This is a genomic window from Pedobacter fastidiosus, assembly GCF_014306625.1.
Classification (GTDB): domain Bacteria; phylum Bacteroidota; class Bacteroidia; order Sphingobacteriales; family Sphingobacteriaceae; genus Pedobacter; species Pedobacter fastidiosus.
The window spans coordinates 1-57,671 of sequence record NZ_JACRYL010000004.1; the positions used below are offsets into that span (position 1 = coordinate 1).

The following is a 57,671-nucleotide window of genomic DNA, read 5'->3' on the forward strand; positions in this document are numbered from 1 at the left end:
AATAGGGATGCACTAAATCCGCAATAACTTCTTGCTTTCACAGGGTGAGGTGTTTTTGCAATCAAGATGCTGAACTACATTCAGCATGACGAGTGTGTTGGCAAGGTTTATAAGCCTTGGTTCAAACCACAATCCTTATTCCCCTCTCTTCAAGAATAGGGATGCACTAAATCCGCAATAACTTCTTGCTTTCACAGGGTGAGGTTTCTAAATTGTTACCAAAACCCATTAAATCTATCAACTAAAAACCCTATTTTGGCATTGTTAAGCAATGATAAATCGTTTAACGTTATGAGCTTTTCTAACCTAATCTAAACCTATTTATTCTATGGAAAATTCCAGAAGAAAATTCATTAAGCAATCTGCAATATTCACGGCAGCAACTTACGTTGGCACAATGGGGATGAGCGCCAAAAGTTATGGCAGAATTATCGGGGCGAATGATCGTGTACGAGTTGGTGTTGTTGGGTTTTCTGATCGTTTTAAAGACACGTTATTACCTTGTTTCTTAAATCACAACAAAGAATTAAATTTTGATGTGGTTGGTCTTTCAGATTTATGGAGTTATAGAAGGAATTTAGGGATTGCCCATTTAAAGGAAAAATTTGGTCATGATATTAAAGCCTGCAGAAATAACGAAGAGCTTTATGCAACCAAAGATCTTGATGCCGTGATTATCAGTACGGCAGATTTTCAACATGCCTTGCATTTAATTGAAGCAGTTAAAGGTGGTTGCGATGCATATGTAGAAAAGCCTTTTGCAGAAACTATGGACGATGCCAAAGCAGCACTAAAAGCAGTTAAGGCAAGTGATAGAATTATTCAGATTGGCTCACAACGTAGGAGTGGGGAGAACTATCAAAATGCAGCAAAATACATTCAAGATGGAAAATTTGGGCCAATTACAGCCGTAGATTTGGTTTGGAATGTAAACCAGCCAGGGCGTTGGCGCAGACCAGATTTAGTTGCTAAATTAAAAGAAGAAGATATCGATTGGAAGCGTTTTCTATTAAATCGCCCTTTCGAAAATTTTGATCCAAGAAAATATTTGGAATATAGGTTGTTCTGGCCTTATTCTTCGGGGATGCCTGGCCAATGGATGTCGCATCAAATAGATACCGTTCACTGGTTTACCAATTTAAAACACCCACGAAGTGTAGTGGCTAACGGCGGAATTTATACATGGAAAGATGGTCGCAGGAACTGGGATTCTATGGTTGCAGTTTTCGATTATGGTCAGCCAAATTCTGAAGATGGATTCCAGGTTACCTTCACATCAAGAATGCAAAATAGTGTGGGCGATGTTGGTGAAGTTTATTATTCAAATGGTGGGGAGTTAAATTTGATTACCAATAAAGTTTCTCCGAAAGGTGGATTAAGACAGCAAGAAGCATCAGCAATGGGCATGAAAGCTAATCTTTTACCCGAATTTGATTTGAGTAAAACGGAAATAAAAGCTGCAACAGGTGCAAATATGGGTGGCGATGCGCTAACTTCTGGCCACATGAGAAATTGGATGGAATGTGTTAGAAGTCGCAAAACACCAAATGCTCCCGTAGAAGCTGGTTATTCGCATTCAATAGCTAACATCATGACGAATGCTGCGGTAAGAACTGGTGCAAAATCAATTTTTGATGAAAGTAAGCAAGAAGTAATCGCAAACGGAAAAGTTTTTAAATATTAGTAGCAAACTCGTCATTGGGAGGCACGAAGCAATCTATATCCGACCGCATTAAGATTGCTTCGTGCCTCGCAATGACGATAAAGAAATAAATCAACCATGTTAAAAATCAAAAAATATAGTATTCTAGCCCTTTCCTTAATTAGTTTATCAGCAGCTGCGCAAAAAGCAAAACCGTTATTTGATGGCAAAACCCTAACCGGTTGGAAAGCCGTTGCTGGTGCTGCACCATATAAAATTGAAGATGGAGCAATCGTAGGAACCATGACAAAAGGCACTCCCAATTCTTTCTTAATTACCGAAAAAGAATACGGCGATTTTATTCTCGAACTAGATGTAAAATTAGAGGGAGAAACCACCAACTCTGGAATTCAAACCCGAAGCCATATCAAACCTGAAGGAAACAATGGGAAAGGTTTGGTTTTTGGCAGACAAATAGAAATTGATCCAACTGCAAGAGCTTGGACAGGTGGCGTTTATGATGAAGCTAGAAGATTGTGGCTTTATCCTTTGGAGCTAAATCCATCGGCAAAATCGTTATATAAAAAGAATGAGTTTAACCATTATAAAATTGAATGTATTGGGAACGAAACTAAAACTTGGGTAAACGGAACACCGGTTGCTTATGTAATTGATACTTTAGATCAGTCGGGTTTTATAGGTTTGCAGGTACATGGCATTGGTAATGAATTGGGCAATGATGGAAGGAAAGTATATTTCAAAAACATCAATATTCAAACCGAAGGATTAAAATCCAAAGCATTTCCCAAGGGAATTTATACGGTTAATTTAACGCCAAATACTTTATCATCTTACGAAAAATCGGAAGGTTATAAATTGCTTTTCGATGGTAAAAGTAACACGGGTTGGATTGGTGCTTACAAAACAGAATTTCCCGCCAAAGGCTGGAAGATTGCAGATGGTGTAATCAGTGTAGAACCATCTGGCGGTGCAGAATCTACAAACGGAGGTGATATTGTAACTAAAGAAGAGTTTTCTGCATTTGATATGTCGTTCGAATTTAAACTTACGCCAGGTGCAAATAGTGGAGTGAAATATTTTGTAACACTCGAAGAAAAGAACACAGGTTCGGCAATTGGTTTAGAATATCAGGTTTTGGATGATGTTTTGCATCCTGATGCAAAATTGGGAAGGGATGGAAACCGTACTTTGGCATCTTTGTACGATTTAATGACGGCTAAAAAGGAACCTCGCTACCTTCGCCCAATCGGGAGCTGGAACAATGCCCGCTTAATAGTTTATCCAAACAATAAGGTAGAGCATTACTTAAATGGCGTAAAGGTTTTAGAGTATGTTCGTGGTTCGGAAGAGTTTAAAAAATTGGTTGCAATTAGTAAATACAAAGATTGGAAAAACTTTGGCGAGGCACCAAAAGGTCATATCTTACTTCAAGATCATGGAAATAAGGTCGATTTCAGGACTATTAAAATCAAAACATTATAAATGCATCGTCGTTCGTTTGTTAAAAAATCAGCTTTGCTGAGTTCTGGTTTATTGGTTGGTAATCAGGTTTTGGCCGGTTTATATTCAGATCAGATTATCAACGTAGCCATGATTGGATGTGGTGATCGAGGCAAAGGTGTACTTTCTGTAATTAAATCTATGCCAAGTAAATACAGGATTAAAGCATATTGCGATTTACTAGATTTTAGACTTAAAGAAGCGGAGAAATATGTTCCTGCAGATGCAAGAGCGGTTAAAAATTACCGTCAAATTTTAGATGATAAAGCAATTGATGCTGTTTTTATTGCAACGCCTTTAAGCGAGCACTTTCACATTGCCAAAGACGCCGTTTTAGCGGGTAAGCATGTTTATCTGGAAAAAACCATGACTTATAATATCGCTCAAGCGCTAGAACTGAAAAAAATAGTTACTCAACATCCAAAGCAGATTTTTCAGGTTGGTTATCAATATCGATATTCGCCACTCTACTTTAAGGTTAAGGATATGATTCAAAGCGGTTATTTGGGGAAGGTTTCTCAAATAGATTGTCGCTGGGATAGAAATGGCAATTGGCGCAGAGCAGTTCCTGATCCATCATTAGAAAGAAAAATCAATTGGCGGATGTATAAAGAATATTCTGGCGGATTGGCCGCCGAACTTTTATCACATCAAATAGATTTTATTAATTGGGCTTTCGAAACCCAACCTACAGAAATTATGGGTTCTGGCGGAATTGATATTTTTAAGGATGGTCGCGAAACCTACGATAACATTCAAGCCGTACTTCGTTACAATGAGAAGGGCATGATCGGCAATTTCGGAGCAACTTGTGGCAATGCGCATGATGGCTATCTTTTCAAAATTAAAGGCACAAAAGGTTCAGTTTCTCTATTAACGAATACAGGTTTATTTTACCCGGAAGAAAGTGCAAAAAAGGATTTGGGGATTGTTGATGGCGTAAGTGGAGCGACAAAAATCGTTGTCAATAAAGATGGCGGAATCCCAATCTTAGATAAAGCGACTTTGGATGGAACGAATTATGCCTTAGAAGAATTTTATAAATCTGTTACAACTAATAAAGAACCCGCTTCGAATATAAATACGGGTACGCAGGCTGCAATTTGCGTGGCAATGTGCAACGAGGCCATTTATTCAGGTAATAATCAATATTGGAAGAAATCGTATGATGTTTAGTATTCATCAGTTTTGACAAATTTTCCCTATGTCACTAGTAATTTGTCAAAGCTCATTTTTTTTGGAAAGCATTGGCAACAAATTTAGGTTAGTTTGTTCCTGCTTTACTCTGCAATTTTTTTGTGAATGGTAGGATAACCTCGTCGGAACAGCTACCAAAAAAGATTTCCATTCCAATCAGGTTTAGGTGGACAAGACTGTGCAACTATTGAAGTTTTTCAGGCATGACGGATAAAAAAATGTAAAAAAAATGCTTGCACTTTGGTTCTTGTCCTCGCGAACCGAAACAGTGCATTGTTTCCATCTCAATATTTTTTCTGCAGTTTGCAACCCCAAATAGCATTGCTTGCCACGCCACCTAAACCCGATCGGAGTGGTTCCGGTTTTTCACTGGAAAGAACAAAGAGCGGGACTAAACCGAGCTATTTACCAATGCAATTGCTTTCCAAAAACTCATAAATCCAAATAATTCGGCTTTTCCTCCCTAAAAATAAAACTGCCTCTGTCCAAATCCATTTCGCTTGGTGAATGGAAGTGTATCTGGATACCTATTCATAATTAATATTTGAAGAAATAGTATGATGTTTAGTATTCATCAGCTTTGACAAATTTTTTCTATGTCACTACTAAAGTTGTCAAAGCTCAAATAATTAATATTCTTGTTTTGCAGTTTGCAACCCCAAATAGCATTGCTTGCTACGCCACTTAAAACCCGATCGGAGTGGTTCCGGTTTTTCACCGGAAAGAACAAAGAGCGGGACTAAACCAAGTTATCTACCACTGAAATTGCTTTCCAAAAACTTATAAATCCAAATAATTCGGCATTTCCTCCCTAAAAACAAAACTGCCTTTTTCCAAATCCATTTTAGCGTAAACGTGTTGCAAACCATTGGTAAGCACAATCCATTTCGCTTGGTGAATGGAATTATACCGTGAAGCCTGTTCAAAAACCGATGGTGTGATCTTAACTTTTGGGGCTTTGCATTCAATTAACATCAACTTTTCCCCTGCGGTATTGTAAACCAAAATATCGCTGCGTTTTTGTAATTGATTTAAAACCAAGCCTCCCTCAATTTGAATTAGGGTTTTCGGAAATTTCTTTGCTGAAATTAGGTTTTGTATAAAATGCTGACGAACCCATTCTTCCGGCGTTAGTACCAAATGTTTTTTTCTAAGCTCATCGAAAATGAAAACTACATCCTCCTTTTGCGTAATTTTAAAGGGATAGGGTGGTAGATTAAGCGGGGTTGGTTTGAACATCTTAAATGGGCAGTTTTCAGTCAACAATTCCGCAATAAAACAGTGCAGCAATTATTAACAGCCAAAGTTAATATTGTTTATAAACATTTACCTAAATCCTAAAAGCTAAATTGTAATTTTACGGCAATGACTGCTGCCGAAATTATTAAAGATATTAAAGCTAGAAAATTTAAGCCTGTGTATTTGTTGCATGGCGAAGAATCTTATTATATCGACCAAGTAACAGATTATATTGAAGATAAATTGTTGAGCGACGCCGAAAAAGGCTTTAATCAAACGGTTCTTTACGGAAAAGATACGGATATGGCTACGGTTTTGGGGGCCGCAAAGCGATATCCAATGATGTCTGATTATCAGGTTGTAATAGTTAAGGAGGCGCAGGATTTAAAGTGGGCAAAAGAAGAAGGAAATAGCAAGGAGGCAGAATTTGTACTCAACTATTTTGAGAAACCATTACCCAGTACCATTTTGGTTTTGGCATTTAAATATGCAAATTTCGATAAGCGTAAAAAGATTTATAAAGCCATTAGCAAAAGCGGTTTAATATTTCAATCTGATTTGGTTCGCGATTATAAATTGGTGCCATGGATTGAAGATTTTGTAAAAGAAAAAGGTTATAAAATCGATCAGCAAGCTTCCGCTTTAATGGCAGAATATTTGGGGACCGATCTTTCGAAGATTTCTAACGAGATTGAAAAACTGATGTTGAACATTCAGAAAGATGTTGTAATCAACACAGATCTTGTTCAAAAAAACATCGGAATAAGTAAAGAATATAACGTTTTCGAACTGCAAAAGGCGCTTGCCATTCGCGATGTTTTAAAATGTAATAAAATAATCAACTATTTTGCCAGCAATCCGAAAGCCAATCCTACCGTTATGGTTTTGGCAAATTTGGGTGGTTATTTTGCCAAAATTTTAAGGTACCATTATCTACCAAATAAAGCTGAGGCTGCATCGGCTCTTGGAATTCCACCATTTTTTGTGAAGGACTATGAAGTTGCCGCCAGAAACTACAACACAGGAAAAGTTTTCCAAGTGATGAGCTTATTACGGGAATATGATTTAAAAAGTAAAGGTTTAGACAGTACCGGAAATGTAGAGGATGGCGAACTTTTGAAAGAACTGGTTTTTAAGATGATCCATTAGTTGGGGAATTGATAAAGCGTTAAATTGTTTAATAGCTTAGCTACCAATTAACCGATTAATCAATTTAACCAAACAGTTGCCTAACTATTTTACCGTCAATTAACCAATTACCCAACTTTAACATTTAACCAATAACCATGCTACAAGGATTAAGAACAATAGTTTATTACGTTGGCGATTTAGAAGCTGCGAAGGAATGGTATAAAAAAGTATTCGAAATTGAACCTTATTTTGATGAACCCTATTATGTGGGTTACAATGTTGGTGGTTTCGAATTGGGTTTAGATCCAGATGATTCTGGTTTTAGTAACGGTAATCATTCTACAACCTATTGGGGCGTTAAAGATATTAAAGAAACTTTTGCCCGTTTTGAATCACTTGAAGTGGAGATTCACGAAGCGCCTAATAATGTTGGCGGACCGATTTGGGTTGGCAGTATTTTCGATCCATTTGGAAACGTAATTGGATTAATCGAAAACCCCGAATTTTCTTTACCACACTAAATTTTTAATTCAATAGAAAATTTTACTTTGTAACTATAAAGTTATTGCATAAATCGTAACGTAAGATCGCCTCTATCATATATTTACGCTTTATAAATCACCTAATTTGTTATGAAGAAAAAACTACTCACCATTTTCGTGGCTGTTTCTGCTATTACCTTTGCTCAAGCACAGGTAAGGCAAGGAGGAGGCGCACCAACCGACTCTACAAGAAGAACACCAGGCGCTGCTTTGGGTTCGGGAATTAGAGCACAACCAAAACCTTACGATCAGGTAATTACCAATAAAGCATCTACCCGAAAAGGCATGATTACCACGCATAAAATCGAGGATAAATTTTTCTTCGAAATTGCTGATACAACCTTAGGAAGAGATATTTTAGTGGTGAGCCGGATTTCAAAATCAGGTTCTGATGTTAGAGATGCTCAAGGTTATGCTGGCGATCAAATTGGAAGTGCCGTAATTCGTTTTGAGAAAGGACCGAACAACCGCATTTTCATGCGTAAAATAAGTTACAAAACTTATGGTCCAGATAGTACAACATCTATGTACCAATCTCTAAAAAATTCGAATATCCAAGCTATTGCTGCTTCCTTTAATATTGCAGCTTTTACACCTGATAAAAAAGGAAGTGTAATCGACATTACCGATTATTTAAACAGCGATAATGATATCTTTTATTTCAGTTCGCCAATGGCTAAAACCCGTTTTAGACTTGGTGCACAACTTGCAGATAGAAGCTACATTCAAAGCTTAAGAAGCTTTCCAACCAATGTTGAAATTAATACCGTAAAAACCTATTCACAAACGGCGGCTCCATCACCATTTGGTGCTGCTGCGCCAAGTATGGGCGGAGGTGGCGCAGCTTCGGGTTCTTCCACTATCGAATTAAATACTTCATTGGTTATTTTACCAAAAGTGCCTATGAAAGCTCGTTATTTCGATCCAAGAGTGGGGTACTTCGCAGTTGGTTACACCGATTTTGATCTTAATCCACAAGGCGTTAAAGATATAGAATTAATTAAACGTTGGAAGTTAGAGCCAAAACCTCAAGATTTGGCCAAATACAAACGCGGCGAATTGGTAGAACCGATTAAACCAATCGTGTTTTACATTGATCCGGCAACGCCGAAAAAATGGATTCCATATTTAAAAGCAGGCGTAAACGATTGGGCAAAGGCATTTCAAAAAGCTGGTTTCAAAAATGCAATTATGGCGAAGGAAGCACCAACTTTTGCTCAAGATTCTACTTGGAGTATCGATGATGCCCGTCATTCGGCTATCGTTTATAAACCATCAGAAATTGCCAACGCCAGCGGACCAAGTATTTCCGATCCAAGAAGTGGCGAAATTATGGAAAGCCACATCAATTGGTTTCACAATGTGCAGAAATTGGTTCATGATTGGTACATGATTCAAACAGCTGCGGTAGATCCAAGAGCAAGAAAAATGACTTTCAGTGATGAATTAATGGGCGATTTAATTCGTTTTGTTTCTTCGCATGAGGTTGGTCATACACTAGGTTTACGCCATAATTATGGCTCAAGCTCTACTGTTCCTGTAGAAAATTTACGTGATAAGAAATGGGTAGAAGCCAACGGACATACACCATCAATTATGGATTATGCTCGTTTTAATTATGTAGCACAACCAGAAGATAATATCACTTCAAAAGGTTTATATCCACGTATTGGCGATTATGATAAATGGGCAATTGAATGGGGTTATAAGTATTTTGCTGATACAAAAACACCAGCTGCCGACGTTCCAGTGTTGAATAAAATGGTGATTGAATCTGCCAAAAATCGCAGATTATGGTTTGGTACAGAAACCAATGCAGATGATCCACATTCGCAAAACGAAGACTTATCCGATAATGCAATGGTTGCCAGTACTTACGGTATTAAAAACCTTAAGGTTATTTTAACTAACCTACCTGCTTGGACAAAAGAGCCTGCCGATGGTTATGATAATTTATCGAATATGTATGGTCAGTTAACCACTCAGTTTGGTCGTTATATGGGGCACGTTGCCAAGAATATTGGTGGTGTTTACGAAAACCCTAAAACGGTAGAGCAAGCCGGAGAAGTTTACGAACGTACACCTGCATCAACCCAAAAAGAAGCTATGACATTTTTAGATGTACAGCTTTTTAAAACCCCAATGTGGTTAATTAACAAGCCTATTTTAGATAATATTGATGCGGATGGGCTAGAAGTTGTGGGTCGATTACAAAACACAACGATTAGCAGATTGCTATCTACCAATACTTTAACTAAGCTTATTTCTGCAGAAGCTGCGGATGGTGCATCGGCTTACAAAATAACCGATTTATTCTCTGATTTAAATGGTTCTATTTTTACAGAGTTAAAATCTAATCAAGCAATTGATGTGTATAGAAGAAACCTTCAAAAATCTTACGTAGATAAGTTAATTTCTATCCTTAAACCCGCTCCAGCAGCAGCTGCAAATGTAGTTTTTGGTGGTGGAAGAGGAGGTGCAACTTTGCAACCTGGCATTACAGCAGCGCAAAGCGATGTACTTTCTGTGGTTAAAGGACAATTGAAAGAACTTGATACAATGATTAAAACGAGCGCAAATACTGCAACAGGTTTAAGCAAATATCATTTACAAGATCTTTCTGATCGGATCGAATCTGCTTTGGATTCTAAAAAAGATTAGTCAAAAAGGATTAAAGATTTAAAGCGCTCCAACATTGGGGCGCTTTTTTATTTTAAAGCCATTTCATTTTATTAATCGAAGCTAAGTAGTAAATTTAAGTATCGATATGTGTTTAAACCTAAAAGATTCTTCAACAGCGATTATGTAAGAATAGAATGGCTTGTTTTTTCCATAATAGATTTTAACTATGTGGTTATAAACTTTTATGATTGTTATTGCCACTCATTTTAGACTATTTTTATGTTATCAAATAAATTAAAGTTATAACCAAAATATAATAGATATTAAAATGGAAAATGATTCAAATGACATCAGTAAATGCCCTTTTCATAATGGAAGCTTAAAGCAAAACGTTGGTGGAGGCGGAACAAGAAATAACGATTGGTGGCCCAATCAATTAAAATTAAATATTTTACGGCAGAATTCTCCATTATCAAATCCAGATAAGGATTTTAATTACAGTGAAGCTTTTAAAAGTCTAGATTTAGAGGCTTTGAAAACTGATTTACATGCCTTGATGACAGATTCGCAAGATTGGTGGCCTGCAGATTTCGGACATTACGGAGGTTTATTTATAAGAATGGCTTGGCATAGTGCAGGAACTTATCGTGTGGGTGATGGTCGTGGTGGTGCTGGAGCAGGTTTGCAACGTTTTGCGCCATTGAATAGTTGGCCAGACAATGTAAGCTTAGATAAGGCTAGAAGGTTGCTTTGGCCAATCAAACAGAAATATGGCCGAAAAATATCATGGGCAGATTTAATGATTCTTGCCGGAAATATCGCTTTGGAATCCATGGGATTTAAAACTTTTGGCTTCGCTGGAGGTCGTGCAGATGTGTGGGAGGCAGATGAAGCGGTGTATTGGGGTTCGGAAAAAACGTGGCTGGGTGGCGATATCCGTTATGCTCACGGTTCGGAAGGAGTAGAGGGCCATGGTGTATTGGTAAGTGATGATGATGCAGATGGCGATATCCATACTCGTAAGCTAGAAAAGCCACTGGCAGCAGTTCAAATGGGTTTAATTTATGTAAACCCAGAAGGGCCTGATGGAAATCCAGATCCTCTAGCCGCTGCTAAAGACATTAGGGATACGTTTGGGCGAATGGCGATGAACGATGAGGAAACCGTTGCGCTAATTGCTGGTGGACATACTTTTGGTAAAACGCATGGTGCTGCTTCGGCAGATCATGTGGGTAAAGAACCTGAGGCTGCGGGTATGGAAAGTCAGGGCTTTGGATGGAACAACAGTTTCGGTTCCGGAAAAGGTGCGGATACGATAACGAGTGGACTTGAAGTAACTTGGACCACAACGCCAACACAATGGAGTAACAATTTCTTCGAAAACTTATTTGGATTTGAATGGGAACTAACTAAAAGTCCGGCAGGTGCGCACCAGTGGAAAGCCAAAAATGCAGATGCAATTATTCCAGATGCCTTCGATGCGAGCAAAAAGCATTTACCAACAATGCTAACTACAGATTTGTCGTTGAGGTTTGATCCTGAGTATGAGAAAATATCGAGACACTTCCTTGAAAATCCAGAAGCCTTTGCCGACGCATTTTCTCGTGCATGGTTTAAATTAACACATCGGGATATGGGACCAGTTTCACGCTACCTCGGTGCAGATGTTCCGCAAGAAGAATTGTTATGGCAGGATCCTATTCCTGCAGTTAATCATCCATTAATTGGCGAAGCTGAGATAAGTTCTCTGAAAGCAAAAGTTTTAGAAACAGGCCTAAGTGTTTCGGAATTGGTTTCTGTTGCATGGGCTTCAGCATCTTCTTTCAGAGGTTCAGATAAACGTGGCGGAGCCAACGGCGCAAGAATTAGATTAGCGCCTCAAAAGGATTGGGCAGTGAATAATCCTCCGCAGTTGCAAAAAGTTTTAAACGTTTTGGAAGGTATACAAGCAGACTTTAATAGCGGACAGGCTGATGGTAAAAAAATCTCACTGGCCGATTTAATTGTTCTCGCCGGTTCTTCTGCCGTTGAAAAAGCAGCTAAAGATGCTGGTCAAAATTTGACAGTTCCTTTTAGTCCTGGTCGTATGGATGCCTCACAAGAACAAACAGATATTGAATCTTTTAGCTATTTAGAACCACTTGCAGATGGTTTTAGAAATTATAAGAAAGCTAAAGTATCCGCTTTTACAGAAGAATTGCTCATTGATAAAGCAAACTTGCTTAACCTAACAGCCCCCGAATTAACGGTTTTGGTTGGTGGGTTACGTGGGCTCGATGTTAATTTTGATGGTTCCAAAAATGGTGTTTTAACTCAAAAACCGGGACAGCTTACTAATGACTTCTTTGTGAATTTATTAGATATGAATACCACCTGGAAGGCTACATCTGCTGAAAATGAAGTTTATTTAGGTAGTGACCGTAAGACTGGTCAGCCAAAGTGGACTGCTACTCGTGCAGACCTTGTATTTGGTTCAAATGCCGAACTACGAGCAATTGCTGAAGTTTATGGAAGTGATGATGCAAATGAAAAATTTGCAAATGACTTTGTAAAAGCGTGGGTTAAAGTAATGAACTTGGATAGGTTTGACTTACATCACTAGGAACAAATCCTGAAAGGTATTAAATATTGCTGTTCAACAATAACTAGTTGGATTATAAAAAGAATTCGAATCTGAAGTTAATTCTTAAGTTGAACAATATAAAAATAAATTATTTTTAATGAGCTCGATATTTTATCGAGCTCATTTTATTTACATGAGTATCATCTTTTTTCTTAAGAATAGGATTAACTATAAACTGTCTGGATTTGGTAAATAAAAATATATGAAAGGTTTGTTCGAATGTGTTATTTTTGCGGGGATCGGCAGATTGAACTCCATTTCACTCCTTGATGAAATGTTTTCGGACTGTGATATGGCACTAGTTGTTCCATACTGCTTTAACTTTGAAAGTTTAAATCGTATGCACAGCGGAGTGTTAACGGTTTTGTCAACGATCGCCTAAAAAACCGCTTATAAACCACTTTAAAGATGCAAAAAACACAATATTGGCTAGTAAAGTCTGAGCCTTTTAAATACAGTTGGGAAAAATTTAATCAAGATGGTCGCACCTTTTGGGATGGCGTTCGAAATTACCAAGCGAGGAATAATCTCAAAGGAATGAAAGAAGGTGATTTGGTTCTTTTTTACCACAGTAATGAAGGCAAAAACGTTGTCGGAATTGCTAAAGTGGTTAGAGAGTTTTACCAAGATCCAACAACGGATGATGCCAATTGGGTAGTCGTTGATCTTTCTCCGGTAGAAGCATTAAAAAATCCAGTTTCTTTAGAGCAAATTAAGGCTGAAGAAAGCCTAGCGGATATTTCTTTGGTTCGTCAAGGTCGTTTATCTGTAATGCCATTAAAAGCTGAGGAATTTGATAAAATTTTGGAAATGGGAAGCTAATCTTATTATCTCTCTCAATTGAATAGTTTAATATTTTCAACACGCTCCAAATGAAAATTACAATAGTTACAGTTCTTATTGTTTTCTTTGCTTGCCTAATTGTAAAAGAAAGTAAGGCTCAAGAATTTATAAATTACCAGGTAAAAGTAGTTACAGATTCTTTGGGTACGCAAAAAGGAACCCTAGAAAAAATATCAGCAGAGGGAGTTGCAATTAATGATGGTTATGGCAATTACTTAATTATCAAATCTAAAAATATCATCAGTATTCGTTTAAAGAAAAAGGGTACAACTACTTCGCAAGGTCTTTTATACGGGACGGTTTCTGGGGCAGCGATTGGTTCTCTGGCATTTCTTGATAATGGAATTGCATCAGACGATCAACTTGTTGGTTTTTTAGCCATAACCACATTGGGTGCAGTAGTTGGTACAACTTATGGTTTAATTGCAGAATTAAGATCAAATAAATTAATGTTGAGGATTAATAAAGATCCACAGGTTTTTGCTAGCGAGTATCAAAAGCTCGAAAAATATTCTAAAGCCTTTTATATTGATAAACCATAACATCGATAGGAAGATTATCTACAAAATTAAACCGTAATCGTTTCTTCCTTTTTTCTATTGCTAAAGGCAATTCCCAATGTCATAACGATGCTCGATCCTAGTACAACTAAAAACAGAAACGATGGACCAACTTCAGGGATTTTTAATGAAGCCGGCAAATTAAAGTATAATAATATGCTGATTAATCCCCGTGGTGCTATATATATTATTGGTGCAAGGCTCTCCTTTTTAAAGAATTTCAGACAAATAAATCGAATTGCATAAATGGAAGCTAGGATAAAGAAACCATTGGCAAGTACAGGCTGATCATTTAGTTCGTAGATGTTCATCGTAAAACCAAAAATTACAAAGAAAAAGGTTCTTAAAATGAAAGCACTTTCTGCTGAAAGTTGATAAAGCTGAGATAAATCGGCAGTTAAGTTTTTGTATAAAAAAACACTCCTAAACCATGCGTTCTGAATGGTATCTGCATTGTTAAGAAACAAACCCGTACTCAAAATTAACACTAACGAAGATAAATGATAAGATTGGCCAATGGCATAAACCAAAATTAGAATCGAAATAATCAGAAAGAATTTTATATGGTGAACAAGTTTGCCCATAATGTATAAAAGAACGATACAGGCAATTGCAGAGAGTAAAATAATAAGAAATGTACTTAAACCCAAGCTAATAAACGATGAAGTAGAAATAGATGGATTGGTGATTGCAAAATTGAAGATGATGATGCCTAGAATATCAGAAAACGAAGATTCGTAAATTACAAATTCTTTGTTGCTCTTATTTAGTGCGGCTGCAGAAGGGATAGCAATAGCCGAACTGATTACACTAAATGGAATGGCATTGGCAATGCAGGTGTATAAATCTTTGTGCGTAATTTGAAAGATAATAAAAGTAATTACCGAAACAGTAGCCAATAAAATAGTTAGTGCCGATAGGAATGCACTTTTTATAATGGTGTTTTTCTGCTTATCGTACTTCAGTTCTAGTGAGCCTTCAAAAACGATTAAAATTAAACCAACAGTACCCAAAGTTGGTAAAATAGTTAGGAAATTAAACGTGTGGATTTTTAAATTATCAATCAATAATCTTAAGCCGATACCCAATAAAAGCAATAATAAAACCGAAGGTATTTTGGTTTTACTGGCCACTAAATCAAACAGATAAGAGAAAATCACTAATCCGCTTAAAATGATAAGGATGGTATAAGTTGTCATGTTTTCAGCGTATTGTTAATCGCTAAAATAACACAATCATCCTAATGAGTATGAAATTTTTTGTAAAAATTATGCTTTAAAGAAAAGTGCTTTAAGTTCATTTGCATCATCAGGATGCATTTTTCCGCCTAAAACCAAACGTAATTGTCTGCGTCTTAATGCACCATGAAAAAGTTCAAACTCTTCTGGTGTTTCTGGAGTAAGTTCGGGAACAGGAATAGTACGTGCACTTTGATCAACCGCTACGAAAGTGTAATAGGCCTCATTACTTTTTTGGCGGGCACCACTTGGAATATTTTCTGCCCAAACATCTAAGCGAACTTCTACAGATGTATTAAAAGCACGAGTTACTTTGGCTTCGATTGTAATTACATCGCCCAGTTTAATGGGGTGTTTAAAAGAAACGTTATCTACAGATGCGGTTACAACGATACGATTGCAATGTTTTTGAGCTGAAATTGCGGCGGCAATATCCATCCAATGCAGTAAACGACCACCCATTAAATTGTTTAGTGTATTGGTATCGTTTGGCAATACCAATTCGTTCATTATTGTAAAACTTTCTCTAGCAAATTTCTTTTTAAGACTCATAATCGAGCGCAAAAGTAAATAAAATGTGGGTTAAAACAGCATAAACAGCTAGCGAAGTTTTATTGAGTTGTGAAGAAGGAGCGCTTTCTCCGTTTATGAAAAATAAGTGTTTCACAGTTTAGATTTGACAACTTTAATTGCAAGTAGGAAAGAAAGTTGTCAAATCTCAAAAGCTTTTAAAGTAAGTTTCCCCAATTGATCAAAAAAGGTGTTTCATGGTTTAGATTTGACAACTTCAATTTCAAATAGGAAAGAAAGTTGTCAAATCTTAAAAGTCAAAAAATAATTACAGAATATAATACGAGCCAACTGGTGCAAGTTCTGTTTGAGGCTTATCCTCGTACAATTTATTATCATCCAGCATTTGGCATAAATCACATTCTATATTTCTACAAATCGTTGTTGTAGGTGTATCTGTAGGTTTATTTTCAAATGGATCTTGAAGGTGAACTGCCATTTTCTCAACCAATAAGAAAAATGTAGCTATGGCAACAACCAATGGAACTTCCATATATCCAAAATATTCAATTAATCCGAAAGGCAATAAAACGATGAATAAATGGATCGACATATTGATGTACTTGCTGTAAGTAACTGGGAAAATGGTGTTTTTTATTCTTTGCGATCCACCCATGTGGTTACATAAAGCGGTTAACGTTTTATCAATTTCTATCTGTTGATATTGATTAATCCAGCCTTCATTCAAGGCTTTTCTCAAATCCATTGCATGAAGTTCCAATATAGAAACCGTAACATTGCGGTGCCTTTTAATAAATAGCATATCTTCTTCGGTTAAATACCTTTCCAATCCTTTATAGGGACTAAAACCTCTTAAAGATTGACTTAGCGAATAACACCAGGCAATTTGGCGTTTTACAAATTTTGCTTTAAAAGCTTCAATTTCTTCTGAACCATAAGTGTTTTCTACAAGGTACAATATCTGGCGGGAGAGGGTTCTTGAATCATTAACTATGGAACCCCAGATAATTCTTGCCTCCCACCATCTATCGTATGCCTGGTTAGAACGAAATGCCAATAAAAGAGATATAATTGTTCCCAATAATGCCGGTACAGCTACTGGAATTGAGATACGTGTAACATGAAAATTTTGGTATAGAACTACAATGCCAAGCGAATATGCAATAACAAAAAAGAGTTCTTTCTTTATTTTACCAAAAATATAGGTGAGTGGAATATTATTTCGTAACAGCATAATATAAAGTTTTTCGTAATTAATTAAGCGTTTGCTTTTTCCAACTGAGTTTCATGAATTCTAGTTTCAATCAAGTTTTCTGGTGTATGTACAGCACTTGTATCTAACTGAATAACTTCACAACCAGCTCGTTCTGTTAAATATTTTGGATCGATACTGAATTTATTAATCGGACTGAAATTGTAATTCTTCGGATAAGCAATGCAATCAACATCAAAAGCATCGATAAAATTTTTGAAGGCCGAAACCGTACTTCCATAAAAATATTCTATTCCTATGGTTTGAACCTGATCAGAATATTGAACTTTATATTGATTTAGTTTTTCATAAAAGGCATCGCTAACATTTTCGTAATCGCGACTTCTTCTGCTCAACATTAACATATCTGTAATAGAATCTGATAATTTAAAAGCATGAATAAAAATAATTTTTAAGCTTTCTTTAGGTTGATCGTTAACTAATGCATCAATAATTTTTGTGCTTTCTAGATTAAAATCGGTCGGAATTAATATCGTTTTCATAGGTGTTTCTTATTTAAATATTTTATTAATAAATTATTTATACAAGTTTACCTTGATGTTATTATAGCGAAATAAGAACGAGATTAAAATGAGATTAGAATTTTAATAAAGTTCACTGGTTCATTGGTCAGTTGTTCATTGGTAACCCACTGGCTAACAAATAGCAATAAATAGGCGTGTTCACTGGTTCATTGGTCAGTTGTTTATTGGTAACCCATTGGCCAATAAATAAGCAATAAATAGGGGTGTTTACTGGTTCATTGGTCAGTTGTTCATTAGTAACCCATTGGCTAACAAATAAGCAATGACTAATAGTAATAGCTTAATAACCAATGATTAATGACCAATGAACCAATGACTATTGAACTAATGACTAATGAACTAAATATTTATTGGGAGGATAATCTTAATTTCTGTGCCGACGCCTTCTTGAGATTTTATCCCGATACTGCCTCGGTGCAAACGAATGATGTTTAAGGATAATGGTAAACCTACGCCATAACCTTTAAATTCGTTGGTGTTTGATGCCCGAAAGAATGGTTCGAAAATGTGCTGAATATCACTTTGTGGAATTCCAATACCCTTATCTGTAACGGCAATGGAAAGAATATTTCCTTTACTTTCTAAATTTATGCTTATAGGATTGTTGTTAGAGTATTTACAGGCGTTGCTTACAATGTTAGAGATGGCGAGCTTAATTAAGTTTTTATTCACCTTTAATGTAAGCTGTTCCTCATCTTCTGGCAAAGTTCCAAAATCAATTTCGATTAAGCTGTCTGGATGAACCTGATTAACAGATTGTTTAATTTCCCAAAGCAATTCATCCATTCTAACCTCTTCTCGAGGTTGGTTTTTGCCATTAAAACCAGATTGCGCCAAACCTAATAAGCTGGTTAAAATATGTTCTAATCTTTCCGATTCATCTTTAATTTTGGAAAGTGCTTTATGTTGTTTTTCGGCATCATCCTTGGCTTTCATTGCCAATTCCACTTCTCCACTAATTATGGTTAATGGCGTTCTTAACTCATGAGATGCATTGCTGATGAAATTATTCTGAGTTTCGAAAGCAGTTTCCAATCGGTTAAGCATGTTGTTAAAAGTTTGCGCAAGCTCAGACATTTCATCGCTTCCTTTTTTAACATCTAACCGTAAGTGAAGATTTTCTGCCTTAATTTTCTTAACACTTTTAATAATGTTTCTTAAAGGCACCAGCATGTAATTCGAAAATTTCCAACCCACTACAAATGATAATATAACGGAAAGGAAAAAACCAATAATGAGAATTCTTTGCAGATCCTTCAACTCCCTAAAACCAAAAGGATCATTGGCCGAAACAATTACGACATAACCTTTTTGAGAATTATTAAAAAATTTTCCTGCATAGAAATGATTATCAACACGGTATCTTGCCATGAAACCTGCATTAATCTTTTCGTAAAAACTTGCCGGAAGTTCACGGTTTACCTTCTCTTGCACCTTACCAGCCTCAATAATAAATTCTTTTTCTGATGGTAAACGCTCTAGATATTGATTACGCATTTTAGCATAAACATCATTGTTGCCATCCTTGTAAAGCCGTATTTGCGCCGCAATATTAACCCGAGCTTCTAATCGTTTGTAAAAATCTTCGAAAGCGAAATCATTAGAAAAGTACCAAACAAAACCACTTAATAAGGAAATGATTATAGCAGATAAAATGGCAAACAATAAGGTTATTTTCTTGGCAATCTGCATTTATTTCTCTTTTAAAACGTAGCCTAGTCCAACAGCCGTATGGATCAGCTTTTGATCGGAATTCTTATCAACCTTTTTACGAAGGTAATTTACATAAACATCAACCACGTTGGTGCCGAGATTAAAATCAATATCCCAAACATTTTCTAGAATATCTATTCTTGATAATATTTTCGATTTATTTCTGGCCATATATTCCAATAAACGATATTCTGTAGCGGTAAGTACAATATCATTATTGTTGCGCTGAACACTTTTTGCAGTTATATTAATCTGCAAATCAGCAATATTAATAATTTGATCGTTGCTAACAACACCACTATATCGCCTTATTAAAGTTCTAATCCTAGCGAAAAGTTCGGCAAATTTAAAGGGTTTTATTAAGTAATCATCTGCACCATTATCCAACCCGTTAACAACATTTTCTGTTGTTCCGAGTGCGGTTAGCATGATGATTGGTGTATTTGGTTTCTCATTTTTGATGATTTTACAAAGCTCTAAACCATTAAGTCCAGGGAGCATGATATCCATAATAATTAAATCAAAGTGATTATTCTTAGCCATTTGTTCGCCAATTAAACCATCGGGCGCAATGCTAACCTTAAAACCTTCTTCTGTTAATCCTCTTGAAATTACAGACACCACATTAGGTTCGTCTTCTACGAGTAATAAATTCATCTATTGGCAAGTAATCTAAAAATAGGGGAAATACAAAATTTCAGATCAGACTAATTTGAAATTTAATGCTTTTTTAACGCACAGCCGACACAATTGTTTGAAAATCCTTGAAAATGAGCTAAAAAGAAAGCCTCTTGAAAATAAATTCAAGAGGCTGATCATTATTTTACCACGATATTTAATTAGGTTTTTCTGATTTTTCCTTTAAATATTGAAGGCCATTTTCGAAATCTTTGCCAATCATTTTATCCATAGCCAAAAAGCCGAACCATTTGCTAAAAGCAGTTTCGTTTTCACCGCTCATGCTCCAGATAACTTTATTTCCATCACCAGATTTTTCGATATCAAAACGGGTATCTGCTAAACTTTCCATCGGTTTTAAAAATTTAAGCTCAATATCTACCATTTTATTTGGCTCAACCTTAACAATTTTCATGTATCCCGATCCGGTTTCCTTTCCTTCCCATTCATACAAATGATCTGGTTGTTCTACGGTTCCGCTTATTTTTGTTTTTGCAGTCGGTTCCATTTTTGCCCAGGGATTCCATTTATAGAATTCGTTAAAATCTGCAATGTTTTTGTAAATGGTACTGTCTGATGCTTTAATTACCGCACTTCTGGTTACAGAATAGGTTTTGGGAAGGAATAAACTTCCTCCGAAAAAAATTACCGCCAAAACGACAATAATTCCAATTAAGATTCTTAAAAATTTCATATTTGATTTGTTTGGTTATCTAAATCTATAAAGAAAGCAACGCAAATCAAAAGAATATTTTTTAAATGATTTTAATCTTTGGTTGAGGGCTATTAATCTTAAAATGCATTAAATCTGCAATAGATTGAGCCTTTTGCTTAATTGTTGATGCGTTTTCTCCTTCAAACAATTCATCAACGGTTTCGAAAAAAATCTTCTTCCAAGTATCAAACTCTTTCTCATGTAAAGGTGCCTTCTCATTTATAGCAAAGTGGCTAAGCATTGGGTTGCCTTTGTAAATGGCTTTGCCGAACAAAATACTTTCCCAAAAATCGTACATTTTAGGTAAGTGGTGCTTCCAATCTACTTTAACAACATCGGTAAATATCGGTCCTATGGTAAGGTTCTGCTGAATTTTGGTGTAAAAGGAATCGACTAATAAAATGATATCAGATCTATTGTTAATATCGACTTTCATTACAATTGGATTTAATTTTATAGCGAGACAAAGATCTTAAATCAACAATAAAAGAAAGTGATCATCATCATAATCGCCTGCTATTTTGATAATATAAGTTCCATCGTATCATAATTAATCAGGGCTTTAAACTTCATTAAAATATCGCCACCAATAATGCTCATAATAGGGGGGTGGCCAAACTGCTGATAAGTATCGCTAACCGATTGAAGATCAAAGGCTACGGTTTCGTAATCTTTTAGCTTTAGCTTTCCGATTTTAAGCTCAGGAATAGTGGCCTGGATAGTTGTAGTTGTAGTAAAAAGTGTTGCTGCATTAATTTCATCAGAAACATGAAGCGTTTCTGAAAGATGGCTTTCTATTAACCCTTTATCGAACACACTTCTTGATGCGCCTGTATCTAAAACAGCAAAATGCTTCTGCTTAAAAACAACAATTTCCACCAATAGGTGGAAACCGTCATCTTGTAAATTTATAAGTTTTAATGGAATTGAAATTGACTTCATTTAATGATTTTATCAAAATTTTCACCACCTAATACAACTTAGAACAGCTGAGTTGGGTGCATAAATTGGTGAGTTTTTTGTTTTTAAACTAATTTCATTTCAGCCAGTACACTATTCATATTTCTAACGGCATCAGCACTTTTGTTAAATGCAGTTTGTTCTTCTTCCGTGAGTTTAAAGTCGATGATTTTTTCCCAACCACTGCGGCCGATAATTACTGGAACGCCTAAGCAAATATCTTCTTGACCATATTCTCCTTCTAAAGAAACACAGCAGGTAAATAGTTTTTTCTCATCGCGTAATATGGCTTCAACCAAAGCTGCGCCTGCCGCACCTGGTGCATACCACGCAGAAGTTCCAATTAATCCAGTTAAAGTGGCGCCACCAACCATGGTATCAGCAGCAACTTTATCTAAAGTAGCCTTGTCTAATAAATTACTCACTGGCAAACTTTGGTAAGTAGCTAAACGCGTTAAAGGAATCATAGTTGTATCACCATGGCCACCAATTACGAAGCCCTGCAAATCATTTGGATTGCAATCTAAAGCCTGCGATAAGTAAAATTTGAAACGTGAGCTATCCAAAGTTCCACCCATACCAATAATGCGGTTTTTCGGAAGTCCAAGAGATTTTAGTGCCAAATAAGTCATGGTATCCATTGGGTTACTAATCACAATAATGATCGCCTCTGGAGAAAATTTTAATATATTTTCGGCAACACCTTTAACAATGCCGGCGTTAATTCCAATCAACTCTTCACGCGTCATTCCTGGTTTACGTGGTAAGCCTGAAGTGATTACAACAACATCAGAACCAGCTGTTTTACTGTAATCGCCAGTAACACCGATAATTTTTGTATCGAAACCTAAAAGGGTTGCGGTCTGCATCATATCTATGGCTTTACCTTCGGCAAAACCCTCTTTAATATCCAACAAAACAAGTTCGTTAGCTAATTCTTTACGGGCAATATTATCTGCACAAGTTGCGCCAACTGCGCCTGCACCTACAACCGTTACTTTCATATTTCTAAATTTTGGTTTGCTGTTGTTAATTATCAATCGAAGTTAAAAATAAATATAAGCTTAAAAAATGCTTTTCAAAACTTTATAATTATCAAACTGTTATAATAGGAAACCAATTTATGAAATTAAAGAACTTCAAATTTTTGTGCTTGCTAATTCTTTTGTTTTCAAGTGCTCTCTTAACTTCATTCACCATTCTTCCTCAAATTAATGTTATAGAAAACAAAGCTATAGCGAAAATTAATTTTAAAAATTTTCAAGGTAAATGGTATTCTTTAACGAGCATACCAACTGCTCTAGATAAAAAATGGTGTAAAACTGTAGAAAATTATACCTTGAAAGATGACCACCTCGATGTGTTTACTACCTATTATAAAATTGGAAATACAGAGCAGAAATCTATAAAATCTAAATTATTTTTTTACTCGGGTAATCCAGATGGGGGAGATGAAAGCTCAGTTTGTTTGGCCATTAAAAATTGGTTACAGGGTAATCGAACTTCCTGATGATTATAGTTATGTTGTAATTGGCCACCCAGATAAAAAGTATCTTTTTATAATGAGTAGAAAGCCGAATATGGATCAGAAATTAATGACCGCTATTGTTGAAAGATGTAGGCAAATAGGATATGATGTTGATAAGCTGGTGAGCCAAGAACATAATTAATAACGATATAAAATAAACATACATTTTACCAAATGGAAAATAAACCAATCTCCAACATTGATTTTAAAGCTTTCGAAGGCAAGTGGTATTCGCTATATTCTATCCCAACTCTTTTGGATAAAAATTGGAAACAAACAACAGAAACCTATACACTGGTAGATGGTGGCCACTTTGATGTGTTTACTACCTATCACAAAGAAGGGAAAGCGGAAGAAAAATCGATTACTTCCAAACTTTTTTTTGATCCAGAAAAACCTGATGGCGACATGAAAGCCCAGTTTTTGTGGCCTTTTAAAATTGGCTACTGGATTATCGAATTGGCTGATGATTACAGTTATGTAGTTGTTGGACATCCAGATGAAAAATACCTTTTTATTATGGCCAGGGCACCAAAAATGGAAGCCGATTTATTGGTCGATATTATTGAAAGATGTAGAGAAAAAGGATATGATGTAAGTGAATTAGTAACTCAAGAACATTTTTAGATTAGGTTTCGTTCCAGTTTAGATTGAGACGAAAACGTATTTAAATTGATATAAAAATTAATAAATAAGAAAAGAAATGAAAGTATTAATGGTACTAACATCCCATAGTGATTTGGGAAATACAGGTGAAAAAACAGGTTTTTGGATTGAAGAATTTGCTGCACCTTATTACGTTTTAGCTGATAACGGTGTCGATATTACAGTTGCATCTCCAAAAGGAGGTCAACCACCAATAGATCCAAAAAGTGATGCTCCTGATGCACAAACGGAAGCAACTATAAGATTTAAAGCGGATGAAGAGCTTAAAGAAATTCTTGCCAATACTGTTCAGTTGAGTTCAGTAAATGAAAAGGATTACGATGCTGTTTTTTATCCCGGTGGGCATGGGCCATTATGGGATTTAGCGAATGATGAGAAATCTATTTCTCTTATTCAAGAATTTTATGGTGCAAATAAGCCCGTTGCATTTGTTTGTCATGCACCCGGAGTTTTAATCAATGTAAAAACTGCCGATGGAGAGCCACTGGTAAAAGGTAAAGAAGTTACAGGGTTTTCTAATTCTGAAGAAGAAGCCGTTAAACTGACTGATGTTGTACCCTTTTTACTAGAAGATGAATTTAAAAAATTAGGAGGACATTACAGTAAGGGTGCAGATTGGAGCTCTTATGTGAAAAAGGATGGACTTTTAATTACTGGTCAAAACCCAGGATCATCAGAAGAAGCAGCAGAAGTGCTTTTGAAAACTTTGAGAGGTTAGAAAGAGAATTTAAACGGGTGGAATTGCCCGAAATGCGATAAGTATTTCGGCTTTTTTTAAATAATTCTGAGCCAATTGTCAAGTTCTTTATCCGAGATTTCTGATTGCTCTGATTTATCATAAATTGATAACAAATATATTTTACTTTCGACTACTTGTAAGTGTGTTATAACTCTGGCACCGCCAGATTTTCCTTTACCTTTTGATGCAATTGAAATCCGAATTTTGTAGCAGTTATTACCAAGAGATTTCCCCTGTTCCGGATTCTCTTTTAAGGATTGTATTAATGCTAAAAATTCCAATTTCAAGGATGGAAACTTTTTAGCTAAGCGTTTAAGTTGTTTTTCAAAGAAGTGCGTTACTTCAATATTATAGTTCATTCAAAAGCTCTTCGGCAGATTTTAACTTTATTTTTCCTTTTTTCGCTAATTGCACTTCCTCTGCAGAGGATTTTAATTCCTTTATAAATTGAGCTTTTCGGATGCTGATTGCTTCTGTTTTTACAAACGATAACTGATTCAATAATTCCATTACAAAATCAGCTTTTTCATCTTTTACATCTAATAAAACTTTCATATATTTTATTTTTAATAAAGATAAGTATTTTGGATTAAATGATTACGTGGAAAGAATAGATTTAAAATTTGTAATCGGTTGGTGTCTCACTGAATGAAAAAAGTTATTCTTTTACAATTTCCCATTTTTCGAAAGTCGTTCTTAATCCAAGTTTTTTTTCCTCATCATAACTCACTAAACTAACAACACCATCTTTCGCCTCCAAAATAATTTCTACAGGTGATTTAGTTCCATCACTTTGTAAAATATATCCTTTATAATCAGCTTTTCCCGTGATTATTTTTTTATCAAACGTACATTCTACACTTTCAATTACGGTGTCGAAGGTTGCGTTACCATCGTTCAAGCTTTCGCTTTCTACAGTAATTAGTTTTTTGGCTGGGTTAAAAATAATATGAGTAGAAGCAGCAACTTCCTCGCCACTTGGTGTAAGTAATTTATTTGTACTGTATTTTATGGTTTGCTCACAAATTTCTGCTTCTTGATTTGAAAATTTAATTTCCGAAAAGCTGTTAAACAATAAAAATGCACTGCAAAGTAGAAGGTAATGTAGGGGTTTTGTTTTCATAGAGCGGTTGATTTTAGATTTACTAAAGTAGTGAAATTTTATTTTTCCTATTGGTTTGTGTTACACCTACCTAAAAAATTCTTTTATTAGGTTTAGAAAATTTAAAATGTTACGAAGGGATTACAGATCCCAACCAGCGTTGTTTTTTGCCTTACTACTTATTATTAATAAATTTTATGGCTTCTTGAATGTTTTTATCTAAAAGTAAATCATCAAAATTATCTTGCTTTGAAACGGCAATATCAGGAATGATTTGTTCGAAATAATTGCCATTTCTATCTGTATCGTAAGTAGTAGTTAGTGCCATTGTAATATCAAATGGCAATGGCCAATAAATATTCCCAGTAGTAGCTCCGTAAGTTCTTTCTCCAATAAATATGGTATTTTGCCTGCCTTTAAATGCAAGTGCTATTACTTCTCCGGAGCTTGCCGTAAACAATCCAGAAATTACAGCTACTTTGGCATGATCAAGCATTTCTCCCTTGGCATCGATATGTGCCATCTGTTTGCCGTTATCATAATATTTGCCCTTTACTAATTTTATTTTATTCGTCATTTTCTTATTAGCATTAAGCGATCCACCAATGCTATTATCGCCCAATAAATCGTATAAAGCAAGCAACATAGGCCACGAATTGCCACCTGTATTCATACGTAAATCTAAAATCCAACCCTCAATCTTATTATTGGTTTTAAAGTTAGCTATCTGATTATATAGAGGCTGAGCAATTTTGTGAATGCTCTGAGGACTAATGTCAAAAAATATCATTTTTGGCATCAAAATGTAGCCAAACCTTTCATTGAGTACTTTAATTTCAAAAACCGGCTTGCTATTGTATTTGTTTTTCCATTGCTTACTATAATCCTCTTCTGGTATTTTCTTTCCGGTTGCGGCGTATTTATTTTCTTTATAATAGATATTGCAATGTGTTGCACCTATTTTGTCAAACAATATTTTAACCTCAGATAGCGAATTTTCGAAAGTGGCATATTGCTTTAAAGATTGCATAGTTTCAGATTCTGCAACTTGCCAGTTAACCGTATTCCGATGCAAGTAGTTCTTTTTTAGAGCAGAGAAAAGTTCAGCATAAAATACTTTTATACTATCTTGAGGGATCATTTTTTCTTGTGCGCAAAGTTTAAGAGATAAACTCAAAATAAAAAATATTCCAAATAATCTTTTCATTTTATATTTTAAAAAGTGCAGTACTTTATCATCATAGACGAACTTCTTTATATAATGGTTGCAACACGCTGTGAAATTTTAATTTATTAAAAATAAACACCAAAATCATGGTTATTGATGTTTGGTGAGGGCTGAGAAATGCAAAGATTAAAATTCTAAGATCAAAAAACGGGATTACAAATTCCGACTAGTGGAGATGGTTAGTTTAGTAATGCCGTCATTTCGAGCGAAGTCGAGAAATCTTTGAACAGTTAATAAAGTTTTTATATCGGTGTGCTTCAATGAAAAAATGATATTGGTTTTTAATTATTTATTTCGCGGATTCTTCATTACTTGCAGAATAAAAGCAACGCAGCACCAATTTCTTTTGTTGATAAAATTTGACAAATCCCCTTATCAAATTCCTTATTTTTGAAGAACCGTTTATAATCCGAAACGGTTAATTCTTTACCGCACACTATGTACTTAATTTTTGATACAGAAACCACAGGTTTGCCACGTAATTACAATGCACCAATTACCGATACAGATAATTGGCCACGTTGTATTCAAATTGCTTGGCAACTACACGATGAGATGGGACAGATGGTTGAACATCAAGATTATTTGGTTAAACCAGAGGGCTTTAACATTCCTTACGATGCAGAGCGAATTCATGGTATTTCAACAGAATTAGCTGAAGAACAAGGAATCACGCTTGCCGAAGTTTTAGAGAAATTTAACATTGCACTCTCAAAATCGAAATTTGTTGTTGGGCAAAATGTAGGCTTCGATGTAAATATTATGGGCTGTGAGTTTCATCGTTTTGGCGTTGAAAATCGTTTGGCAGAAATGCCTGTTTTAGATACTTGTACAGAAATTACAGCGAGTTTGTTAAAATTGCCTGGCGGTAGAGGTGGTAAATTTAAGTTGCCAACTCTAACCGAATTGCATTCCTATTTATTTGGAGTTCCTTTTAACGAAGCGCACAATGCAACAGCCGACGTGGAAGCAACTACCCGCTGTTTTTTAGAACTGATTAAGAAAGAGATATTTACAAAAGAAGAGCTACTCGTTGATGTTGAATATTTCCCCCGTTTTAGAGAAATTAATCCAGCTTCAATTCCAAGTTTTGGCATTCAGCATGTAAATTTAAAGTCGGCTTCTGATGAAATCCGCAAACGTTTACAAAAAGCTGAAGGCGGAGGGATTTCTAAACAAACCCTTACCGAAAATAAACAAGAACTGGCGGCGGCAACGTTTGTGCATTTGCACAATCACACCCAGTTTTCGGTTCTTCAAAGTACCATTAGCATTCCCGATTTAATAAAAGCTACCGCGGCGCAAAAAATGCCAGCAGTCGCAATGACGGATCATGCAAATATGATGGGTGCTTTCCATTTCGTAAGTCAGGTTTTAAATTATAATAAAGCTGCAGAAGCAAAAAATGCGGCGGCGATTGAGGCTGGAGAAAGACCAACCGAAATGATTATGACCCCGATTGTTGGCGTTGAATTTTTTGTTTGTGATGATCATTTAAACAGAACCGTTAAAGATAATGGCTACCAGATGGTGCTGTTGGCTAAAAATAAAAAGGGCTATCACAATTTGGCGAAAATGTCGTCTATTGCCTATACAAAGGGCTTTTATTATGTTCCGAGGATTGATCGAAAAGTAATTGAGCAGTACAAGGATGATATTATCGTGCTTTCAGGAAATCTTTCTGGAGAGGTTTCGAATAAGCTTTTAAATATGGGCGAAAGCCAGGCAGAAGAAGCTTTAATTTGGTGGAAAGAGAAATTTGGCGAAGATTTTTATGTGGAAATCATGCGCCACAATCAAGAAGATGAAGATCGCGTAAATGCATCTTTAATTACTCTAGCAAAAAAGCATGAGGTAAAGTTGATTGCAACAAACAATACATATTACATCAATAAAAAGGATGCCAACGCACACGATATTTTACTGTGTGTAAAAGATGGCGAAAAGCAGGCTACCCCAATTGGTCGTGGTCGCGGTTATCGTTATGGCTTGCCAAATCAGGAGTATTATTTTAAATCTCCAGAGGAAATGAAAGCGCTTTTTGCTGATTTGCCAGAGGCGATTTTAAATATACAAGAGGTAATCGATAAGGTCGAAATTTACAAACTCGCTCGTGAGGTTTTATTACCTAAGTTTGATATTCCAGAACAGTTTTTAGTTGCTGAGGATGAAGCTGATGGGGGCAAACGTGGCGAGAATAAGTTTTTGCGTCACTTAACTTACGAGGGAGCGAAAATTAGATACGGGGTTTTAACGCCAGAAATTGTCGATCGTTTAGATTTCGAATTAGCCACAATTGAGAAAACGGGTTATCCAGGTTACTTCTTAATTGTTCAGGATTTTATTGCCGAAGCCAGACGGAGAGATGTTTCAGTAGGTCCGGGGCGGGGTTCTGCTGCGGGTTCGGTAGTTGCCTATTGTCTTTGGATTACTAATATTGATCCAATAAAATACGATCTCCTTTTTGAGCGTTTCTTAAACCCCGATCGTGTTTCCATGCCCGATATTGATATCGATTTTGATGATGAGGGCCGTGGTCGCGTAATGGAATATGTGATTAATAAATACGGTTCTAGCCAGGTTGCACAAATTATTACCTACGGAACGATGGCAGCGAAGTCGTCGATTCGGGATACGGCAAGGGTTTTGGATTTACCACTTTTCGAAGCGGATAAAATTGCCAAGTTGATTCCGAATATGAAACTGGCAAAAATCTTCAATCTAGATGAAAAAAGCTTAAAAGATGCTTTACGACCAGATGAATATGAGCGTGTTCAGGAATTGAAAGCAATGGGTCTTTTAAAAGATTTGAGCGCTGAAACCATTCAGCAAGCTCAAGTTTTAGAAGGCTCATTAAGAAATACAGGAATCCATGCCTGCGGTGTAATTATTACGCCGAGCGATATTACAAACTTTGTTCCGGTAGCTACCGCAAAAGATTCTGATTTATACGTTACCCAATTTGATAACTCCGTTGTAGAAAGTGCCGGCTTATTAAAAATGGACTTTTTGGGTTTAAAAACCCTTACTCTGATTAAGGATACGGTTAAATTGGTTAAGAAAAGGCACAATGTAGTTATCGATCCTGATAATTTTCCGATTGATGATGTTGCAACTTACGAGCTTTTCCAACGTGGTGAAACCATCGGGATTTTCCAGTATGAAAGTCCGGGTATGCAGAAGTACATGAAAGAGTTAAAGCCTACAGTTTTCGACGATTTAATTGCCATGAATGCCTTATATCGCCCAGGACCAATGGAATATATTCCGAGTTTCGTAAAGCGTAAAAATGGAGAAGAAGAAATTAAATACGATTTAGATGCTTGTGAAGAATACCTAAAAGAGACTTACGGAATCACGGTTTATCAAGAGCAGGTGATGCTTTTATCACAAAAATTGGCAGGCTTTACAAAAGGCGAGGCCGATGTTTTGCGTAAGGCAATGGGTAAAAAACAAAAGGATGTTCTGGATAAAATGAAGCCCAAGTTTGTTAAACAGGCAGCAGAAAAAGGACACGATGCAGTTACTTTAGAAAAAATTTGGAAGGATTGGGAAGCGTTTGCATCTTATGCATTTAACAAATCGCACTCTACCTGTTACGCTTGGATTGCTTATCAAACCGCTTATTTAAAGGCACATTACCCTGCAGAATACATGGCTGCGGTACTTTCCAACAATATGAGCGATATTAAGCAAGTTGCTTTCTTTATGGAAGAATGTCGCCAGATGGGCGTTGTTGTTTTAGGTCCTGATGTAAACGAATCTGATTTAAAATTCTCCGTAAACGCTAAGGGCGAAGTTCGCTTTGGCATGTCGGCGGTTAAGGGTGTGGGTGAAAAAGCGGTAGAAAGTATTATCGAAGAAAGACTGGAAAATGGTCCTTATGCTACGGTTTACGATTTTGCAAAACGATCTAACACGAGGATTGTAAATAAAAAGGCTTACGAGAGTTTTGTATATAGTGGTGCTTTTGATGCTTTCGGAGGACATAGAGCACAATTCTTTTATATCGGGCCAAACGATAAAATGAATGGGATAGAGAAGATTATCAAGTATGCGAATGACTTTCAGAATAACGAAAATACCTCTCAAGCATCGTTGTTTGGAGGATCAAAAGCTGATTTGATTTTAGAACCCTCATTACCTGTTTCGCCAGAATGGGCGTTAATGGATCGATTAAAATACGAGAAAGACGCCATTGGGATTTTTCTTTCGGGTCACCCATTGGATAATTATAAATTAGAGCTCGATAAATTCTGTACGCATGGAGTAAGGCAATTGAGCATTATAAACAAGGTACGAATGGGCGATACAAACGAAGAGGTTTTAGCCGAGTTTGAGAAGCTTAAAAACCGAGAATTATGCGTTGGCGGTTTGGTGGTAACAGCTTCGCAAAGAATCACAAAAACGGGTAAACCCTTCGGTACTTTTGTTTTTGAAGATTACGAGGATGCTTCGGAAATGGCTTTGTTTGGAGAAGATTTTCTGAAATTCAAATCGTTTTTAACTGAGGGGTATTTCTTGCAAATTAGAGGTAGGGTAGGCGAGCGGTTTGGTAAGGCTGGCGATTGGGAGTTTAAAATTACTGCCATAAATTTAATGTCTGAATTGAGGGATAAATTGGCGAAAAGTTTAACCATTCAGGTTCCAATAGAACGTGTAAACGATGAACTGATGAGAGAAATCGAAGCAATTTTAGCAGACAATAAGGCAAACTCCGAACAACAAAACTGCCAACTTAACTTCGCTATTTTTGATCGTGAAAAGGAGATTATGCTGGATTTACCATCAAAGAATTTAAAAATCAATCCAAATAATAAGTTCTTAGAACAATTGCTAGGGTTGAATGTTGTAAATTACAAGCTAAACTAAGATTTATCATCATTGCGAGGCATGAAGCAATCTTAGTTAAAAATGAGATTGCTTCGTGCCTCGCAATGACGAATGAGTAGATACTCTCAAAGTAATGTCAAATTGACATTATACTGTAGTTGGCATTACAATTGAATACATATATTTGAACATAAAAAAATAATTATGGCATTAGAAATCACAGATGCAAACTTTGAGGAGCTTGTATTAAAATCAGATAAACCCGTATTAGTGGATTTTTGGGCAGAATGGTGTGGCCCTTGTCGCATGGTTGGTCCAGTAGTAGAAGAAATCGCTAAAGAATATGATGGTAAAGCTATCGTTGGAAAAGTGAATGTAGATAACAACCCTCAAATTTCGATGCAGTTTGGTATCCGTAACATTCCAGCTTTGTTATATTTTAAAGATGGTCAAGTTGTTGATAAACAAGTTGGTGCAGTTCCAAAATCAGTATTAGCTGAAAAATTAAATAAGCAATTAGCTTAACCAAACTTAATTAGAACAGCAAAGCCAATTGGCTTGTAACATATTTAAAACCCGAGTCTGTTTACAGGATTCGGGTTTTTTATTGCAAAAATATTTTTGTTTCTTTATTAAAAATTCCTAATCATGTCTATAAACCTATTAACTAACAAAACATTAGGGTTGATATTGGCAGGTTTTTCGCTGAGCGTTCTAAACATTGCTTCTGTTTCAGCCCAAAATCCTGTAGAAACCAATCAACCTTCTGCTGATTATAAACCCGCTTTCGAGGGGCAAACTCGAATTGCTGGTGTAAAAACAAATACTTCATTAGAAATTTCTATACTAAACGAAAAATTAGATCGTCCTTGGGCAATTTCTGTGCTTCCCACGGGAGGATTTTTAATCACACAAAAAGGCGGTACAATGGTTGTTTTAACCGCTACTGGGAAATTAAGCAAAACAATAACTGGCTTGCCAAAAGTTGATGATTCTGGACAAGGTGGATTGTTGGATGTAACTATAGACCCAAATTTTGCTAAAAACAGAATGGTTTATTGGGCTTATTCAGAACCTCAAGATAAAGGTGTTTTACTCGCCATTGCAAAAGGAAAACTTTCTATTGATGAAACTAAAATAGATAATCAAACTATAATTTATCGTGCAACACCGTCTTATGGAGGCAAATTGCAATATGGTTCAAGAATCGTTTTTGATAAAAATGGCGATTTATTCGTAAGTACTGGCGAACGTTCTGGTGGCGATATCCGAATCCAAGCACAATATTTAAATTCTTCGCTGGGCAAAATTCTTCACCTTACAACAGATGGAAAAGCTGTAGCAAACGGACCTTTCGCTAAGAATGTCGATGCTAGACCAGAAATTTATGCTTACGGATTACGCAATCCCGATGGCTTAGCAATAAACCCACAAACTGGCGACTTATGGGAGGCTGAATTTGGGCCAAAAGGGGGTGATGAGGTTAATATAATTAAACCAGGTAGAAACTACGGTTGGCCAATTATAACTTACGGAACTGAATATAGCGGTAAAAAAGTTGGAGATGGCATTCAGCAAAAGGAAGGAATGGAGCAACCTGTTTATTTTTGGAATCCAAGTATATCTCCAGGTTGTATTGCTTTCTACAATAGCAATAGCATTCCAGAATGGAAAGGCAATTTGTTTGTTGGCGGTTTGGGCGGTTCGCACATCATTCGCTTAGTAATTAAAAACAACACGGTTGTTGGCGAAGAAAGACTACTAGAAGGTAAGGGCGAACGTTTCCGTGATATGGTAGAAAAAGATGGAGCACTTTACTCTGTTACAGATAATGGCAAGCTTTTCAAGATTGCTAAAAAATAAATTTTGTTGGTAAAATCCAAGCCTCGCAGGTTTTTAAAACCTGCGAGGCTTTTTTACGACTAATTTTTGGTCTCGAATTGGACGTTGCTTGTATTTCAAATGTTCCTACGGAACGTAAATCAACTTAAACGTTTTTTTTCTACCCATCAAATGTCCCGATTGGACATGCGGTAATCTAACTATTATTACAGTACTTCCCATGGTGGCGCTTGCTGGGTAACATGCTATGTTAGAAATATTTCCGTTCCTTCGGAACGTTTGATCGCAGCTTGAATTTCAAATCCAAATCTCACAGGCTCTTAAAACATGCGAGGTTTCTACGACTAACTTTTGGTGCAGAATCCTGTGTTGTTTATATATCAAACGTTCCTACGGAACGTAAATGAACCTAAACGTTTTTTTTCTACCCATCAAATGTCCCGATGGGACATGCGGTAATCTAACTATTATTACAGTACTTCCCATGGTGGCGCTTGCTGGGTAACATGCTATGTTAGAAATATTTCCGTTCCTTCGGAACGTTTGATCGCAGCTTGCATTTCAAATCCAAATCTCACAGGCCCTTAAAACATGCGAGGTTTCTACGACTAACTTTTGGTGCAGAATCCTGTGTTGTTTATATATCAAACGTTCCTACGGAACGTAAATGAACCTAAACGTTTTTTTCTACCCATCAAATGTTCCAATGGGGCATGGGCTAAGCTAATTACTATTGCAGTACGTCCCATCGGGACGTTTGCTGGGTAACACCATGCTATATTAGAAATATTTTCGTTCCTTCGGAATGTTTGATCGCAGTTTGCTTTCAAATCCAAGCCTCTTAGGTTTTTTATGCTCTATTTTTGGTTTGCAAAAATTGGACGTTACTTATATTTCAAACGTTACTACGGAAGGTAACTGAATTTATGTCTTTTTTTTCTACCCCCATCAAAAGTCGCGATGAGATATTGGCTAAGCTAATTGTTATTACAGTACGTCCCATCGGGACGTTTGCTGGGTAACATCATGCTGTATTAGAAATATTTTCGTTCCTTCGGAACGTTTGATTGCAATCTGCATTTCAAATCCAAGTCTCGCAGTTTCTAAAACCTACGAGGTTTCTAGCTTGAGTAACGTGAATAGAATCAGTGTACTGGCCACCTAAACCCGACCCTAGCGAGATGCCGATTTTTCATCGGCAGAAGCGTGGGCGGGACTGCTTTAGCCTAATTTCTCTGCCATTGCTTTCCAAATAATGCGCAATAAAATTTATTTAAAATGCTTCTTCCATCCACTTATTTACTAGAATCTTTTTGTTAGCTTTACCATATGCAGGTGGTGAACTACGAAAATGAAACGAGTTACGGTAACTTAGAATTACTTGCGCAACAAGTTGTAGAAGGTTTTATTACTGGGTTGCATAAAAGCCCCTTTCATGGGTTTTCGGTAGAATTTGCTGAACATCGACAATATAATATTGGCGATAACGTAAAAAATATCGATTGGAAATTATACGCAAAAACCGATAAACTTTACAGCAAAAGATTTGAAGAAGAAACCAATTTAAGGTGTCAATTTGTAATTGATGTTTCCTCATCGATGTATTTCCCTGAACCAAAAAATAATAAACTTTCCTTTTCTATCCAGGCCACGGCTTCTTTGATGTATCTTTTGAAAAAGCAACGCGATGCTTTCGGATTGAGTTTGTTTACCGATGAAATTTTATTGAATTCGCCCGCTAAATCTACCACCGTTCACCAAAAATATTTATTTACACAACTAGATGAGCTGCTTCAAAAGCCAAAGGTAAATGCCAAAACCAATTTAAGTGAAGCCTTGCATCAAGTGGCCGAGCTGATTCACAAGCGATCTTTAGTTGTAATTTTTAGCGATTTATTCAATACGCAAACGAGCTCTGAAAAAACAGATGAACTTTTTGATGCCCTGCAACATTTAAAGTTTAATAAGCACGAGGTGGTGGTTTTCAATGTTGTTGATCAATCGAAAGAGGTAGAATTTAATTATGAAAACCGACCTTATCAGTTTATCGATATGGAAACTGGCGAAACCATAAAAGTACATACCAATCAAGTTAAAGAAAATTATATAAAAGCTGTTTCTAATTACCGACAGCAAATTGCTTTAAAATGTGCACAATATAAAATTGATTTAATTGACGCGGATATTAACGAAGGTTTTTATCCAATTCTGCAAGCTTACTTAATTAAAAGACAAAAATTAGGTTAGAGAATCTTGTTTGATTAACCTATGACAAACAACTCGCATTACGCGTTGTTAGATAAAAAAGATTTCATTTTTAAACTCCACAATATGTTAGAAAAGGGCGCAACAGCACCAGATTTTGAATTGAATGCAACTCCAGACCAAAAAATAAAACTTAAAGATTTTAAAGGTAAAAATGTAATTCTCGCTTTCTATCCTGCAGATTGGAGTCCTGTTTGTAGCGATCAAATGGCACTTTATAACGAAATGCTGAAGTATTTTGGTAAATATGATGCGCAGATTTTTGGTATTTCTGTTGATAGTGTTTGGTGCCACTTGGCTTTTGAACAAGATAGAAAACTTCATTTCCCTTTATTGGCAGATTTTGAACCTAAAGGAAAAGTATCTAAAACTTATGGTGTTTATGATGATGAGGTTGGTGAAAGCAAAAGAGCCCTTTTTGTAATTGACAAAGAAGGGAAAATTGCGTGGAGTTATTTATCGCCAACAGCGGTTAACCCTGGGGCAGATGGAATTTTAGACGCATTAGAAGAACTTAGTAAAAAATAATCCTATTTATATGAGCACATTAAAACCAACAGTATCCGAAATAGATCATGTTCAAGGTGGCAACTCGGCATCAATAGAGATTGTTGAATTTGGAGATTACCAGTGTCCATATTGTGGAAACGCTTATCCAATTTTGAAAGAGATAGAAGAAACATTTGGCGATCAGATTAAATTTGTTTTTAGAAATTTCCCTTTGCAAGAATCTCATGAATTTGCTTTTAGGGCGGCGCTTTCTGCAGAGTCTGCAGGTTTACAAGGCAAGTTTTGGGAAATGCACGATGCGCTTTATGAAAATCAATATCGCTTGGCTGATGATTTATTCGAAGAACTTGCTGAAACTATTGGCTTAGATTTAGAAAAATTTAAATCCGATTCAGAATTAGACTCTACAAAAGAAAAAGTAGAAAACGATTTTGAAAGTGGAATCCGTAGTGGTGTAAACGGAACTCCATCATTCTATGTAAACGGAACAAAATTCGATGGAGAAGCTACTGATTTGTATCAAATGCTAAAAGAAAGTACCGAATAATTTATTCAGCAAATGGCGCCATTTGTCCGCAGGAACATGCACAATTGGCGTCGTTTATGTTGAATTTTTTCAAAAAATATTGGTAGAAACCAATCCTATCTTTCATTGCAGTGTTGTTATCGCCATTATTGCATTCTAGTTTTCCGTTTATAATATTGATTGTCATTCCAAAGCCCGATTTATAATTTTTTTGAGCATCGCTAGATGTCGGAATCCATTTTCCAGTAATTACATCGTGAGCAGAAGGTTTTAAGCTTTGTGGTGTCATCCAAAAATAAATAGCAGTTTCGAATGCTAGTACTGCATTAGAACTAACCAAATCCGGATTATTCAATAGTGTTTTTTTATTGCCAAAAATACAATCAGAAGCAAAACCATAATTGCCGTTATAACTCAGTTGCAAAGGTCCGCGGCCAAAATATTTCTTTCCAACTGTAGCAGGATAAACTACATTTTGAGTAATGTAATCTGCATTTTTATTGGATTCTGTAATCAACATTAAACCATCATCAAATTTGTTATTTACACCGTTTCGGGTTTCATGAGCCATGTGTGCGAACAATGCGGCCAATTCCTTTTTATTAATTGTTGGGTTTTCATTAGTGCAAAAACTGCCATAATCTATGTCTAAAGTGGTGTAGGGTTTTGTCTTTGCCCAAGTTTCATTCCAATCTTTATCTTGCCTAACGGTTGTTGCTTTATTGGTTCTTTTATCCGTCCGAGTGATTTTGTAAATCCAGTCTCCACGCTTTTCAATTTTTATTTTAATGAAAGACATTTCCGAAACTGCTTTGGAAAAAGCTGAATAGGTATAAAACTTATTCCGTAGAGGGAAGCAAGAATTAAAATCTTTTTCAGAAATTACCGGCTTAGATCCTACATTTTCAGTTTTACAATTAAAGCCGAAGCAAGAAAAGGCCACAACAATTACAATAAGAACTCTTAAGCTAAAATTTATTCTTGTCATAATTAGTAAACGAATTTTTAGTGGAGAAAGTTTGTTATTTGCTATTACAATGCGTGAAGATAAAAAAAACCTCATGTATTTTGCAATACATGAGGTATCAGATAAGGGTAACCGGAAAACTAAAAAACTAATTATGAGTTTTTAGAATTTAACAAAACGGAAATCGCTTCTTGTGTTTTGTTATTTCAAAGGTGCGTTTCATTTATGAAGTTTTAGTGAAGAAAACTTCACCCTACATTTTGATGACGGAATACTTTTACGATGGATAAAACAATTAGGCCATTCATTGTATTATTAAAGTAATTGATCTTTATGATTAATTATTTAAACAAAATTTCCATGAGTAAAAATGTTGCAGAACAATTGGTAGAAATGCTAATTGAAGTTGGTGTAAAAAGAATTTATGCTGTTACAGGCGATAGCCTCAATTATTTTAATGATGCGGTTAGGCGAAATGGAAAAATAAAGTGGATTCACGTTCGGAATGAAGAAGTTGGAGCCTTTGCAGCTGCAGCGGAAGCTGAGCTAGATGGAATTGCTTGTTGCGCGGGAAGCTGTGGCCCAGGTCATGTTCATTTAATTAACGGTTTATATGATGCGCACCGATCTCATGTTCCGGTTATTGCAATCGCTTCTACCATACCAACAGGCGAGTTTGGAATGGATTTTTTCCAGGAAACCAATACTATAAAACTTTTCGATGATTGTAGTTACTACAATCAAATTGCGACTACTGCAGAACAGGTTCCGAGAATGTTTCAAACGGCTATTCAGCATGCCATCCACAAAAAGGGAGTTGCTGTGTTTGGTTTGCCTGGTGATGTTGCCCAATTGGACGCTGTAGAAAGTGTAACTTCTATGCAACTCTTTAGAAACAAGCCAGTAATCCGTCCTTCTGATTATGAATTGACAGCATTATCTGCTTTGCTAAATCGTGAAAAGAAAATAATGCTTTATTGCGGAATTGGTGCTGTTGATGCGCACGATGAAGTAGTTGAGCTTGCAGCTAAATTAAATGCTCCTGTAGGTTTTTCTTTCAGAGGAAAAATGGGTATTCAATATGATAACCCATATGAGGTTGGAATGACAGGTTTACTGGGTCAGCCATCAGGATATCATGCCATGCATGAGGCTGATGTTGTTGTGCTTTTGGGCACCGATTTTCCATATGTGAACTTTATGCCTGAAAAAAATAAAATCATTCAGATTGATGAAAGTCCGGAGCGTTTGGGCAGAAGAGCAAAACTGACGATGGGTCTTTGTGGCGATGTGGCCGATTCGATTAAAGCACTTTTGCCTTTATTGGATCAAAAGGTAGATGATCACTTCCTCAAATCTCAGTTGGAATTTTATAAAAAAGTGAAAGAAAATCAGCAGGTTTATATTGAAGATCAGGGATCGGAAAATAAAATCCAGCCAGAATTTGTTGCTGATACCATAAATCGATTGGCTAATAGAGATGCAATCTTTACCGTTGATACAGGCATGTGCTGTGTTTGGGGAGCTCGTTTTATTGATGGAACTGGAGAGCGCAAAATGCTGGGATCATTTAATCATGGTTCCATGGCCAATGCAATGCCGATGGCAATTGGTGCGGCTTTGGCCCATCCAGAAAAACAGGTAATCGCACTTTGTGGAGATGGAGGTTTATCTATGCTTTTAGGCGATTTGGCTACCATTAAACAATATAATTTACCGATAAAGCTTATCGTTTTTAACAATAGAGCTTTAGGTATGGTAAAATTGGAAATGGAGGTTGATGGTTTGCCCGATAATGAAACCGATATGATTAACCCTGATTTTGCATTGGTGGCTCAAGCCATGGGATTTAAAGGCCTTACAGTTTCAAAACCAGAAGAGGTAGAAAGTGCAATTGCTAATGCCTTTGCTGAAAATGGACCTATTTTGTTAAACATTATGACCAATCCAAATGCCTTAGCAATGCCTCCAAAAATAGAATGGGCTCAAATTAAAGGGATGACAGAATCTATGACCAAATTAATGCTGGGTGGTAAAATGAGCGAAGTTTTCGATACCATAAAATCGAATTACAAACATTTAGGGGAGGTGTTATAAAGTCTTTCTACCCGCCTAACATTTACCACCCCTTCACCCCTCATAAAATAGGAGGGGAATTGTAAGTGCTGAGGGAAATTTCATGTTTAATTTTTTATTGTAAGTGGTTTTAAACAAGCCGTTTAAATAATGCTTTAACAATTTCAATATGCAATGTCCAGCTCCCCTCCTTACTTTCAAGGAGGGGTATGGGGGTGGTTTCCTTTTTCGTAACAAATCTTATTTACAAATTTCCCCTTAATTCTTGTTCACGCTCTAAGGATTCAAACAAGGCTTTAAAGTTCCCTGCACCGAAACTTTGAGCACCTTTCCGTTGAATAATTTCAAAAAACAGAGTTGGTCTATCTTCTACAGGTTTGGTAAATATTTGAAGCAAATAACCTTCTTCATCGCAATCAACTAAAATGCCCAAGCTTTCCAGTAAAGAAATCTCTTCATCAATTTTTCCTACACGCTGAGGCATCATATCGTAATAAGCTTCGGGTGGTGCGCTTAAAAACTCTACTCCACGAGATTTAAGTTCCTTTACTGTGGCTACAATATCTTTAGTGGCAACTGCAATATGCTGAACACCTTCACCCTCGTAATATTCAAGATATTCTTCAATCTGCGATTTCTTTTTACCCTCGGCAGGTTCATTAATCGGGAATTTCGAAAAGCCATTTCCATTGCTCATCACCTTACTCATCAAAGCAGAATATTCGGTATTGATCTGTTTATCATCAAATGAAAGAATATTAACAAAACCCATTACATCCTCGTACCATTTTACTGCATCATTCATGCGGTTCCAACCCACGTTGCCCACGCAGTGATCGATGTATAGAAGGCCTGCATCGGCAGGGTTGTAATCACTTTCTAGAGCTCTATATCCGGGCATAAAAGTTCCAGTATAATTTTTTCGCTCGATAAACATGTGAATGGTTTCGCCATAAGTGTAAATCCCACTCATTTTAACCTCACCATGTTCATCTGTTAAGGTTTTTGGCTCCATGTAAGATTTTGCCCCACGTTTGGTGGTTTCTTCGTAAGCGCTATAAGCATCATCAACCCAAAGAGCTAAAACCTTTACACCATCGCCGTGTTTTTTTACGTGCTCTGTAATGGGATGGTCTGACTTTAGTGCTGTGGTTAAAATCAATCTTATTTTTCCTTGTTGCAATACGTAAGAAGCTCTATCTCTAACTCCAGTTTCTGGTCCGGCATAAGCCAAACTTTGAAAGCCAAATGCTGTTTTATAATAATGTGCAGCTTGCTTAGCGTTGCCTACATAAAATTCTATATAATCGGTTCCGTTAATTGGCAGAAAATCTTGTGCCTTTGATATCTTTTCTGCGAATGTTAATGTTTCCATTTTAGTGTTGTTTTAGGTTAACCAATGTTTAGTTTACTTTGGTTAACAACTTTCTTGTTAAATCCTATTATCTTATTTTACTCTATGTTAATCTGCCAGCTTTTATGATAATTTTCATCCTCAATATCCAAAGCATCCTGCGTAAGCATTAAGGGTTTAAATGGATCAATCATCACAGCCAGTTCATCTGTTTTTTCCTTTCCGATAGATTTTTCTACCGTACCAGGATGTGGGCCATGCGGTATTCCCCCTGGGTGAAGTGTAATTTGTCCTTTAACCACACTTTTGCGACTCATAAAATCTCCGTCAACATAATATAAAACCTCATCACTATCTACATTACTGTGATTATAGGGCGCTGGGATAGAATCTGGATGATAGTCGTATTTGCGGGGAACAAATGAACAAACCACAAAGTTATGTCCTTCAAAAGTTTGGTGTACCGGTGGTGGCTGATGTAAGCGACCAGTTATTGGCTCAAAATCGTGAATTGAAAATGCGTATGGATAATGGTAGCCGTCCCAACCAACATAATCAAAAGGATGTGTTCCGTAGGTGTATGGGTAAATTAATCCCTGCTTTTTAATTAAAACTTTAAAATCACCATATTCATCATGCGTTTGCAGATTTTCAGGCAAACGTAAATCACGTTCGCAATATGGAGAATGTTCCATTAACTGACCATACTGATTCAAATATCTCTTTGGTGGTCTTAGCGGACTAAAACTTTCTACAATAAAATGCCGATTATCTTCAGTATCAAATTCTATTTGATAAATCGTTCCTCTGGGGATAATCAAGTAATCGCCATAAGAAAATTTAATTTCTCCGAAGCCAGTTTTTAACTTGCCAGAACCTTCGTGAATGAAGATCATTTCATCTGCCTGACTATTTTTATAAAAATAATCAGTCATTGATTTTTTTGGCGCAGCCAAAATAATATGCAAATCGCTATTAACCAAAACGGGTTTACGACTTTTTAGAAAATCATCTTCTGGTTTAATTTTAAAACCAATTAAACTGGTATGTTTTAAATGTTTTTCTCTTGCAATTATGGGCTCTACACTATAAGGTTCGCCCAAATGTTTTACAATGGTTGGCGGATGGCAATGATAAACCAGCGAGTATAAACTGGAAAATCCTTCGGTTGATACCAATTCTTCGGCATAAAGCTTACCATCAGGTTTGCGGAAAACTGTATGACGTTTTGCAGGTATTTGCCCTAATTTGTGATAAATAGGCATAACATATTTTAATTACGGTTAGAAAATTCTAAAGAATAAACAATCAAAACGGCAAGGCGTTTCAATTAAAAAGAAAAGGCAAGAAATTATAGAGAATATTGAGCCATGATCAGCTTGGACAGCATCTTGTAGCGACGAGCAGCGATTGCATCGTTAACTAAATTGATATGTAATGCTTTTAAGATCATGGTTATAACGCCACTAAAGTAAGTATTTTATTGATAAGTTTAAATTTTAATTATCTTTAATACCAAACCTATTGTAATTATTTATGAAAATATTTTTAACGTTTTTACTCAGTTTAAGTATCTGTTTTACTTGTATAGCACAAAATAGAGCTAAGTATAAAATCAAGATTGTAGAAAAAAGTGGTAAAGTTAGTCGTGGTAATTTTTATATGGCCGCAGATGATGGATTGACAATTATTAAATTTAACCGTGATACCGTTAAACTTAAAGCAGAAAACATTAGTGCACTTTACATTTCTAGAAAAGGTGTTATTGGGCCATTAATGATCGTTGGTGGCTTAGCTTTTGTGGTATGGTCTGCAAGTAACAATAATGCCCTAGAATCTGCTGTTATTCTTCTTGTTGGTGCGCCAATAGGGGTATCTGGGGGATTACTGGTCGGCCAATTATTAGCCAATAAAAAATACTACAAAAAGTTAGAGGCAAAGGATTTCCCCTTGATAAAGGAAAATCTGCAGAAATATACTCAGATAAAATAAAAGCTTATACCTTTTAAATCGTATTTCAAAATTACTAGCTTTACGCCGTATTTTAACCAAATCTATATGAAATTAGTATCCTATAAAACCGAAGATAGAGAGCACTTGGGTATATTTGTTAATGGTCATATTTATAATCTAAACAGTTGTGATAAGTTGATTCCTGATAATATGAAGGAATTTTTAGAGGGAGCTGACGTTTTAATTGAGCGAGCTAAAAAGATAGATGATCAGATAAAAGAAGGAAGTTTAGAAGCTAAGGAAGAGATTTTTTATGAGGTTTTAGCACCCGTTCCACACCCAACAAGCTGTAGAGATGGTTATGCTTTTAGGCAACATGTTGCAGCCGCTCGTCGCAACAGAAAGGTTGATATGATTGCGGAGTTTGATCAATACCCAATTTTTTATTTTACCAATCATAATGCCATTCAAGGCCCAGGTGAAATTGAGTGCATGCCAGATCATTTTGAAAAATTGGATTTTGAATTGGAAATCGCAGTCGTAATTGGTAAAAAAGGAAGAAACATTAAAGCTTCGGAAGCCGATGAATACATTGCTGGTTTTATGGTAATGAACGATATGAGTGCCCGCACCCTCCAAATGGAAGAAATGATTTTGAATCTCGGTCCTGCAAAGGGGAAAGATTTTTCGACAGTTATTGGTCCGTGGTTGGTTACGCCAGATGAATTGCAACAATATAAAGTTCCTGCGAAAGATGGTCATGTAGGTAATGCTTACGATTTAAAAATGACCTGCCGCGTTAATGGAATAGAAGTTTCTAAGGGTAATACGGCTGATATGGATTGGACCTTTGCCGAAATTATAGAGCGTTGCGCTTACGGTGTAGATATTTTGCCTGGCGATGTAATTGGTTCAGGTACAGTAGGTACAGGCTGTTTCTTAGAGTTAAACGGAACAGGTCTTCTCAATAATCCAGATTATAAAGTGCAGTGGTTGCAACCTGGAGATGTGGTAGAAATGGAAATCACAGGATTGGGTGCTTTAAGTAATACAATTAAAAAGGCGGATACAGATTTTTCGATTTTAGCATTGAAGAAATCTTAATATGAAGTCCCATCTCGGCCTGTTAATTGCTTTCTTGATTTTTTCAGTTATATCATTTATCGGCTGTAAAGAAACCTTTACCTGGTTTTTAGAATGTATACCTGCATTTATCGGTGTCTTAGTACTTTTACTAACGTACAATAAATTTAAGTTTAGCAACTTCACTTACACCGTAATCTTTATCCACTGTTTAGTGCTGATTATTGGTGGGCATTACACTTATGCTGAAGTTCCATTATTTAATTGGATAAAAGAAACTTTCCATCAATCGAGAAACAATTACGATAAGGTTGGACATTTTATTCAAGGCTTTGGGCCAGCATTAATCATCAGAGAGATATTTGTCCGAAAAAATGTCGTAAACGGGAAAAAGTGGTTAAGTTTTATAATTATTTCAATTGCTTTAGCTATTAGCGCATTTTATGAGTTAGTCGAATGGTTTGTTTCTGTAAATAGTGGAGAATCAGGCGATGCCTTTTTAGGTACTCAAGGCTATATATGGGATACGCAATCTGATATGTTAACCGCATTAATCGGTGCAATGACTGCAGTTTTTCTATTCTACAAAATTCAGGATAATTCAATCGAAAATTTAAGTTAAAATGTTGACTCTAAAAACTGAGGATTTATCTCCCGTTCAATTACAGGATTATTTACAATATGCAATTGCGCCAAGGCCTATCTGTTTTGCCTCTACGATAGATAATGATGGCAATATTAATTTAAGTCCATTCAGTTTCTTCAATATGTTTAGCACTAAACCGCCAATTTGCATTTTTTCTCCTGCAAGGCGTGTGCGAGACAATACAACAAAGCATACTTTGGAAAACGTTTTGCAAGTTAAAGAATGTGTAATCAATATTGTTAATTACGATATGGTGCAACAAATGAGCTTGGCAAGTACAGAATATGCAAAAGGTATAAACGAATTTGAAAAGGCTGGTTTTACGATGTTAAAGTCTGATTTAGTTGCTCCACCAAGAGTAGCAGAGGCGCCAGTTCCAGTTTGAATGTGTTATTAACGATGTAATTTCTTTGGGCGATAATCACGGCGCAGGAAACCTTATCTTGGCAGAAATAAAGCTTATTCACATTAATGAAGATGTTTTAGACGAACAAGGAAAAATTGATCAAAAGAAAATTGATTTGGTTGCTCGTTTGGGTGGAGATTGGTATTGCAGAGTAACTGAAAATAATTTATTTAAAGTTGCAAAGCCACTAGCAAAATTAGGAATTGGTGTAGATCGGTTGCCATATGCTGTTCGATATTCGAAAGTATTAACAGGGAATGATTTGGGGATGCTGGGAAATGTAGAGCTTTTACCAAATGAAGAAGAAATTGATTTAGTTAATCAGTTGGCAGAAGTTAAAGAAGTATTGGATGCAACCATTGGTGATGCAACCAATAGAGAAAGAGAACTTCATGAATTGGCCAAAAGCATGCTTAAAGATGGAAAAGTTGAGCTTGCTTTAAAAGTTGTTTTGCTTTAAATTTAGGATAACTAAATCTGTTTTTATGCACACCATAGTTGGAGTAGATCAATACATTGCAAATTCTGCCGAATTTGCAATTCCAATTTTAGAACATTTAAGAAATTTGGTCCATCGGGCAGATGCCAGAATTGAAGAAAAAATTAAATGGAGTATGCCTTTCTTCGATTTTAAGGGTACAGTTTGCCACATGGCTGCGTTTAAAAATCATTGTGCTTTTGGTTTCTGGAAAGCATCTTTAATGGATGACGAATTTAAAATTTTTAAAGAGCGTAATGAATCAATGGGTTGGTTGGGCAAAATTAAATCTTTTAAAGATCTTCCTCCTGATGAAATTTTAATCGCCTACATTCAACAAGCTATTGAGCTAAATGAAAGGGGAATTAAGTTGCCAGCGAAGAAAAAAATAAAGAAACTAAAGAATTTGTTGTGCCAGAATATTTTTTGGATGCATTAAAACAAGACCCTGAAGCAATGGCTACTTTTCAAAATTTTAGCGTTTCGAATAAAAAGGAATATGTTTTTTGGTTAGAAGAGGCCAAAACTGAAGCAACAAAGTTAAAGCGATTAGAAACATCAATAGACTGGCTCGCAGAAGGAAAAACCAGAATGTGGAAGTACAAAAAGTAGCGGTTAAAGTATCGTTACAATCTTCATAAAGCGACTTTTATAATAGTCGTTAAAATCGGTTATAGTTACGCCATGAGCCTTGCCAGAAGTGGAGTGGATAAACTTAATGCCATCACTGTCAATCGAATAAATAATCCCAACGTGGCCAATTTTTCTTACTCGTGGGTTTGTTCCCGTAAAGATTAAAACGTCGCCAACTTTTGCATTTTCTAAATTAGTTTCCTTACCAGTCGAGCTAAATTCTACTGAAGAACGAGGAACTTTGAAACCAAAATTGCTAAATACGTAACTCACAAAACCCGAACAATCAAAGCCAACTTTTGGATTGCTAGTTGCGTAACGATAGGGGATTCCTAACATACTTTTGGCAAAATCGATAAGGCTAGTAGAGTTTGTAGTTGACTCTTTTTGAGTTAAATTTGCTGTTTTAGGCAAATTTGCAGTCAGTTTTTTTACCAGTTCTTGGTATTGAGCAGGAAGAATTGTTTGTGCTTTTCCTGTGCTTGCAAATAAAATGAAAAATGAAAATATTACTAATGCTTTCTTCATATGGGAATTCCAAATATATAAAAAATAATTAAACTCCATTAAAGACTTGTAATGAGCTTAAACAAAAATGCCCCAACTTAGAGCTGAGGCATAAAAAAAATGTAAAATTATTTCTTAAATGTTTGGGAACATGGTTTGGGCTTTTTCACCTATTAATGGCATTGGCTTTTTTTGCCCATTAATTGCGCCAATCAAACCAATAATCCAAACGATAAACAGTGCTAGGTATAACACACTAAATACATAGCTTAGAGCAACTGATGGAATAATAAAGAGAATTATGTTTCCTGCAATTCCTGCGATTATATATATAATGTTAATCAAAAGAGATTGCTTTAATTGATAACTTCCAAGCTCTGTTTTATTGTCCTTGTGCATAGCGAAATATGCAATTAACCAGCCAATAATTGTGAAGTAACTTACAATTCCGGCAGTTTTGCCATTGTCAGTTGTTGTGATGTTTTTGTTTGTTTCCATATATTAAAATTTAGTTTTTGGTGGATTTTAAAATAGGGAAACTGATGCGAAGTAATAAAAAATATTTTAGATTAAGAAATTTAAATTTTTTTAGTATTTAAAGCACGTTTAAATGCCTGGGAATAAGGTTTGTGCTTTTTCTCCAACTAATGGAATTGGTTTTTTCTCACCGTTGATTGCGCCAATCAAACCGATAATCCAAACAATTAGTAATGCCAATTGAACCAGATTTACCAAATAGAAAATCGCATAAAAGCCAGTGGAAACAACTATGAGCCCGAAAATAAAGCTTAAACCCCAACTAATTACGGTTACCACAATGTGGAACAATAATGTTTGTCTTAATTGGTATCTACTCAGATCAGTTTTATTGTCTTTGTACATTGCAAAGTAGGCAATTAGCCAACCGATAAACCAAAAGTAACTTACAATTGAAGCAGTTTTACCATCGTCTGTTGGTTTAGGATTTGGGTTTGGATTGAAGGGGTTTTGGGGTTCCATAGTTCTGATTTTTTTAATTTATTGATGATCAATATTCTAAGTAAAGAATAATTTATTGATAATCCATAAATAAAATCCGACTATGGAGTGGTTACTGCAACTGGTAAGATTTTGCCGTTAAAAAATTTACTGCCTGTTTTAGCAAAATCAGCAATATATTTTCCCATTTCAAAAGCCATAATCGGACTTTGATAACCGGGAAATGCAGCCTCCAACATTTCAGTTTGAGCAGAACCTAAGGCTAAGCAATTAATTTTAATTCCTGTGTCAGCCAATTCAAAAGCCAAGCATTCTGTTAAGGTGTGTAATGCAGCTTTACTTGCTGAATATGCAACTAAACCAGGGAATTTAACGCTACCTTGAAAGCCACCCATACTGCCAATGTTCACAATATGGCTTCCCGCTTGCATTAATGGCAAAGTATTTTGAATCATCTTAAAATGAGAAATCACATTGCTTTGCAACATTTCGCCTAAATCATTTTCAGTAGTTTCTAAAAACGGTTTGTTAATTAAAGAGCCCGCATTGTTGATCAAAATATCTATGGTACCCAAACGCTCTTTCAAAAAAGGAATCAATGCTGCATAATCATCATTTACTAGATCAAATTCTACAGGTAAAAGCGTACAATCAGGGTTTATGCCTTTTGCAATTTCTAAAAGTTTACGAAGTTTATCAGCTGAACGGGCAATTGCAACGATTTTATTATCGTTTTGTAAGCTAAATTCTAACGCAGTTTCAAAACCTATTCCACTACTTGCGCCGGTAATTATAATGTTCATTATTTTATTCAGTAATTTTTAATCCTTATAATGGATTTATAAGTTCGACATTGCTAATTATTTTATAAAAATCGGCTATGTTGTTTGTAATTAATTTTCCGTTAACCACTTGTGCCGTAGCATAGACGATGGCATCAGGCAATTTGATTTTATTTAATTTTCTTAATTTTATCGTTGCATCAACAATTTCTTCCGTTAATGGAACAACGTATAAAGAGTCGATAAGTTCAAGAATAAAATTTTCTTCATCCTTATTTTTAAATGCAAATCCCAATAATTCCATTTTAGAAATTACGGAAATGGAATAATTAGCATTTTCAAAAAATACCTTCTCTGGGGCTAATAATTTTTTGGAGAGATAAATGATGATATTGGTATCAAAGATTACGTTCCCACTCATCTCTTAAATCTTTTTGCCATTCAGATGGATTTTTAATGTCGGTGAACAAATTATTACCTTCCGTTGTATCTAATATTTTCTTAAGCTTAGTATAGGAGCCTTTTGGTTCTTCTACCATCTCAACGTTAGTTTTTTTGATGTCAACATCTTCAACAAAAGATAATGCCTTTAGCATTTTCTCTAAAAGAACAGCATTTTGTTCATTATCTACTTGTACCGTGATGGTTGTCATAAAGTAAAGTTAATAAATTTAATCTTCCATAACCAATTGGCTCACCGGATTTTTAATTACATATAAACCATCATTAATCAACTTTGTATGATCCAATTCTTTCCCTGCTTTAATTTCTAAATGAATTAAAATTTCCTTTTCCAATTGATGAAACCGTTTTTTATGAAATACAATTTCAAGAATTTCTAAAGCACAAAGCCAATCTTGTCTGAATTTAGTTTTGAGTTCAGCAAAAATTTCCGGTAATTTTTCCAAGCTTTCTGCAGTTTCCCGAATCGTTCTCACCGATTTATATAAGCTATGAAGCTTCAATGTTTTCTCATCATAAATAATTTGATGTGTTTTCTCTCCACTAATCAAAGTTATTTCCTCATAAGCATCCTTATCGGCAGCACCATTATAAACAGAAATAATTTTTTCGCCAACGGCCATATCGTAATCTCCCCATTCGGGTTTAAACAAAATATTGCCATTGCTTTCCGTTACCGTACAATCATTAAAAGCAATTAAAATAACTTTTTCATTTTCAATTATAATGTTTTTTACTACACCAATAACCTTTATTCCGCTCTCAAATACAAGTTCGGTTTTAGAATCCAATGTTAGGTTCAAGGCTTTCAAATCTTCTTTCCCAAAATCTTCTAGCGCTTTAACCGAATCCTTTAAAAGACCAACAGGAGATGAAAAACCGTCGGCATGATAATCTTTTCCATGTCCATCGAGTTGTTTTCCATTAAAGGCCAAAGCAGAAAGGCCAGTAGTTTTTATAAAAGTGACTTCGTCCTTTGCATCTATACCAATGTCGGTAAAAACACCACTAACCTGAAGGCCAGAACTATAAACAGCTGTTGCCACATTTTTACAGGCAATCGCCTTCATTATGCTCTCCGTTCCACCCTTTCTAAAAGCCATGGTATCTGCAAAAGCTTCTAAAACATCAATTAAATTTTGAAAAGTTTCCGTAACAAAAAGCTGAGGTTGTGGTTTCGTAATATCGTAAGGGTAGTTTACCGTGTAAATATTATACCAAAGCTTTTCTACATCACTTTGCATACAGGTTGCACTTTCTCCAATAGAAGAGAGTAATCCAGCACCGTAAATTTTAGGGTTTTCCAGTGTTCCAATCAATCCGTATTCTACTGTCCACCAGTGTAATCGGCCGAGCAAAGCCATTTCAGAAGGCTCACCCATATTGGCACTAATGTATTTTAAGTCTTTTTCGGCTTTTGCAATTTCCCTTTCGTTGGCATCGGCAGCTTCCTTTAAAATGGAAAGCTTTCTTATGGCTTCATAAAGCTCAAAATCTTTTGCAGAAAACATTGCTTTTGCGCCAATTGAACCGAAATAACTGAGGTAATTGTTGTAATCAGTATCTGCAATTATTGGTGCATGGCCAGCACTTTCATGAATAATATCTGGTGCAGGCGTATATTCTATGTGATTAATTTGCCTAATATCTGCAGCAATAACCAAAACACGATATGCTTGGTATTCCATAAATGCAGCAGGCGGAATAAAACCATCTACCGTAACTGCACCCCAACCAATTTTGCCTAAATTATCATTCATGGTTTGCAAATCGGGAATATATTCAATGCTTAAACCAGCTCTTTGCAAGCCTTTTATGTATGGATAATAGGCAACATTTTTAAGATAGCTGTAATTTTGTCGCATTACATATCGCCAAACCGCCTGATCAATCGGGGTATATTTTTCGTAATTCTGAGCTACAATAAATTGCTTCAAATGTCTGGGCAATTTCGCTACCTGCGCATTATTAAAATCACTCATAGGTATTATAAAAAGTTAGTCGATGGCTAAGTTAGGCGGTTAAATTTATCTAAGCAAGAAAGGCGTTATATAAATTAACAAGCAGGCGTAAATAAAGTTCTGTTGGTTAAATGAATATGTTTTTTGCAAATTTGAAAAGGTTATTTCAGCTTTTCATCGGAAAATCCTGTCGGGCTGTTTGCTAAATCTTTTTCGGAAGAAAAATCCTCAAAAGGATATCGCTTCCATCCCGTTTAATATTCAAATTACCTACTGCTATTTGGGGTTGCAAAGTGCTAATATTCAAACGTTCCGAAGGAACGAAATTAATGGGTATTTGTTTGGTTACCCAGCAATCGTCCCTAAGGGACGAATTAGAGCTTCTGTTAAGTAAGAGGTCATAGAAAGATTGGACAGTCGTGTTTTGAACAACCGATACCACTTGTAAAGCAAAGTCTTTATTGTTTTAAAGTAAATCGGGCTGTTCGCTAAATCTTTTTCGGAAGAAAAACCCTCAAAAGGATATCGCTTCTATCCCGTTTAATATTCAGTTTACCTATTGCTATTTGGGGTTGCAAAGTGCTAATATTCAAAAGTTCCGAAGGAACGAAATTAATGGGTATGTGTTTGGTTACCCAGCAGCCGTTCCTAAGGGACGAATTAGAACTTCTGTTAAGCAAAAGTCGTAGAAAGATTGGGAAATCGTGCTTTAAACAACAGATACCACTTGTAAAGCGAAGTCTTTGCTGTTTTTAAAGTAAGATGCCCTTTTTTGCTAAATCTTTTTCGGAAAAAAAAACCTCAAAAGGATATCGCTTCCATCCCGTTTAAATAGATGTTTGTGCTGTAAAATACAAAATTTGGGCAGTTTGCTATGAACCGAAAATAGTTGTAAAATTTTAGCCACCTAAACCCGACTAAATGGAAAACCCAAAGGTTGAGGAACGAAACCGAGGATTTGAAATGAGGGCGGGACTGAAGAAACCCAAATGCCACTGAACCTGCTTTTCAAAAAAATTAATGCTTTTTAACTTCTTTTTTGCCTCCAACCTTTTTAACGCTGAACGTAAAATAATGCTGATACAAGTAACTGAAAAGTGCCATTAAAACTGATACAACTATTCTTGAGAGCATTGCCAAAGTGGGATAATCTCTTAAAAGTTCTAACAAAAATTTTAATAAAACATAGTTAGCAAGTATATTAATGAATTGAAGGTTTAAAAAACGAAAAAATTGAACCCTTCCTTTTAGTTCGCTGTGGGTAAATATTACATACTTGTTTAGTAGGAAACTTGTTGGAATTGCAATACAATAATCTACCAATAATGATGCGGTTTCTCTTTGTAAAACAATTATTCCAAAATTTACCTCTTCTGTTTTAAAAATGAAAAAATAGGCAAAATAATAGCTTAAGATTCCTAATAATAAAGTTCCTCCTCCAGTTGCTAAATATCTAAAATTGTGAGGCGATATAAACTTTTTAAAAGGTGGATAAAAAAAATCTATAAAAGCTAAAATCGCTTGACGCATGGATAAATGATGTTGTTTAGCGCAAAGGTAGTTTTTTAAGACAAAAAAAGAGCCTTGATTTTTTATTTCAAGGCTCATATTAATAACAATAGGATATTTTTTATTCGTTTGTACCTTTGTATGTGGGGTCTGCATGGACCATGCCTTCCATTGCTTTATCTAAATTTAAATCTAATCCTTTCGCAATTCCAAGTCCTAAACTCATATCGGCTCTAAACCAATGGCAAAGTTGGCGATTAATAATTTCATCTTTTTTAGCTCCATTTATACCACCCATTGCGCCAACAATGTTTGCAATTGTATTCTTTTTAGCTTCGGGATCCATTAAACGGAAAAGGTTTCCGGGTTGCGTATAATGATCGTTTTCTCCTTCGGCATTTCGATCATATTGATCAGCCATTAAAGATTCTAAAGGCCAAGCTGGTTGTTTGTAGCTTTCATCAACTTCAATATCATCAAAACTATTAGGGAAATAATTTGGATTAGAACCACCATTTCCATTAACAGTCATTAACCCATCACGTTGATAATTATTAGTCATAAACGGACAACGATTAACTGGAATCTGCTCATAATTCCCACCTAATCGATATCGTTGTGCATCTGGATAAGAAAGAATTCTTCCTTGCAGCATTTTATCAGGCGAGTAATAAATTCCATCAACCACATGAGCAGGAGCAAAGGCAGCCTGTTCTACATGCGCAAAGTAATTATCAGGATTTTCATTTAATTCTAATTCGCCAACCTCAATTAAAGGGTAATCGCCATGTGGCCAAACCTTTGTTAAATCGAATGGATTTAAGTGATAGGTTTTAGCATCATCAAAAGGCATAATCTGAACTTTTAAAGTCCATTTTGGGAATTCTCCTTTTTCAATCGATGCAAACAAATCGCGTTGAGAATGATCAGGATCCTGAGATTTCATCGCAACCGCCTCATCATTCTTAAAATTCTGAATGCCCTGTTTCGTTTTAAAGTGGAACTTCACATAAAAACGTTCATTTTTATTATTGTAAAAAGAGAAAGTATGACTACCAAAACCATCCATGTGACGATACGAGAATGGTGTTCCTCTATCGCTCATTAAGATTAAAACCTGATGTAAACTTTCTGGGTTTAAGCTCCAGAAATCCCACATCATGGTTGGGCTTTTCATATTTGTTTGTGGATCGCGTTTTTGGGTATGGATAAAATCCCCAAATTTTTTCGGGTCTTTTACAAAGAAAACAGGCGTGTTATTGCCAACTAAATCCCAATTTCCATCTTCTGTATAAAACTTTAACGCAAAGCCACGTGGATCACGCTCACTATCTGCTGATCCTTTTTCGCCACCAACGGTAGAAAAACGCAAAAACGTTTTGGTTTGCTTACCAATTTCTGAGAAAAGTTTTGCTTTAGTATATTTTGTAATGTCGTGGGTAACAGTAAAAGTACCATAAGCACCAGAACCTTTCGCGTGTACAACACGTTCAGGAATTCGCTCACGATTAAAATGAGCCATTTTTTCATGTAATATGAAATCCTGAAGTAATATTGGACCGCGAGGACCAACAGTCATGCTATCTTCATTGTTCGCATAAGGTATACCAGAAGCACTCGTTAGTTTTTTCTTTTCGCTCATTATTTAAGTTTTATTGTGTTTTGCGATATAAAAGTGAGGTAATTATTCCAGCATATCAAACTGTTATTATCTATTGATGCATAGATAATATTGATAAGTTTTAATATTCTCAACAAATTAAATTTAAGAATTTTTAGCGGCTATTCGTGTAAAATATAGGTTGGGCAACAAAATCTATAACTGTACAATAGTTATACGATGGATGAGGTTGAATGCTAACGCCAACAATATTAAGCTTATATTTTTGATCGATAATATTGAAACGGTGGCCAAGGGAGGGTACGCCACAATCTAATAAGAGATGGCAAACTATATCCAAACTTTTAGAATATCCGAAATCTATATTTTCACTCATAGATTTGTTTGGGAAATATTTAGATAGTCTTTTCGAAAATTTATCGCCATTGCTACTCTCATGGCTTTCTAAATTATTTCTATTTAAATCTACTGCATGGCCTCTACTTAAAGCCGTTAACTTATCATCAGGATAGAACAACGGAAGATTTTTTATGCCTTGGAGGTGTTTTAACAAAGAAGTATAGTAAGAATTATTTTTAGAGATTTTAAGTTCATTATAATTTCTGTACTGCCTTACACTTGCATTGTATTTATCTATATAATCTTCTAAAAAAGTATAGTAGAATTTCTGGCCATCCAATCGGATTAAATTCATGTAAAGAATTACACCCTTTTCTTCTTCAGTTAGGTAATTTGCAGCGGCTGCAGTGTTTGCCTTTCTAATTTCAGTGTTGGTCCAATCTTGCGCATACGAGCTTCTGGCAAAAAACAAAAAAAGGCTTGCGGTTAAAATAAGGCGGTACATGGGATGGTTTTCTTGTATAACGCCAATTGAAAGTTTTTATTTTCGTTATAATTGATTTTGCCAGAAAAAATATTTGGTAAGCAATTAGTTACACGTTTAGAACCTTGCAGAAACACTAGGTTTTGTACTTTTAACATCAATGAATACAATTAAAAAATCTTTCCTACTATTTAGCTTTTTGTTAATCTCTTTCTGTTTAAAGGCTCAGATTGATTCGGCTATGTTAAAACAAATTTCAAAGCAGATTCAGAAAGATTATGCACCAGATAAACGCTCTATTTATTTCAATATCCAGTTTAAGGGAGATACAGTTTTGGCCGAAAGTACATCAGAAATTGCCTTGACAGAATGGAATAAGCAAGTGAAAGATTTAAAAGGTACTAAAGTGAATGTTCCATTACCAGCTAAATCTTTAAATGGAATGGAATATGGACTGGCAAATTTATCAGTTTGCAACAATAGAGCGATGCCTCAAAACGCTGCAGAAATGATGACGCAAATGATTTTGGGAACTCCAGTTCAAGTGCTTAAAAAACAAGGAGCTTACTATTTGGTTCGAACGCCTGATGGTTATTTGTCGTGGACAGACGGTACAGCAGTTAGTCTTTTGAATAAGCAGGATTTTGAAGCTTGGAAGAAGGCTAAGAGGATTATTTTTACCGAAGATTTTGGTCATGCTTTAAGTAAAGTTGATGCAACTGCCGAAAGGGTTTCTGATTTAGTTAAAGGAAATATATTAGAAGTAAAAGGAGAGGAAAAGAATTTTTATAAAGTAGTTTTTCCCGATAAACGAATTGGTTTTGTTAAAAAAAGAGAAGCTAAAATATTTATCGATTGGCTTAAAACCCCAAGTCCAAATGCTGATGCGATTTTAAAAACCGCTAAAACATTAGTTGGCGTTCCTTATTTGTGGGGTGGAACATCGATAAAAGGAGTAGATTGTAGCGGATTTACCAAGACAAGTTACTTTTTAAATGGAATTGTAATCCCTCGAGATGCATCTCAACAAGCACTGGTTGGAGAAGATGTTGAGGTGCTGGAAAATGATTCAATCAGTATTTCGAAATGCTTAAAAAATTTAAAGCCTGGCGATTTATTGTTTTTTGCGGCGGCTAAACTTCGTGGGGTAACTGGTGGCAAAATAACCCACACTGCAATTTATATGGGTGATGGCGAATTTATCCAAGCCGCAGGAATGGTGAGAATAAATAGCTTAAAGTCTGATGCAAATAATTTTGATGAACGCGAAAGTAAAACTTTAGTAAGCGCTAAAAGGTTTTTAAATCAAATTGGCCAACCAGAAATTACAAGAGTTGATCAACATAAATGGTATGTAAATTAATTTATAGATTTAAAGAAGTTCCTTTAAAGAGATCGTTTTCTAAGTCAATTTTTGTTTTGATTTTTGTCATATTGAGCCTGTCGAAATGCTTCAAAGGCATTTTTATAGTTCTTCAACAGGCTCAGATTGACAATTAATAGTATGATTCGACCTCAAGAACGCAAAACTGATTAGCTTAAAAGGCAAGGTTTATAAGAACATCCCACCCGATGCCTCAATGCGCTGAGCATTAATCCATCTTGCATCTTCTGTACATAAAAACGCTACTACACCACCAATATCATCTGGTAAACCAACACGACCCAATGCCGTTTGTGAAGCAATTCCAGCATTCATTTGTTCGTTATCTCTAACTACTCCACCACCAAAATCTGTTTCAATAGCGCCTGGAGCAACTATGTTTGATCTAATTCCCCTTGAACCTAACTCTTTAGCTTGGTATTTGGTTAAAGTTTCCATTGCACCTTTCATTGATGCATAGGCAGCGTAACCTGGCAAAGCAAAACGAGCAAGACCGGTAGAAATATTAATAATTCCACTTCCATCATTTAAAAGTGAAAGTGCTTTTTGAGTTAAAAAGAAAGCACCTTTAAACTGAATATTCACTAATGTATCAAATTGATCTTCGGTTGTTTCTGCGAATGAAGCATGAATTCCAATCCCCGCATTATTCACTAAAAAATCGAATTTTTCTGCATTGAAAACTGATTTTAAGATAGATTTTACTTCTGTGAAAAAAGCATCAAATGTTTTAGTGTCGGCAACATCTAGTTGAAGTGACACCGCTTTTACGCCAAGCTTTTTAATTTCTTCGACAGTTTTATCTGCTTCGTCTTTTTTCGATTGATAAGTTACGATGACATTAATCCCTTTGGAAGCGATTTTTAAGGCTGCGTTTTTCCCTAATCCGCGACTACCGCCGGTAACTAAGGCAATTTTATTTTGTGTTTCCATTTTCTTTTAATTTGTTAAACAAAATTAGATGGAAAATAGATTTAAAAATGGTGACAGCTTAAGTAAAAATGGTGAGTGTTTAAGTTTTATATGGTGATAACTTCCGCTTTTTGAGCTAAAGACTGAAAGTAGGCTTCGCGATATTGCTTGGGGGTTTGGCCAGAGAAGTGCTTAAAAAACTTTGTGAAGTTAGAAGGATCGTAAGTTAGCGTTCTCGCAATTTCGGCAATTGGCGTACTTACATTCTGCAACATCGATTTAGAAATATCCATTAAACGCTCTTCAAAGAAGTAGCAAGGCGGAAACCCAGTTGCCGATTTTATG

General features: G+C 35.8%; 58 protein-coding genes (1 of these 58 running past the window's edge). 28 read left to right on the forward strand and 30 right to left on the reverse strand.

Going from position 1 to position 57,671, the window contains the following annotated elements; genetic code table 11:
• The first annotated feature begins 328 nt into the window (after positions 1-328).
• From H7U22_RS05015 to H7U22_RS05025, 3 genes are all read left to right on the forward strand, one after another.
• Positions 329-1,684, forward strand: coding sequence for a Gfo/Idh/MocA family protein (locus H7U22_RS05015; RefSeq protein WP_187070257.1), 1,356 nt, complete (start codon positions 329-331; stop codon positions 1,682-1,684).
• A gap of 96 nt (positions 1,685-1,780) precedes the next feature.
• Positions 1,781-3,145 carry a 3-keto-disaccharide hydrolase gene (locus tag H7U22_RS05020; RefSeq protein ID WP_187070258.1) on the forward strand — a complete coding sequence of 455 codons (1,365 nt, stop codon included), beginning with the start codon at positions 1,781-1,783 and terminating at the stop codon, positions 3,143-3,145.
• Positions 3,146-4,339 (forward strand): Gfo/Idh/MocA family protein, encoded by a 1,194-nt coding sequence (locus H7U22_RS05025; protein WP_187070259.1) that lies wholly within the window; start codon positions 3,146-3,148, stop codon positions 4,337-4,339.
• Between the two features lie 801 nt (positions 4,340-5,140).
• On the opposite strand, the gene H7U22_RS05030 is transcribed toward H7U22_RS05025, so the two are convergent.
• Positions 5,141-5,599: a type I restriction enzyme HsdR N-terminal domain-containing protein gene (locus H7U22_RS05030; RefSeq protein WP_187070260.1), complete on the reverse strand. Its 459-nt coding sequence runs from the start codon at positions 5,597-5,599 to the stop codon at positions 5,141-5,143.
• Between the two features lie 126 nt (positions 5,600-5,725).
• Here H7U22_RS05030 and holA point away from each other — a divergent pair, with 126 nt between their 5' ends.
• The 6 genes from holA (at position 5,726) to H7U22_RS05060 (ending at position 13,902) form a co-directional block, all read left to right on the forward strand.
• Positions 5,726-6,748 (forward strand): DNA polymerase III subunit delta, encoded by a 1,023-nt coding sequence (gene holA / locus H7U22_RS05035; RefSeq protein WP_187070261.1) that lies wholly within the window; start codon positions 5,726-5,728, stop codon positions 6,746-6,748.
• Between the two features lie 137 nt (positions 6,749-6,885).
• Positions 6,886-7,251 carry a VOC family protein gene (locus H7U22_RS05040; RefSeq protein ID WP_187070262.1) on the forward strand — a complete coding sequence of 122 codons (366 nt, stop codon included), beginning with the start codon at positions 6,886-6,888 and terminating at the stop codon, positions 7,249-7,251.
• Between the two features lie 111 nt (positions 7,252-7,362).
• Positions 7,363-9,933 carry a zinc-dependent metalloprotease gene (locus H7U22_RS05045; RefSeq protein WP_187070263.1) on the forward strand — a complete coding sequence of 857 codons (2,571 nt, stop codon included), beginning with the start codon at positions 7,363-7,365 and terminating at the stop codon, positions 9,931-9,933.
• 289 nt (positions 9,934-10,222) lie between these two features.
• Entirely contained in the window at positions 10,223-12,496 is a 2,274-nt protein-coding gene (gene katG, locus H7U22_RS05050; protein WP_187070264.1) for a catalase/peroxidase HPI, read from the forward strand.
• Between the two features lie 429 nt (positions 12,497-12,925).
• Complete coding sequence (locus H7U22_RS05055; RefSeq protein ID WP_187070265.1) at positions 12,926-13,339, forward strand: EVE domain-containing protein; 414 nt, start codon at positions 12,926-12,928, stop codon at positions 13,337-13,339.
• A gap of 50 nt (positions 13,340-13,389) precedes the next feature.
• Positions 13,390-13,902, forward strand: a complete 513-nt coding sequence (locus H7U22_RS05060; protein ID WP_187070266.1) for a hypothetical protein — start codon at positions 13,390-13,392, stop codon at positions 13,900-13,902.
• 26 nt (positions 13,903-13,928) lie between these two features.
• Here the strand turns inward: H7U22_RS05060 and H7U22_RS05065 are convergent, their stop codons facing one another.
• From H7U22_RS05065 to H7U22_RS05110, 10 genes are all read right to left on the reverse strand, one after another.
• On the reverse strand, positions 13,929-15,119 hold the full coding sequence (locus H7U22_RS05065; protein ID WP_187070267.1) for a cation:proton antiporter: 1,191 nt from the start codon (positions 15,117-15,119) through the stop codon (positions 13,929-13,931).
• A gap of 69 nt (positions 15,120-15,188) precedes the next feature.
• The gene (locus H7U22_RS05070; protein ID WP_187070268.1) at positions 15,189-15,710 is read right to left on the reverse strand and encodes an acyl-CoA thioesterase; all 522 of its coding nucleotides are present in this window, start codon (positions 15,708-15,710) and stop codon (positions 15,189-15,191) included.
• A 286-nt stretch (positions 15,711-15,996) separates the two neighbouring features.
• Complete coding sequence (locus H7U22_RS05075) at positions 15,997-16,923, reverse strand: bestrophin family protein (protein WP_187070269.1); 927 nt, start codon at positions 16,921-16,923, stop codon at positions 15,997-15,999.
• Between the two features lie 23 nt (positions 16,924-16,946).
• A complete protein-coding gene (locus tag H7U22_RS05080; protein ID WP_187070270.1) occupies positions 16,947-17,444 on the reverse strand; it encodes a hypothetical protein in 498 nt (165 codons plus the stop codon).
• Between the two features lie 381 nt (positions 17,445-17,825).
• Positions 17,826-19,178 (reverse strand): sensor histidine kinase, encoded by a 1,353-nt coding sequence (locus H7U22_RS05085; RefSeq protein WP_187070271.1) that lies wholly within the window; start codon positions 19,176-19,178, stop codon positions 17,826-17,828.
• Positions 19,179-19,856 (reverse strand): response regulator transcription factor, encoded by a 678-nt coding sequence (locus H7U22_RS05090; protein WP_187070272.1) that lies wholly within the window; start codon positions 19,854-19,856, stop codon positions 19,179-19,181.
• A gap of 178 nt (positions 19,857-20,034) precedes the next feature.
• Positions 20,035-20,571, reverse strand: coding sequence for an SRPBCC family protein (locus tag H7U22_RS05095; RefSeq protein WP_187070273.1), 537 nt, complete (start codon positions 20,569-20,571; stop codon positions 20,035-20,037).
• A gap of 61 nt (positions 20,572-20,632) precedes the next feature.
• Positions 20,633-21,028 (reverse strand): group III truncated hemoglobin, encoded by a 396-nt coding sequence (locus tag H7U22_RS05100; protein ID WP_187070274.1) that lies wholly within the window; start codon positions 21,026-21,028, stop codon positions 20,633-20,635.
• Positions 21,029-21,108: 80 nt separating this feature from the next.
• The gene (locus H7U22_RS05105) at positions 21,109-21,534 is read right to left on the reverse strand and encodes an aspartyl protease family protein (protein ID WP_187070275.1); all 426 of its coding nucleotides are present in this window, start codon (positions 21,532-21,534) and stop codon (positions 21,109-21,111) included.
• Between the two features lie 83 nt (positions 21,535-21,617).
• Positions 21,618-22,556, reverse strand: coding sequence for a malate dehydrogenase (locus H7U22_RS05110; RefSeq protein ID WP_187070276.1), 939 nt, complete (start codon positions 22,554-22,556; stop codon positions 21,618-21,620).
• A 119-nt stretch (positions 22,557-22,675) separates the two neighbouring features.
• Between H7U22_RS05110 and H7U22_RS05115 the strand changes: the two genes are divergently transcribed.
• The 4 genes from H7U22_RS05115 to H7U22_RS05125 all read left to right on the forward strand — a co-directional run bounded on the left by H7U22_RS05115 (position 22,676) and on the right by H7U22_RS05125 (position 24,464).
• Positions 22,676-23,062, forward strand: a complete 387-nt coding sequence (locus H7U22_RS05115) for a lipocalin family protein (protein WP_262890352.1) — start codon at positions 22,676-22,678, stop codon at positions 23,060-23,062.
• Positions 23,004-23,222 carry a lipocalin family protein gene (locus tag H7U22_RS23270; protein WP_262890353.1) on the forward strand — a complete coding sequence of 73 codons (219 nt, stop codon included), beginning with the start codon at positions 23,004-23,006 and terminating at the stop codon, positions 23,220-23,222. The genes H7U22_RS05115 and H7U22_RS23270 overlap by 59 nt, the downstream gene beginning before the upstream one ends.
• Before the next feature lie 32 nt (positions 23,223-23,254).
• The gene (locus H7U22_RS05120; protein ID WP_187070277.1) at positions 23,255-23,707 is read left to right on the forward strand and encodes a lipocalin family protein; all 453 of its coding nucleotides are present in this window, start codon (positions 23,255-23,257) and stop codon (positions 23,705-23,707) included.
• Between the two features lie 76 nt (positions 23,708-23,783).
• The gene (locus H7U22_RS05125; protein ID WP_187070278.1) at positions 23,784-24,464 is read left to right on the forward strand and encodes a type 1 glutamine amidotransferase domain-containing protein; all 681 of its coding nucleotides are present in this window, start codon (positions 23,784-23,786) and stop codon (positions 24,462-24,464) included.
• 56 nt (positions 24,465-24,520) lie between these two features.
• On the opposite strand, the gene H7U22_RS05130 is transcribed toward H7U22_RS05125, so the two are convergent.
• The 4 genes from H7U22_RS05130 to H7U22_RS05145 all read right to left on the reverse strand — a co-directional run bounded on the left by H7U22_RS05130 (position 24,521) and on the right by H7U22_RS05145 (position 26,794).
• Entirely contained in the window at positions 24,521-24,844 is a 324-nt protein-coding gene (locus tag H7U22_RS05130) for a type II toxin-antitoxin system RelE/ParE family toxin (protein WP_187070279.1), read from the reverse strand.
• Positions 24,834-25,040 (reverse strand): hypothetical protein, encoded by a 207-nt coding sequence (locus H7U22_RS05135; RefSeq protein ID WP_187070280.1) that lies wholly within the window; start codon positions 25,038-25,040, stop codon positions 24,834-24,836. The genes H7U22_RS05130 and H7U22_RS05135 overlap by 11 nt, the downstream gene beginning before the upstream one ends.
• Positions 25,041-25,143: 103 nt before the next feature.
• Positions 25,144-25,608 carry a hypothetical protein gene (locus tag H7U22_RS05140; RefSeq protein ID WP_187070281.1) on the reverse strand — a complete coding sequence of 155 codons (465 nt, stop codon included), beginning with the start codon at positions 25,606-25,608 and terminating at the stop codon, positions 25,144-25,146.
• Between the two features lie 154 nt (positions 25,609-25,762).
• The gene (locus H7U22_RS05145) at positions 25,763-26,794 is read right to left on the reverse strand and encodes a S41 family peptidase (protein ID WP_187070282.1); all 1,032 of its coding nucleotides are present in this window, start codon (positions 26,792-26,794) and stop codon (positions 25,763-25,765) included.
• Positions 26,795-27,253: 459 nt separating this feature from the next.
• On the opposite strand from H7U22_RS05145, the gene dnaE reads away from it, so the two are divergent.
• The 6 genes from dnaE (at position 27,254) to H7U22_RS05175 (ending at position 36,812) form a co-directional block, all read left to right on the forward strand.
• Complete coding sequence (gene dnaE / locus H7U22_RS05150; protein WP_187070283.1) at positions 27,254-31,687, forward strand: DNA polymerase III subunit alpha; 4,434 nt, start codon at positions 27,254-27,256, stop codon at positions 31,685-31,687.
• Positions 31,688-31,852: 165 nt separating this feature from the next.
• The gene (gene trxA, locus H7U22_RS05155; RefSeq protein WP_109923776.1) at positions 31,853-32,173 is read left to right on the forward strand and encodes a thioredoxin; all 321 of its coding nucleotides are present in this window, start codon (positions 31,853-31,855) and stop codon (positions 32,171-32,173) included.
• Positions 32,174-32,296: 123 nt separating this feature from the next.
• Complete coding sequence (locus tag H7U22_RS05160; RefSeq protein WP_187070284.1) at positions 32,297-33,511, forward strand: PQQ-dependent sugar dehydrogenase; 1,215 nt, start codon at positions 32,297-32,299, stop codon at positions 33,509-33,511.
• 1,308 nt (positions 33,512-34,819) lie between these two features.
• A complete protein-coding gene (locus H7U22_RS05165; RefSeq protein WP_187070285.1) occupies positions 34,820-35,737 on the forward strand; it encodes a DUF58 domain-containing protein in 918 nt (305 codons plus the stop codon).
• A 21-nt stretch (positions 35,738-35,758) separates the two neighbouring features.
• Entirely contained in the window at positions 35,759-36,283 is a 525-nt protein-coding gene (locus tag H7U22_RS05170; RefSeq protein WP_248284684.1) for a redoxin domain-containing protein, read from the forward strand.
• 10 nt (positions 36,284-36,293) lie between these two features.
• Positions 36,294-36,812: a DsbA family protein gene (locus H7U22_RS05175; protein WP_187070286.1), complete on the forward strand. Its 519-nt coding sequence runs from the start codon at positions 36,294-36,296 to the stop codon at positions 36,810-36,812.
• 1 nt (position 36,813) lies between these two features.
• Here the strand turns inward: H7U22_RS05175 and H7U22_RS05180 are convergent, their stop codons facing one another.
• Positions 36,814-37,779, reverse strand: coding sequence for a chitinase (locus tag H7U22_RS05180; protein ID WP_187070287.1), 966 nt, complete (start codon positions 37,777-37,779; stop codon positions 36,814-36,816).
• A 339-nt stretch (positions 37,780-38,118) separates the two neighbouring features.
• On the opposite strand from H7U22_RS05180, the gene H7U22_RS05185 reads away from it, so the two are divergent.
• Positions 38,119-39,855, forward strand: a complete 1,737-nt coding sequence (locus H7U22_RS05185; protein WP_187070288.1) for a thiamine pyrophosphate-dependent enzyme — start codon at positions 38,119-38,121, stop codon at positions 39,853-39,855.
• A gap of 223 nt (positions 39,856-40,078) precedes the next feature.
• On the opposite strand, the gene hppD is transcribed toward H7U22_RS05185, so the two are convergent.
• Positions 40,079-41,209, reverse strand: coding sequence for a 4-hydroxyphenylpyruvate dioxygenase (hppD, locus tag H7U22_RS05190; protein WP_187070289.1), 1,131 nt, complete (start codon positions 41,207-41,209; stop codon positions 40,079-40,081).
• Positions 41,210-41,286: 77 nt separating this feature from the next.
• The gene (locus H7U22_RS05195) at positions 41,287-42,453 is read right to left on the reverse strand and encodes a homogentisate 1,2-dioxygenase (protein ID WP_187070290.1); all 1,167 of its coding nucleotides are present in this window, start codon (positions 42,451-42,453) and stop codon (positions 41,287-41,289) included.
• 271 nt (positions 42,454-42,724) lie between these two features.
• Between H7U22_RS05195 and H7U22_RS05200 the strand changes: the two genes are divergently transcribed.
• The 7 genes from H7U22_RS05200 to H7U22_RS23025 all read left to right on the forward strand — a co-directional run bounded on the left by H7U22_RS05200 (position 42,725) and on the right by H7U22_RS23025 (position 46,366).
• Positions 42,725-43,180, forward strand: coding sequence for a hypothetical protein (locus tag H7U22_RS05200; protein WP_187070291.1), 456 nt, complete (start codon positions 42,725-42,727; stop codon positions 43,178-43,180).
• A 66-nt stretch (positions 43,181-43,246) separates the two neighbouring features.
• The gene (locus H7U22_RS05205) at positions 43,247-44,245 is read left to right on the forward strand and encodes a fumarylacetoacetate hydrolase family protein (RefSeq protein ID WP_187070292.1); all 999 of its coding nucleotides are present in this window, start codon (positions 43,247-43,249) and stop codon (positions 44,243-44,245) included.
• A 1-nt stretch (position 44,246) separates the two neighbouring features.
• Positions 44,247-44,846 carry a DUF2238 domain-containing protein gene (locus H7U22_RS05210; protein ID WP_187070293.1) on the forward strand — a complete coding sequence of 200 codons (600 nt, stop codon included), beginning with the start codon at positions 44,247-44,249 and terminating at the stop codon, positions 44,844-44,846.
• Between the two features lies 1 nt (position 44,847).
• Entirely contained in the window at positions 44,848-45,255 is a 408-nt protein-coding gene (locus H7U22_RS23385) for a flavin reductase family protein (protein WP_317172944.1), read from the forward strand.
• A gap of 58 nt (positions 45,256-45,313) precedes the next feature.
• The gene (locus H7U22_RS23390; RefSeq protein ID WP_317172945.1) at positions 45,314-45,736 is read left to right on the forward strand and encodes a hypothetical protein; all 423 of its coding nucleotides are present in this window, start codon (positions 45,314-45,316) and stop codon (positions 45,734-45,736) included.
• A 25-nt stretch (positions 45,737-45,761) separates the two neighbouring features.
• The gene (locus tag H7U22_RS05220; RefSeq protein ID WP_248284685.1) at positions 45,762-46,193 is read left to right on the forward strand and encodes a DUF1801 domain-containing protein; all 432 of its coding nucleotides are present in this window, start codon (positions 45,762-45,764) and stop codon (positions 46,191-46,193) included.
• Between the two features lie 17 nt (positions 46,194-46,210).
• A complete protein-coding gene (locus tag H7U22_RS23025; RefSeq protein ID WP_248284686.1) occupies positions 46,211-46,366 on the forward strand; it encodes a YdeI/OmpD-associated family protein in 156 nt (51 codons plus the stop codon).
• Between the two features lie 3 nt (positions 46,367-46,369).
• Here H7U22_RS23025 and H7U22_RS05225 read toward each other — a convergent pair whose 3' ends face one another.
• The 10 genes from H7U22_RS05225 to H7U22_RS05270 all read right to left on the reverse strand — a co-directional run bounded on the left by H7U22_RS05225 (position 46,370) and on the right by H7U22_RS05270 (position 55,051).
• Entirely contained in the window at positions 46,370-46,915 is a 546-nt protein-coding gene (locus H7U22_RS05225) for a C40 family peptidase (RefSeq protein WP_187070294.1), read from the reverse strand.
• A 114-nt stretch (positions 46,916-47,029) separates the two neighbouring features.
• Positions 47,030-47,392: a hypothetical protein gene (locus H7U22_RS05230; RefSeq protein WP_187070295.1), complete on the reverse strand. Its 363-nt coding sequence runs from the start codon at positions 47,390-47,392 to the stop codon at positions 47,030-47,032.
• Positions 47,393-47,500: 108 nt separating this feature from the next.
• Positions 47,501-47,893, reverse strand: coding sequence for a hypothetical protein (locus H7U22_RS05235; RefSeq protein WP_187070296.1), 393 nt, complete (start codon positions 47,891-47,893; stop codon positions 47,501-47,503).
• A gap of 80 nt (positions 47,894-47,973) precedes the next feature.
• The gene (locus H7U22_RS05240; protein ID WP_187070297.1) at positions 47,974-48,675 is read right to left on the reverse strand and encodes an SDR family oxidoreductase; all 702 of its coding nucleotides are present in this window, start codon (positions 48,673-48,675) and stop codon (positions 47,974-47,976) included.
• Between the two features lie 25 nt (positions 48,676-48,700).
• On the reverse strand, positions 48,701-49,075 hold the full coding sequence (locus tag H7U22_RS05245; protein ID WP_187070298.1) for a type II toxin-antitoxin system VapC family toxin: 375 nt from the start codon (positions 49,073-49,075) through the stop codon (positions 48,701-48,703).
• Positions 49,053-49,307: a hypothetical protein gene (locus tag H7U22_RS05250; RefSeq protein ID WP_187070299.1), complete on the reverse strand. Its 255-nt coding sequence runs from the start codon at positions 49,305-49,307 to the stop codon at positions 49,053-49,055. Before H7U22_RS05250 ends, H7U22_RS05245 begins: the two co-directional genes overlap by 23 nt.
• 18 nt (positions 49,308-49,325) lie before the next feature.
• Positions 49,326-51,098, reverse strand: coding sequence for an aromatic amino acid hydroxylase (locus H7U22_RS05255; protein WP_187070300.1), 1,773 nt, complete (start codon positions 51,096-51,098; stop codon positions 49,326-49,328).
• Between the two features lie 996 nt (positions 51,099-52,094).
• On the reverse strand, positions 52,095-52,685 hold the full coding sequence (locus H7U22_RS05260) for a GtrA family protein (RefSeq protein WP_187070301.1): 591 nt from the start codon (positions 52,683-52,685) through the stop codon (positions 52,095-52,097).
• A gap of 22 nt (positions 52,686-52,707) precedes the next feature.
• Complete coding sequence (locus H7U22_RS05265) at positions 52,708-54,228, reverse strand: catalase (RefSeq protein ID WP_187070302.1); 1,521 nt, start codon at positions 54,226-54,228, stop codon at positions 52,708-52,710.
• A gap of 133 nt (positions 54,229-54,361) precedes the next feature.
• The gene (locus H7U22_RS05270) at positions 54,362-55,051 is read right to left on the reverse strand and encodes a CAP domain-containing protein (RefSeq protein ID WP_187070303.1); all 690 of its coding nucleotides are present in this window, start codon (positions 55,049-55,051) and stop codon (positions 54,362-54,364) included.
• Positions 55,052-55,190: 139 nt separating this feature from the next.
• On the opposite strand from H7U22_RS05270, the gene H7U22_RS05275 reads away from it, so the two are divergent.
• On the forward strand, positions 55,191-56,393 hold the full coding sequence (locus tag H7U22_RS05275; protein ID WP_187070304.1) for a C40 family peptidase: 1,203 nt from the start codon (positions 55,191-55,193) through the stop codon (positions 56,391-56,393).
• Positions 56,394-56,582: 189 nt separating this feature from the next.
• Here H7U22_RS05275 and H7U22_RS05280 read toward each other — a convergent pair whose 3' ends face one another.
• Positions 56,583-57,347: an SDR family NAD(P)-dependent oxidoreductase gene (locus H7U22_RS05280; protein ID WP_187070305.1), complete on the reverse strand. Its 765-nt coding sequence runs from the start codon at positions 57,345-57,347 to the stop codon at positions 56,583-56,585.
• An 86-nt stretch (positions 57,348-57,433) separates the two neighbouring features.
• A protein-coding gene (locus H7U22_RS05285; protein WP_187070306.1) for a helix-turn-helix domain-containing protein crosses the window boundary here: on the reverse strand, positions 57,434-57,671 show its 3' portion. Its footprint extends 170 nt past the window's final position; the window shows 238 of its 408 coding nt (coding positions 171-408); the start codon falls outside the window, past its right edge — the gene reads right to left on this strand; its stop codon occupies positions 57,434-57,436.

Excerpts from the sequence above, each read along its gene's own strand:
- H7U22_RS05015 (WP_187070257.1), top strand. The coding sequence starts at position 329 with ATGGAAAATTCCAGAAGAAAATTCATTAAGCAATCTGCAATATTCACG.
- H7U22_RS05020 (WP_187070258.1), top strand. The coding sequence starts at position 1,781 with ATGTTAAAAATCAAAAAATATAGTATTCTAGCCCTTTCCTTAATTAGT.
- H7U22_RS05025 (WP_187070259.1), top strand. The coding sequence starts at position 3,146 with ATGCATCGTCGTTCGTTTGTTAAAAAATCAGCTTTGCTGAGTTCTGGT.
- H7U22_RS05030 (WP_187070260.1), bottom strand. The coding sequence starts at position 5,599 with ATGTTCAAACCAACCCCGCTTAATCTACCACCCTATCCCTTTAAAATT.
- holA (WP_187070261.1), top strand. The coding sequence starts at position 5,726 with ATGACTGCTGCCGAAATTATTAAAGATATTAAAGCTAGAAAATTTAAG.
- H7U22_RS05040 (WP_187070262.1), top strand. The coding sequence starts at position 6,886 with ATGCTACAAGGATTAAGAACAATAGTTTATTACGTTGGCGATTTAGAA.
- H7U22_RS05045 (WP_187070263.1), top strand. The coding sequence starts at position 7,363 with ATGAAGAAAAAACTACTCACCATTTTCGTGGCTGTTTCTGCTATTACC.
- katG (WP_187070264.1), top strand. The coding sequence starts at position 10,223 with ATGGAAAATGATTCAAATGACATCAGTAAATGCCCTTTTCATAATGGA.
- H7U22_RS05055 (WP_187070265.1), top strand. The coding sequence starts at position 12,926 with ATGCAAAAAACACAATATTGGCTAGTAAAGTCTGAGCCTTTTAAATAC.
- H7U22_RS05060 (WP_187070266.1), top strand. The coding sequence starts at position 13,390 with ATGAAAATTACAATAGTTACAGTTCTTATTGTTTTCTTTGCTTGCCTA.
- H7U22_RS05065 (WP_187070267.1), bottom strand. The coding sequence starts at position 15,119 with ATGACAACTTATACCATCCTTATCATTTTAAGCGGATTAGTGATTTTC.
- H7U22_RS05070 (WP_187070268.1), bottom strand. The coding sequence starts at position 15,710 with ATGAGTCTTAAAAAGAAATTTGCTAGAGAAAGTTTTACAATAATGAAC.
- H7U22_RS05075 (WP_187070269.1), bottom strand. The coding sequence starts at position 16,923 with ATGCTGTTACGAAATAATATTCCACTCACCTATATTTTTGGTAAAATA.
- H7U22_RS05080 (WP_187070270.1), bottom strand. The coding sequence starts at position 17,444 with ATGAAAACGATATTAATTCCGACCGATTTTAATCTAGAAAGCACAAAA.
- H7U22_RS05085 (WP_187070271.1), bottom strand. The coding sequence starts at position 19,178 with ATGCAGATTGCCAAGAAAATAACCTTATTGTTTGCCATTTTATCTGCT.
- H7U22_RS05090 (WP_187070272.1), bottom strand. The coding sequence starts at position 19,856 with ATGAATTTATTACTCGTAGAAGACGAACCTAATGTGGTGTCTGTAATT.
- H7U22_RS05095 (WP_187070273.1), bottom strand. The coding sequence starts at position 20,571 with ATGAAATTTTTAAGAATCTTAATTGGAATTATTGTCGTTTTGGCGGTA.
- H7U22_RS05100 (WP_187070274.1), bottom strand. The coding sequence starts at position 21,028 with ATGAAAGTCGATATTAACAATAGATCTGATATCATTTTATTAGTCGAT.
- H7U22_RS05105 (WP_187070275.1), bottom strand. The coding sequence starts at position 21,534 with ATGAAGTCAATTTCAATTCCATTAAAACTTATAAATTTACAAGATGAC.
- H7U22_RS05110 (WP_187070276.1), bottom strand. The coding sequence starts at position 22,556 with ATGAAAGTAACGGTTGTAGGTGCAGGCGCAGTTGGCGCAACTTGTGCA.
- H7U22_RS05115 (WP_262890352.1), top strand. The coding sequence starts at position 22,676 with ATGAAATTAAAGAACTTCAAATTTTTGTGCTTGCTAATTCTTTTGTTT.
- H7U22_RS23270 (WP_262890353.1), top strand. The coding sequence starts at position 23,004 with ATGAAAGCTCAGTTTGTTTGGCCATTAAAAATTGGTTACAGGGTAATC.
- H7U22_RS05120 (WP_187070277.1), top strand. The coding sequence starts at position 23,255 with ATGGAAAATAAACCAATCTCCAACATTGATTTTAAAGCTTTCGAAGGC.
- H7U22_RS05125 (WP_187070278.1), top strand. The coding sequence starts at position 23,784 with ATGAAAGTATTAATGGTACTAACATCCCATAGTGATTTGGGAAATACA.
- H7U22_RS05130 (WP_187070279.1), bottom strand. The coding sequence starts at position 24,844 with ATGAACTATAATATTGAAGTAACGCACTTCTTTGAAAAACAACTTAAA.
- H7U22_RS05135 (WP_187070280.1), bottom strand. The coding sequence starts at position 25,040 with ATGAAAGTTTTATTAGATGTAAAAGATGAAAAAGCTGATTTTGTAATG.
- H7U22_RS05140 (WP_187070281.1), bottom strand. The coding sequence starts at position 25,608 with ATGAAAACAAAACCCCTACATTACCTTCTACTTTGCAGTGCATTTTTA.
- H7U22_RS05145 (WP_187070282.1), bottom strand. The coding sequence starts at position 26,794 with ATGAAAAGATTATTTGGAATATTTTTTATTTTGAGTTTATCTCTTAAA.
- dnaE (WP_187070283.1), top strand. The coding sequence starts at position 27,254 with ATGTACTTAATTTTTGATACAGAAACCACAGGTTTGCCACGTAATTAC.
- trxA (WP_109923776.1), top strand. The coding sequence starts at position 31,853 with ATGGCATTAGAAATCACAGATGCAAACTTTGAGGAGCTTGTATTAAAA.
- H7U22_RS05160 (WP_187070284.1), top strand. The coding sequence starts at position 32,297 with ATGTCTATAAACCTATTAACTAACAAAACATTAGGGTTGATATTGGCA.
- H7U22_RS05165 (WP_187070285.1), top strand. The coding sequence starts at position 34,820 with ATGCAGGTGGTGAACTACGAAAATGAAACGAGTTACGGTAACTTAGAA.
- H7U22_RS05170 (WP_248284684.1), top strand. The coding sequence starts at position 35,759 with ATGACAAACAACTCGCATTACGCGTTGTTAGATAAAAAAGATTTCATT.
- H7U22_RS05175 (WP_187070286.1), top strand. The coding sequence starts at position 36,294 with ATGAGCACATTAAAACCAACAGTATCCGAAATAGATCATGTTCAAGGT.
- H7U22_RS05180 (WP_187070287.1), bottom strand. The coding sequence starts at position 37,779 with ATGACAAGAATAAATTTTAGCTTAAGAGTTCTTATTGTAATTGTTGTG.
- H7U22_RS05185 (WP_187070288.1), top strand. The coding sequence starts at position 38,119 with ATGAGTAAAAATGTTGCAGAACAATTGGTAGAAATGCTAATTGAAGTT.
- hppD (WP_187070289.1), bottom strand. The coding sequence starts at position 41,209 with ATGGAAACATTAACATTCGCAGAAAAGATATCAAAGGCACAAGATTTT.
- H7U22_RS05195 (WP_187070290.1), bottom strand. The coding sequence starts at position 42,453 with ATGCCTATTTATCACAAATTAGGGCAAATACCTGCAAAACGTCATACA.
- H7U22_RS05200 (WP_187070291.1), top strand. The coding sequence starts at position 42,725 with ATGAAAATATTTTTAACGTTTTTACTCAGTTTAAGTATCTGTTTTACT.
- H7U22_RS05205 (WP_187070292.1), top strand. The coding sequence starts at position 43,247 with ATGAAATTAGTATCCTATAAAACCGAAGATAGAGAGCACTTGGGTATA.
- H7U22_RS05210 (WP_187070293.1), top strand. The coding sequence starts at position 44,247 with ATGAAGTCCCATCTCGGCCTGTTAATTGCTTTCTTGATTTTTTCAGTT.
- H7U22_RS23385 (WP_317172944.1), top strand. The coding sequence starts at position 44,848 with ATGTTGACTCTAAAAACTGAGGATTTATCTCCCGTTCAATTACAGGAT.
- H7U22_RS05220 (WP_248284685.1), top strand. The coding sequence starts at position 45,762 with ATGCACACCATAGTTGGAGTAGATCAATACATTGCAAATTCTGCCGAA.
- H7U22_RS23025 (WP_248284686.1), top strand. The coding sequence starts at position 46,211 with ATGGCTACTTTTCAAAATTTTAGCGTTTCGAATAAAAAGGAATATGTT.
- H7U22_RS05225 (WP_187070294.1), bottom strand. The coding sequence starts at position 46,915 with ATGAAGAAAGCATTAGTAATATTTTCATTTTTCATTTTATTTGCAAGC.
- H7U22_RS05230 (WP_187070295.1), bottom strand. The coding sequence starts at position 47,392 with ATGGAAACAAACAAAAACATCACAACAACTGACAATGGCAAAACTGCC.
- H7U22_RS05235 (WP_187070296.1), bottom strand. The coding sequence starts at position 47,893 with ATGGAACCCCAAAACCCCTTCAATCCAAACCCAAATCCTAAACCAACA.
- H7U22_RS05240 (WP_187070297.1), bottom strand. The coding sequence starts at position 48,675 with ATGAACATTATAATTACCGGCGCAAGTAGTGGAATAGGTTTTGAAACT.
- H7U22_RS05245 (WP_187070298.1), bottom strand. The coding sequence starts at position 49,075 with ATGAGTGGGAACGTAATCTTTGATACCAATATCATCATTTATCTCTCC.
- H7U22_RS05250 (WP_187070299.1), bottom strand. The coding sequence starts at position 49,307 with ATGACAACCATCACGGTACAAGTAGATAATGAACAAAATGCTGTTCTT.
- H7U22_RS05255 (WP_187070300.1), bottom strand. The coding sequence starts at position 51,098 with ATGAGTGATTTTAATAATGCGCAGGTAGCGAAATTGCCCAGACATTTG.
- H7U22_RS05260 (WP_187070301.1), bottom strand. The coding sequence starts at position 52,685 with ATGAGCCTTGAAATAAAAAATCAAGGCTCTTTTTTTGTCTTAAAAAAC.
- H7U22_RS05265 (WP_187070302.1), bottom strand. The coding sequence starts at position 54,228 with ATGAGCGAAAAGAAAAAACTAACGAGTGCTTCTGGTATACCTTATGCG.
- H7U22_RS05270 (WP_187070303.1), bottom strand. The coding sequence starts at position 55,051 with ATGTACCGCCTTATTTTAACCGCAAGCCTTTTTTTGTTTTTTGCCAGA.
- H7U22_RS05275 (WP_187070304.1), top strand. The coding sequence starts at position 55,191 with ATGAATACAATTAAAAAATCTTTCCTACTATTTAGCTTTTTGTTAATC.
- H7U22_RS05280 (WP_187070305.1), bottom strand. The coding sequence starts at position 57,347 with ATGGAAACACAAAATAAAATTGCCTTAGTTACCGGCGGTAGTCGCGGA.